Here is a 57671-nt window from a genome sequence, read left to right on the forward strand (position 1 = left end):
GCTGCGATAGGGGATCTGGCTCTGACGGAAATTGATTATATCAATAAAAATGCCAGCCTCAGAATTGCTCTTTATAAAAAAGAGCATTACGGAAAGGGGCTTGGAACGGAGGCTATTTCGCTTCTGCTTCAATATGCCTTTGAAGTACTCAGCCTTTACCGCGTGTATCTCAATGTGTATGAGTATAACAGCCGGGCCATCAGGGCTTATGAAAAACTAGGATTTGTAAAGGAAGGGGCTTTCAGAGGAGAACTGCTTTGGAATGGAGTCCACTACGACAATCTGATCATGGGCATTCTCAGGCATGAGTTCCGTCCTATGAGCACAAACAGGGAGGGGAATTGAGTGCCTCCGATTGTATCAGAGGAGTATAAACGGAATAAGAAGAAGGAGATTTTGGCCAGTGCGCTGAGATGCTTCGCCAGGAAAGGCTTCCAGGCTGCATCCATCGACGACATCGTTGCAGAATCAGGCATCAGCAAGGGTGCCATCTACAACTATTTTAAAAGCAAGGATGATATTTATATCACCCTTATGATGGAGCAGACGGAGGAAGCTAATGACCGCCTCCTGAAGGAAATCGAGGCACTTGATTCCGCCGGTGCCAGGCTTTCTTATCTTTTTGACCGCTACAGCCGCTCAAGGCCGGATAAAGACATGAAAGATTACATCGTCGTCCATTATGAATTTACACTTCATTCTTCGCGGAATGAAGAGATCAGCAGAGTGCTGAAACAGCGAGGCAATCAATTCTTTATTGACCTTATCCTCAAAATTGTAGAAGAAGGCAAGGAGTCGGGAGAATTTGCAGCTGAAACCGATTCCCGTCTTATCGCCAATATGTTCTGGGTGGTGGTTGACGGAACGAATATCCAGCGCATCCTCTTTGATGATTTTCCTTCAGATAAAGTTTTTCAGACGTTTAAGCAGTTTATGATGTCGTATATTAAGAGTGGATGAGGCTGAGAATTACCTCACCGGTATATCCCTGAAAATCTGCCGCCGGCAGGTTTTTTATTTTTTCAGCAGCTGATGCAGAGAGAGGATAATTATCGCCAAAAGGGGTATAATGCCAAGGTGCATAATCGAAAAAATTAAGGGTAAAATTATGCTTTTCAAACTGTATGGTGTTAAAATTATGAAGGAAGCTTATTTCCTATATTAAGGAAAAAGTAATGGACAGTTTTGAATTGAGCGTTAATTTTATTAATAGGATGATGGGTATGAAAAGAGCAAGAATCATTTATAATCCAACCTCTGGACGGGAAATTTTCAAGAAGAATCTGGCAGAGGTGCTGCAGAAGCTGGAGGAAGCGGGCTATGAAACCTCGTGCCATGCTACAACCTGTGAGGGTGATGCCACTAAGGCGGCACGTGTAGCAGTGGAACGGAAATATGATTTGGTCATAGCAGCCGGGGGAGACGGAACGATCAATGAAGTGGTCAATGGGATGGCCGAGCAGGAGTACCGGCCGAAGCTTGGCATCATTCCGTGCGGCACAACCAATGACTTTGCCCGTGCGGTCCATATTCCCCGAGATGTACAGGCTGCAGTTGATATCATCATACAGGGCGATACGATTCCTGTTGATATCGGCCGGTTCAATGATAAATATTTTATTAATATAGCCGGGGGCGGAAGGCTGACCGAGCTTACGTATGAAGTGCCGAGCAAGCTGAAAACCATGCTGGGGCAGCTGGCCTATTATCTGAAGGGCATTGAAATGCTTCCTTCGATCAAATCCACGGAAGTCAGCATTGAATACGATGGGAAGCTGTATGAAGGTGAAGCCATGCTCTTTTTGGTTGGGCTCACCAACTCGGTGGGGGGCTTTGAACGCCTGGCCCCGGATGCGTCGATCAATGACGGGCTGTTTTCCCTGCTGATCCTGAAAAAGACGAATCTCGCCGATTTCATCCGGATTGCCTCCATGGCAGTAAGAGGAGAGCATATCCATGATCCCCATGTCATCTATACACAGGCCAACCGGATAAAAGTTACCTCCAAAGAAAAAGTCCAGCTGAACCTGGACGGAGAATTCGGCGGACTGCTTCCAGCTGAATTCGTCAATCTTTACCGCCATCTTGAAGTATTCGTGCCGATCGATAAAATCCGCAAGGAAGACCGGCCGTACGAAACTGTGGAGGAATAAGAAACAGGGAAGAGAGCTGGTGTCTCTTCCCTGTTTTTTTGTTTTACAAAAGGCGCGGAAAAGCTCCCGCGCCTTGTCTCATCTTATTTATGCTTTATGCTTAATCAAATCAGTAATTGCGTGGTAAATCTCCATTCCCTGGTAAAGAAACAGAGTAGACGCCGTTAATGAAAAAGCGCCGATCATTAAGAATCGAATCCACATAATATTGTCCTCCTTATTGTTTGTTTAGCTTTAGCTGAACAATGCAGGAGAACGGTCCACATAGTTGGACTGATAAAAGACGCTTTTCAGGAAAAAATGATGAAGTGCGAAAGCAAGATGGCGGACAGCCAGGAATACCATGATAGCTGCCAGCAGGATAACAGTGGAACTGCCGGGTAATGCGGAAGGTTCGTGCTTTTCATCCGCAGTCAGCTGGAATGATTCCCCGGTTTCTCCGAGAAGGGCTGCCTTGCTTTCATGGACGGGCTGGTGATCCTGATGGATTGGCTGATAATGAACGAACAAAAATGACAGGATTGTCATTAAAAGCAGTGCTGAAACAGCTCTCGCCTTTCTCATCTTCTCACACCCCTTCGCCAAATAGAATATTACCATCATATCGCCTTTGTTCATGTTTTAAAACAAAAAAGTTTTGACAAAATCCCCAGTTTTGACGCGATTTGGGGATGAAAAGGTTTACTTTGCTGCTGTATCAGGGGTGGGGAAATTTTGTGTGTTTTTCATGTGCATGCGGTTGGTTTCAGCTAGTGAGAATGTGGCAGGGGAGGCGGTTATTTGCGAGTTTTGGGATTTATTTGCGGGATATGATTTTTATTTGCGACTTTTAAGATATATTTGCAGTTTTCAATAATATTTGTGACTTTCGGCATATATTTGCGACTGTCCTCAGATCGGGGGACTCTGCAAGCAGGCCGCACATTCCGGTTATTAGCAACTTTTCAAGTTTATTAGCAAGTTTCCTGTTTTATTAGCAACTTTTCCCATATACTAGCAACTTTTCGATTTTATTAGCAACTTCTTCAATATATTAGCAACTCCACTCCGCCCAACCTCCAAACCCAGCTCCCCAGCCAACCCCTCATCCCCAAAAATCTCCCTGCCTTCGCTTTCCCCCACCCTTTGTGGTACAATCTTGCTAGTCAATAGAGCCACGGAAATTAACACAGCAAAGGACGAACGTGATGAAGGGTACTGTTCCAGTTCAGAAGAATGATTATATAGATGTAATGTTTGAAGATTTGACGCATGATGGGGCGGGAGTCGCGAAGGTGGATGGCTATCCGCTGTTTGTGCCGAATGGCCTGCCGGGCGAGAGGGCCCAGGTGAAGGTGACGAAGGTGAATAAAGGGTACGGGTTTGGGCGTTTGATGGAGATTTATGAAGAGAGCCCGCACCGTGTCGTTGCTCCCTGCCCGATTTATAAGGAGTGCGGCGGCTGCCAGCTGCAGCATCTCAGCTATCAGGGCCAGATGCTGGCAAAGGAAAAGCAGGTGCGTGATGTGCTTACAAGGATCGGAAAGCTTGAGGACGTGAAGGTTCATCCGGTTCTCGGGATGAGTGAGCCGTGGAGATACCGGAATAAGGCACAGGTGCCGATAGGCGAGCATGAAGGCGGTCTGATCGGCGGCTTCTACCAGCAGCGATCCCACCAGATCATCGATATGAAAGAGTGTCTGATCCAGCAGGAAAAAAATGATGAAGTCGTCCAGACAGTCAAAGAGATCTGCGCCAAGTATGGAGTCAGGGCTTATGATGAAGGGCGCCATAAAGGTGAGCTCCGCCACATCATGGCGCGGCATGGACTTGTAACCGGAGAAGTGATGGTCGTGCTGATTACAAGGACCAATGAGCTTCCGAACCGGAAAAAGATCACCGAGGAAATTGCAGCGAGCATAAAAGGAATCAAGTCGATCGTCCATAATGTGAACCCGAAGAAAACGAATGTGATCTTTGGAGACGTCACCCGTGTCATCTGGGGCGAAGAAGTGATCTACGATTATATTGGCGATATCAAGTTCGCCATCTCAGCCCGCTCTTTTTACCAGGTCAATCCGGAGCAGACGAAGGTGCTTTACGAGAAGGCGCTTGAATATGCAGATCTGTCAGGCGAAGAAAGCGTCATAGATGCTTATTGCGGAATCGGCACCATTTCTCTTTTTCTCGCTCAAAAGGCAAAGAAGGTCTTTGGAGTGGAAATCGTGCCTGAGGCAATTGAGGATGCCAAACGCAATGCGGCTCTTAACGGGATAACAAATGCGGAGTTTGCGGTTGGGGAAGCGGAAAAGGTCATCCCTGATTGGTATAAGGAAGGAAACCAGGCGGATGTCCTGGTTGTCGATCCGCCGCGCAAAGGCTGTGATGAAGCCTTGCTGCAGACGATTCTAAGCATGAAGCCGAAAAAAGTGGTCTATGTTTCCTGCAATCCTGCCACGCTTGCCCGCGATTTGCGGATCCTTGAAGACGGCGGGTATAAGACAGAGGAAGTCCAGCCGGTTGATATGTTCCCGCAGACGATGCATTGTGAAGCAGTGGCAAAAATCACCCTAAAAGATCAATAATCCATAAAACTGAGGCAGCCCCAACCAGGCTGCCTTTTCACATACTTCCAAACACTCTGACCAATACTAAAACGGGTGATGAAAATGGCATGCCGTTCTAGTGATGAATTAAAAAAACTGGTTGAGGAAGCGCGGAAGGAGACGGTGCACGGAAGGGTGGCCGATTATATCCCTGCGCTTGGTAAGGCGGATCCGGGGGATTTATCCATTGCGATCCAATATCCTGGCGGCGAATGCGTCTCTGCCGGTGATGTTGAGGAAAAGATTACGCTTCAAAGTGTGTCAAAAGTAATCAGCCTGGCCTATGTTTTAATGGAAAGGGGCCCTGGTTATGTGTTCGACCGTGTGGGGATGGAGCCGACGGGCGATCCGTTCAACTCGATTGCCAAGCTTGAGACCATGGCGCCTGCCAAACCCCTGAATCCCATGATTAATGCAGGGGCGCTTGTCGTTACACACATGGTGGAAGGAAGTTCTCCTGATGAACGTTTCGAAAAGCTTCTTGGTTTCGTCCGGCGGCTCGCAGATGATGAAACGATCGGCTACTGCCGGGAAGTAGCAGAGTCCGAATTGAGGACAGCCGACCTGAACAGGGCGCTTTGCTATTTCCTGAAGCAGCATGATGTTATCCAGGAAGATGTAGAAGATCTGCTCGACTTATATACGAGGCAGTGTGCTATTGAAATGAACTGCCTGAACCTGGCGAGGATTGGCCTTGTTTTTGCACTGGATGGAAAAGACCCGCGGACAGGCGGGGAAATCATGCCTAGGGACATCGCGCGGATCTGCAAGACCTTTATGGTAACCTGCGGCATGTACAATGCTTCAGGCGAATTTGCGATCAAAATCGGGATCCCGGCGAAAAGCGGTGTTTCAGGAGGGATCATGGGTGCGGTCCCTGGCCGTTTTGGCATTGGCATCTTCGGGCCGGCCCTTGATGAGAGGGGAAACAGTATTGCAGGGATCCGGCTTTTGGAACTGCTGTCGAAGAATTACAGTTTAAGCATGTTTTAATCCAATCATAAAACCCGCTGCAATTACAGCGGGTTTCTGGCTTATGCCGGTTCCTTGATCTGGTCAAAAAATGCCGAAATAAGCTGTTCAAGTTTGTCGGTATCCATCAGTTTGAATAAGCCACTTGCCTTAATGGTTGCCAATGTGCTCTCAATCAAAAACCTTCTCGGATTCTTGGATCTTAGAAGCTCTTCCTGTATAAAATCAAGAAGCTCCACATATTTAGGCTCTTCTTTGTTGATTGTTTTTTTCAGCGTTAGGACCGTGTGGTGGAGATCCTTTTGGAAGCCGGGATTTGGATGTCTGCAGTCTGGAGCCCATTTATCCAGAAGCTCTGGCTGAAACAGCTGGTCTTCTGTACTGGATACCTCCTCAACCATTTTCACAATTCTCTTTACACTGTACTGTACCACCTGGTGGATGCTGGCATTCACTTCATTCGCAATTGTGTGATATTTCAAGTTCTGGTTAAGGATCCCGAGAAATATGATCGAGCAGTCAAGAAGATAGTATTTCTTGCTTTCGCCGAACAGATCGATGAACCGCTGATACAGCCAGCGCAGCATGCGGAGCTGTCCGCGTTTGATGAATTCCTTCAGGTCTTCATCATTTAAGATGTAGACTTCTTCGAAAAGGGCGATCAGCTTATTCGCTCGGTTCGTTATCAGCTGAAGCTCGATCTGCTGGATGAATATATCTATATCGGCAGGATCCTGGCCGATGAGCAGTTCATTGCGTTCTTTTTCCAGCTGGGAATAGATGCTTCTGACCATTTCAATCAGGAGTTCATTCTTAGATGGAAAATAATTATAGAAGGTTCCTTTGGAGATGCCGCTGTACTCCAGGATATCCTGAATGCTGGTGGCCTGGAAGCCTTTATCGATAAACAGCTGGTGTGCCATTTTGATCACATGCTGTTTCCTGTCATTCATAAAATCACCTTTTTTAAGTAGTATACTGCCTGTATAAATTTTATAGTACACCATTTATTATGCCAAAACAAATCCAGTTATTTCAACGGAATTTAATGATTGCAATCTTTGTACCGATGGTATATGATATGTTTTGTGAAACAGGAGTCCAATATATTGGACTTAAAGTATAGGAGGAAAAAATGGAACAAAAAATAAATAATACAGGCAGGCCGCCGTACGGTATGATTGCGGTTCTGATGATTGGCGCCTTTATTGCTTTCTTGAATAATACGCTCTTGAATATCGCGCTGCCTTCTATCATGAAGGAGCTTGAAATCGGCGCATCAACCGTTCAATGGCTGACTACCGGCTTCATGCTCGTCAACGGAATTCTAATCCCGACAACTGCTTTCCTTATTCAAAAATATTCTGTACGCAGGCTGTTCCTTGCAGCCATGCTTTTATTTACAGCGGGGACTGTGCTGGCCGGAACTGCGCATATTTTCCCGGTATTGCTGGCTGGAAGGATGCTTCAGGCATCAGGTTCGGCTATTCTTATGCCGCTTTTGATGAATGTTATGCTGATCAGCTTCCCTGTTGAAAAAAGGGGAACGGCGATGGGTGTATTTGGACTGATCCTCATGTTTGCACCTGCAATCGGCCCTACGCTGTCAGGATGGATCATTGAGCACTATGATTGGAGAATGCTGTTCCACTTCATTACTCCGATTGCGGCTGTAGTTCTGCTTGTCGGATTCTTCCTGCTGAAGGACAAGAAGGAAAAAGTGAACATCCGCCTGGATATGCTGTCTCTTATCCTGTCCAGCATCGGTTTCGGCGGAATCCTTTACGGGTTCAGCTCCGCGGGGGACAAAGGCTGGGACAGCCCGCATGTGTATGTAACCATTACAGTGGGTGTTATCTCGCTGATTATTTTCATCCTGCGCCAGACAAAGCAGGAGCGCCCGATGCTGAACTTCGGGGTTTATAAATATCCGATGTTTGCTTTATCATCAGCCATTACAATGGTAGTCAATATGGCACTGTTCTCAGGGATGATCCTTCTGCCGATCTATGTGCAGACCCTTCGCGGAATCTCGCCTATGGATGCAGGGCTTCTGCTTCTGCCTGGAGCCATCATCATGGCATTCATGTCGCCTATTACCGGCCGTTTGTTCGATAAATTCGGAGGCCGCGTGCTTGCGATCATCGGACTTGCGATCACTGTAGTAACGACTTACCTGTTCTCAAAGCTTACTCTTGATACAACTTATACAAATTTGATCATTCTTTACTCTGTCCGTATGCTTGGGATGTCCATGGTTATGATGCCGGTATCAACTAATGGCCTTAACCAGCTGCCAGCCCAGTACTATCCGCACGGAACAGCGATGAATAACACTTTGAACCAGGTATCTGGCGCGATTGGAACAGCGTTGCTTGTGACAATCATGTCAACGCGGACCAAAACCCATGCTGAAGAGATTGCTGCTGATGCATTGCAGCAGTCGGCAGGGTCAAATGCCGGCGTCCAGCCGACAGAAGCTGCGCTTGCCCAAATGGAGCAGCAGATCGGCATGCAGGCTATGCTTGAAGGCATCAATGATGCTTTCCTTGTGGCAACCTTCATTGCTGGTGTTGCCCTTGTGCTTGCCTTCTTCATCAAGCGTGCCAAGCCGGCTGAAGAACCATCTGAAGCAAAATCTTCACAGGAAAAGACTGCACCAAAGCTGGCTGAAAACTAATAGAGAAAAGGAGAATGTCCATGGGGCATTCTCCTTTTTACATTAAAAAAAGGAAGAGCAGAATCTTCCTTTTCCCTTTTAATATGTTTTTACCACATCATCGAAAGCCCTTCTTGATTTCGGACGCGGATCTTTTGTACGGTAGCCGAATGCAACCATGACGGATATGCCGAAGTGGCCGTCCTCGAGGATGCCTTCCTCCTGGAGCAGTTCATTCATTTTTTCAATATTAAAGCCTTCGATCGGACAGGAATCGATGCCAATCTGGGCAGCAGCTGTCATCATATTAGCAAGGGCGATGTAGGTCTGCTTGGAAGCCCAGTCATACAGCGGACGGTCTCCTTCAAGAAGCTTGAAATCATCTTTCTGGAATTCCTCAACCCGGCCAAGGTATTTTTCGAGTATATCAGAAGGCATATTCAGAACATTGGTGAATTGGTCTTTTAAATAATCCGAATCATACTTAGTATCCATTTTGGTCCGCGCCAGAATGACGACGAAATGGCTCGCATCAGGCAGCTTGCTGTAAGCACCCCAGGAAGCGTTTTTGATTTTTTCCCGAAGTTCCGGGCTTTCAATGACAGCAAAGCGCCAAGGCTCAAATCCGAATGAGCTTGGAGAGAGACGGCCGGTTTCCATGATGAAGCGGAAGTCATCCTCCGGGATTTTTTTATCTGGATCAAATTCCTTTGTTGCGTGGCGGAAATGGTAAGCGTCCAGAATCTCCTGCTTTAATTCTTCTTTATTGCGCATCTCGTCAACTCCTTCTATTTTACTCTCATTAAAATTACCATAATCCATTTTTTAATTCATGAAATCGGCTCGGCGGGAAATAGTAATGGAAAAATCTGTTTATTATTCCTCTATTTCCATAAATTATTGGGCAGGCGGTGCGGGTACATAACAACTACACCTGAATAATAGAACATCTTGGAAAGGCTGGATGAGGCAGAACATTTTTTGTATGTTTCCAGCAGAGTCCATCGGGTAATTAAAAAGCATATTAAAATCTAAAATTTACAGGAGGTAATCATGATGAATGACAACAAAAAGTTCATTGGAGTATTCGATACACAGGAAGAAGCAATCAAGAAGATTGACGACTTAAAACTCCAGGGCTACGGAGAATCGGATATTTATGCGGTTGCGAAGGATGCCGATGATATCTCTATGGTAAGAGGGCGAACCGGTGCAGAAGTGGAAGGAACGGATGCAGACGGCGGTTCATGGCTGGACAAGTTTATGTCATTCCTGACTGGTGAGGATGAGGTCCGCGGAGGAATGCAGAATATGGGACTGACAGATGCAGAGGCTGACCGCTATTACAGTGATATTCAGGCGGGAAAAATTCTGCTGTACGTTGATAAGGATTATGATCAATACTATGGAGAACGGACACTTGCTAATGAAGCAAACCCTACGAGCCCTGCTGCTCCGACCCTTGATGCCACAGGCTATGGGGCAGTAACCGGTCCGAATAATACAGCAGGTACAGCCGGCATGGCAAACACTGCAGGAATGCGTACAGGCAGACTGACCGACGAGCCGGACGGCTATGTAGAGGGTGTCAAGGCAGATGAATTGACCGGCTCTGCTGATGTAGAGGGTGTCAAGGCAGATAAATTGAATGGCTATGCTGATGAAGATGACTTGACTGACGAACAGCGCCTGCGCCTGCGTGAGGAGCGCCTGCAGGTTGACAAAGAGCGCGTCCAGACCGGTGAGGTTCACGTTGAAAAAGACGTTGTAGAAGAAGAGCGTTCAGTTGATGTGAATGTCAGCCATGATGAAGTATATGTAGAACGGCGCAAAGTTGACGGGCAGGCCGTTGATGGAGATGCCGGACCGATTGTCGATGACAATGACGATATAAGAATTCCCATTACTGAAGAACGTCTGGAAGTTACGAAGAAACCTGTCGTGACTGAGGAGCTTGTTGTCGGCAAGCGGAAGGTTGAGGATACAGAGACTGTCAGGGATACAGTCAAGCGTGAAAAAGCCCATGTGGATGGTGCGGATGATTACGATGAAGATGACCGTGATTCCGGCACAGCCTATCTGGGCAGCGATCAGGACGACAGCATGGCAGACCGTATGGACGATCGCGGCCGCTTCTAATCTGAATAAAGACGAAACAGCCAGCATCATGCTGGCTGTTTTTTCTGTGCAGAATTTTATTTACATTCACATATCGGTGGTATAAATTGGTATATAAAAAGAAAGCGGGTAAGCGTATGGTGAACTTCTATTTATTTGCTTTAATGTGCATTTTTCTGATCATCCTGCCAGGGCCTGATACAGCGGTTGCTACAAGAAATACACTCTCTGCAGGCAGGATGGGCGGACTCAAAACGGCGGCAGGCACATGCTCTGCGCTGGCAATCCATACACTTGCTGCGGTTGCCGGGCTTTCCGCCCTGATTGTCAAGTCGGCTATGCTTTTTTCTGTATTGAAATATGCCGGTGCTGCTTATTTGGTCTATCTTGGAATCAAAAGCCTGCTATCAATCAGGAATGGCGGACAGGAAAAAGATAATAGCAGCGGGCCGTTGATAAAAGGGAAAACGTTTTTCAGGCAGGGCTTTCTGACGAATTTGCTTAATCCGAAGGTCGCTGTATTTTTCCTGACCTTTCTGCCGCAGTTTGTTGAAGAGGGGACCGCGCCATTTTTCCCATTCCTCCTTATGGGAGCGGTCTATACCATTTTGACTGCTGTCTGGTTTTTCTTATATGTACTCTTAATCCAGCAGATTAGTTCTTTTATGAAAAAACCGAAAACTCAGAAGGCAATCGAAGGGCTGACCGGGACCATTCTCATCGGTTTCGGGGTCAAGCTTGCTCTGGAGAAGGCGCGGTAGTCTCCTCATTTCCATTAAAACATGCTATTCTGTAAATAAGATCATAAGAACAGAAGGGCTGAGTCCATGTATTTAACTATTGAAGAAACGGCAGAATATCTGTCAATGCCAGCTGCTGCTGTCGAAAAGCTTGTACAGCAGAAGAAAATCCGCGCCATTTTTGACGGCGAGCAGTATCTCATTTATAAAGAGCAATTCAAGACTCATTTAGAACAGATGGAGAAGTATAAAAGGCTGGTCGAGGAAGTACTGAATGAACCAATTCCGGAAGATCGGGATATAAAGGATGAAGACTAAAACAAAGCGCCTGGGATGCCGGGTGCTTTTCTATTTTTAAAAAGCTCTGTTAAAATCTGTTGTTGATAATTTGATTACATGGAAATATAAAAACAGGAAGTCGTGTCCTTATTTGAGTGGCCAGCAAGCTTTAAAATAAGCGGAAATTTTCCGGTTAAGCTGCTAAATATGGCACGAGTGGGTATAAATAAGCGGAGAATTTCCGTTTAAGCGGAGCAAAGTTGCCCATTTTCCTGTTTTTTGAGTTGATAGGCGGAATTTCTCCGTCTATTTGAGCTGTTTTTAGAGGTTTTAAGAAATTAGGGGGAATTTCTCCGCTTATTTTTTAGCTGGTCACTGATTCCCTAATTCAGGTCCGGGAAGGGAAGGTTCGCTCTGTTATGGCTGGAAGGGAAGAAAAAAATTGCTCTTATGTAGTTTTCCTTTAATGTCGCCCCAATTAGATTATGCACAAACGGGGCAGGTTAGCTTAATAAGAAGTCATAAAGAAACCTTGGTGAGGGCAGACTTACATCGAGGTGTATATATGAAAAGACAACTAGGAATATTAATCGTTTTTTGCATTATGGTACTTGTTGCTGCCAATCATACTAAAGCCCTTGAAGTACTACTTAAAGAAGAAATCAAATATAACCATAACAGTATGACTATTTCCGAAGTTAAAAAGCTCGTTCCTTTTAATGTCATTGTACCTGAAAATGTACCAGACGATTGGACACTAGAAATCAAAACTTACCCTTGGGGAACAAAGACCGATTTCACCAGCTTTAGTCTGCATTATATGGATAGAAATGATGAAAAAATGATGGTTAGCATTACTCAAAAGAAGAGTATAGCGAAACAAACAAAAGAGTATATCCCGAATGTCAAAACAATATCGATAAATGGACATTTAGGCAGATTAACTAAATGGGGTAATGCCGGTGAAGTTGACCGTAAAGGAGAAATTATTACTGGAGGATTACTTCAATGGTCGCAAAAAGGAACTGATATTGAAATACATAGTTCAAGGATACCAATGGAGAAGATGGTGGAGATTGCATGTTCGATGAAATAATCATTAAAAGCAAAATAAGCAAGAGCGTTAGTCTAAGCAGGACTGACGCTTTTTTTGTGGGATTCCATATTAATCCAAAGGGGCAAGTGTGTTTTAGTAAATTTTCATGTAAATAAATCTAACCTTTCTTGCAGCTCAAACGGTAAAAAATGAAGACTTTCAATTATTTTATGTTGAAAAGGATGTAATCAGCAATCCTGCACATGATATCCCTAAATTGATTAAGGGGGATGCAAATGAGATCTCATTTACTTTGTATTATAAGTGCCTTAACCCTTGGATTGAGCACCGCTCCTGCATATGCTGCCCAGGAAGACAAACCTCAACCTTTAGAAGAAATATACCCTCAGCTCGGGTATAAACCAGTTGAGGAGGCAGTAAGGGAGTTTGAAGAGCACACCAAGGAAGACTTAAAGCTGCCAACAAGATTGCCGCCTATACCTTTCACCCACATTTTCGGAAGGTTTTATGAGGACAAACAATACGGCATTAATGATGGCTTAAGCATAGAGTATATAAATGAAGACCTGGGTGAAAATCACTTTAATATTGATATAAGACCACTAAAGAATAAGATTAAATTGAGGAATAAAGGTGGTCAAAAAATATACAGACTTCAAAATGGAGAAGAAGCTATTTACATTGTTGATAGGAACCATACATTGCTTGTCTTTGAAAAGGACCATTGGCAATACATGCTCGGTGTTTCAAAGAGGATTGCCGATAGAGTACCACCAGAAATGTTGGTTTCGATTGCTAACTCAACTATTCTAGACTAATAAGACCTCTTTGTTATTAATAGCGATCACCGAAAAGGGACGCTTTTTTTCTTGGTAATTTGCCTTGTCAAAGTGATATTTAGTTTGTGTAAATAAAGAGTGCCTGTGTCTAATAGAAGCTGCCAATAGCATTAGGCGGCTTTTTTTTATTCTAGAAAAGGGGCAGGTTAGTATTGGAGGATAAGCCGATATAGAAACAATGAAACTTTTGTTTTATATAAGCGTATTAGTGTGTAAGAGGAACACATTAGGTTTTGTCAATGGCATTATTGAAGGAAATTGAGAAATAAGGGGATATTATATGTCACCATTTTCATTAGGATTAATACTAGGTGCCTTTTTAGTTATAGGGGTACAACAAATTATTTACACTTTAATATGGGTATATACAGGGGAAAATATGGGGATGTTGCGAAACATTAGAACAGCTATAAAGATTCTAAAGAATAAGGAAAAAGAGAAAAGTGGAGAAAGTTATTAAGAAATTGTTGAATGACAACAAAGTCGGGAAAGACTTGAATTTGTCAATCAACTACCGTGTAAAAAAACGTTCAATAAAGACTCGTTACAAATTTAGGATTGAGTCTTATTTAATGAGAATTTGGAACAAAAATTGCAGATATTGTTTTATTAAAATGCAATAGATATTTATGTTAAGATAAACAATTGTGGAAATGCACTTAAACAAACGGGTGCTTTAGTCTACCAAGCAATTATTACAAAATGGAACTTCCACAAATCAGGAAGTTCCATTTTTATTTTTAATCTCACTCAACATTGAACTTTAACAGCCCTATCAATTATGCATCAGCCTGGTGAGACAGAAAAAAGAGAAACTGTGACATTTCGGATAAGTTTATTGTTGTGCTGGAGGGTAAAAAGGAGTATATTTAAATGAGAATGATAATCAATTCTATTGGTTATGAGGAGTGAGCGGAATGAATCAGCAGGAGATTTTTGATGTCACCATTATCGGCGGGGGGCCAGCAGGCCTTTATTCAGCCTTTTACAGCGGCCTCAGGGAAATGAAAACAAAACTGATTGAATTTCAGCCGCAGCTTGGCGGAAAAATACATGTTTATCCTGAAAAGATGATTTGGGACGTCGGCGGCCTGACGCCAACTCCAGGTGCAAAGCTGATTACACAGCTGGTAGAGCAGGGGCTGACCTTTGATCCGGAGGTTGTGCTTAATGAAAAGGTGGAAGCGATCTCCCGCGGGGAGGATGGAATTTTTGTCCTTTCCGTATCTTCGGGAAGGCTGCATTATTCAAGGACAATCATTGTCGCTGTAGGCAGCGGAATTCTGAATCCTCAGAAGCTGAACATAGAGGGCGCTGAACGGTTTGAGGTTTCCAATCTGAATTATACGGTAAAATCACTGCAGCATTTCAAGGATAAAACGGTCATCATTTCAGGCGGCGGCAATTCTGCGATTGATTGGGCGAATGAGCTGGAGCCGGTCGCACGCCAGGTGTATATCGCTTTCCGGAAGGAGAACCTTTCCGGACATGAGGCGCAGGTGTCCCAGCTTCTCGGGAGCTCAGCCATCTGCCTTGGCTGCACGTCTATCACAAAGCTGATTGCCGGTGAAAGCCATGAGGAGATTGAAAAGGTAGAGTTGACCAATTGTGAAACAGGAGAAGTTTCTTATCTGGATGTGGACGAAGTCATCATCAACCATGGCTATGAGCAGGATGCTTCATTATTGAAGAATAGCGGATTGAAGATTGATATTGCCCAGGATTTCTATATTTCCGGGAACAGCTGCAGTGAGTCATCCATTGATGGTCTCTATGCAGCAGGGGATATCCTTCAGCATGAAGGCAAGCTTAACCTGATTGCAGGCGCGTTCCAGGATGCTGCCAATGCGGTGAACAAAGCAAAGCAATACATCCAGCCGGACGCCGGCAGGGCCGCGATGGTCTCGTCCCATAATGATGTATTTAAGCAGCGCAACCGCAAGATTGTCCAGCAGATGATTAAATAATAGACGTAAAGGCAGGTACCCTGATTTGGGCGCCTGCCTTTTTTTAGTATTCTTGATACTTGATTTCCGTTCCTCTTCCCACATACCATTCATAGAAGTCTGCCGCCATTTCTTTCGGCACATCATCAAGGCTGGAATGGAGGACCGGCTTGGCTCTGTTGACGGTTTCAATTGAAGCAAGTCCGAGCCACTTTTGAAAAAGATTGCTTGTTACGCTGACCTCGATCACCTTTTCCCGTTTAGAAATGAACAGTGAAGTGGATAGGCTTCCGGATTTCATCTGGATGAACTGGCTGTTCAGAGTGTATCTTGTATTCCAGTAATCCAGGATTCTTAACAGGGCTATGATGATTAGGAGGCCAGCAGAAACGAACAGCCAGGCTCTCTCTGTATCAAGGATTTCAGGCTTGAACCATGCCAGCCCTGCAGTGGCCAGAATCAACACCCAGCTTGGCTTTAACAGGCGGATCCAGAAAGACTTCCCTGGCAGCCGCTTCATTTCCCTGGTGACCTCGTATTGCGGCAGGATTTCAGAAATCATTTCATAGGCTCTTTTAACAGGGAGGAACGGATACAATGTGCTGATTTCAGGCGAATCCTCACCGAGGCTTACACCGCCTGCGCTTGTCAGCTTTACTTCTGCAAGTCCCAGCAGCCTTTTGATGGGCGGCTGTTTCACCTCAATAGCCTGCACCCTCTCTTTTAAAATGGAAAATCTGGATTCATCGAGCACTCCCTGAACGATATAGATCCGTTCCTGATCTGAGGAAATTTCATATTTCCCGTATTTAAGATAAGTCCTTGCCACTCCGATCCCGGTCGAAACGAGCAGCAGAAGGATTAGGATGCCAGCAAGAAGAAGGCTTGAACCCATCAATGCGGCAAAAAGACCCTGGGCCTGCTCATCCAGGTCAAATACTTCATCAATTTTAAAATAAATGGACACAATGGCGGAAAAAAGGACAAGAAAGCTGAAGGAAGTGAATGATGCTTTAAGGATGTCCTTTTTTCCAGGGGTAAAATGGACGATCCTCCCGGCAGGAAGCACAGGCTGTGCAGTTTGCTCGTTTCCGGCTTCCTGGCCAGCCGGAGGAGCGTCCGCCGGATCCACAAGTGAAATGCCTTCCTCTTCCTCCTGCGGATGGGAAACATGTTCTTCCAGCTTTTCAGCTTCTTCCTTTCGGATGACCTTGAATTCAATCGCTGAATCTGCGCCTGTCATTCCTGTTTCAAACCGGATTGAAGTCAACCCGAATATCCGGTGAAAAAGGGAGGTGCGGTAATTCACATTCTGTACCTTTGAAAAAGGGATGGTCTGATTCGATTTGGTAAAAATCCCTTCTTTTAAATGAAAGGAACTGCCGTCAAGCTTATAGGTGCTTGTCAGCCATTTCAGGACAATTGAAACAGCGGAAACAGCCATGAAAAGGAAGAATACCAGCCTTCCGTATTTAACATACGCAGCATCAGAGCCAAATTTGATGACAAACAGAAAGAAAACGATGAATATGGAACCCTTCACCAGCTGGTAAAGATTCATCAGCATGATAAGCGGGTGATGGCGTTTTTCCTCGATCATTGTTCCACTTCCTTTATTTTGGCGAAACGGGCAATCGTATCCCGCAGCTGCATAGCCACTTCGTCAGGCAATGCAGGAATAGTGTGGGAAGAGCCCATCGTTTCAATCGAGATGGAATAGAGGCCATATCTCCTCATCAATGGTCCCTGGCTGGCAGATACAGATTGGATTTTTGTCATAGGGACCAGCTGGTGCTTCTCGGTAATCGCCCCGAACTTCAGCTTCAGGAATTCCTCGTCCACTCCATACCGCCAATTTTTATAAAGCAGCATCGGCCTGATGATCGACCAGGGAATAGAGAGAACTGTAATCACCACTAACCCGATCAGAATCCAGCCGATCCACTCTTTCCATGCAAAATAATGATCCAGATACAATAGTATGCCGAGAACGGCGAAGGCAATAATGTCGCCGATCATATCGGCCGTAATCCAAACTTTTACCGCGTTTTTTGATAATCTGTTTTGAGGCGGTGCGATCCGCGATTCCAAAAATACCACTCCTGAAAACAATTTAATAGAAAGATTAAGTCCTTATGTTACTTACGTCGAAGGTTCTCATAAAGATTCATTTAATTTTGCGGATAAGAGGGGGATTTCTAGTTTACAGCCTGTTTCACACGAAAAATGGAATGTATCTGTTTTCAAAAGATATTTCACTTGTAAAATACGAACATTATTATAAGTTGACTTTTTATCGTTCGTATATTAAACTCTTTAATGGGTTGGGGCAATAAATGCCCGCCGAATAATAATCATAGTTGACTCTGGATGCTTCCGAGGAAGCAGGACTTGATTTTATACACATATAAGGAGTGTTACTCATGGATAATGTATTTGATTACGAGGATATTCAATTAATTCCGGCAAAATCAATTGTGAACAGCAGGACTGAGTGTGATACAACGGTTGAGTTTGGAGGACGCACCTTTAAGCTGCCGGTTGTGCCTGCCAATATGCAGACCATTATTGATGAGCGCATTTCCATTCAATTAGCAGAAAAGAATTATTTTTACGTCATGCACCGCTTCCAGCCTGAGAAGCGCCTTGCATTTGTAAGGGATATGAAATCACGCGGATTATATGCGTCAATCAGCGTCGGTGTTAAAGAGGAAGAATACACTTTCGTTCAGCAGCTGGCTGAGGAAAATCTGGTTCCTGAATATATTACAATCGACATCGCCCATGGCCATTCCAATGCAGTGATTAAAATGATTCAGCATATCAAGCAGCTCCTTCCGGGAAGCTTTGTCATCGCAGGAAATGTCGGCACGCCTGAAGCAGTCCGTGAGCTGGAGAATGCGGGTGCTGATGCAACGAAAGTTGGAATCGGGCCAGGGAAGGTCTGCATTACGAAAATCAAAACCGGCTTTGGAACCGGCGGCTGGCAGCTGGCGGCATTAAGATGGTGCGCCAAGGCAGCAAGCAAGCCGATCATTGCGGATGGGGGCATCCGCACACATGGCGATATCGCCAAATCAGTCCGTTTCGGCGCTTCCATGGTCATGATCGGTTCCCTTTTTGCGGGACATGAAGAATCCCCTGGAGAAACAGTCGAAGTCAACGGGAAGCTGTACAAAGAATACTTCGGATCTGCTTCCGAGTTCCAAAAAGGCGAAAAGAAGAATGTTGAAGGCAAGAAAATGCACGTAGAATACAAAGGTGCTTTAGAAGATACACTGATCGAAATGGAGCAGGATCTTCAGTCCTCCATCTCCTATGCGGGAGGAAACAAGCTGTCCGCCATCAAGAATGTGGACTATGTGATTGTCAAGAACTCCATCTTCAATGGAGATAAAGTATACTAATCAGCAAGCCGCCTGTCCTGGATAGGCGGTTTTTTGCTGCATTCTGAGGATAAAAATAAAATAAGAGGGACTTTTTTGAAACCAAAAACGGTTTGGAATTGTCTAACTGCCAGGAAGAAGGGGGGAAGGAATTGGAGAAAAAAGAAAGAGACCAATTGCTGACAGAAGCCATGGATGAATATGGGCATTACCTGACCCGGCTCGCTTATGCTTTTGTAAAAGACGAAGCGAAAGCCGACGATATCGTCCAGGAGGTCTATATCCGCTATTATCTGAAGCTGGAACAATTTAAAGGCCGGTCCAGTGTTAAAACCTATTTATACAGAATGACCGTGAACGAATGCAAAAACTACCTGAAAAGCTGGGGTTTCCGAAAAATAGATTTTTTTAATAGAAAAAGTGTGATGCCTTCATCCAATTTTACCCCTGAAGAGGAAGTGCTGAGGCGGGAGGAGGAAAGCTGGACTTTCCGGCTGATTGACAGGCTGCCGGTCAAATATAAGGAAGTCCTTTGGCTCCATTATTATGCAGAGCTTTCTGTAAAGGAGATCGGAGATATTTTGAAGTGCCCGGCCAATACGGTGAAAACCAGGCTGGCCAGGGGAAGGAAGATGGCTCGTCTGACAATGGGAGAGGAGGAGATTGATGATGCCAAAGAATATTAAACAGGAACTTGAGGACAGCATCCCGGATCATATCACCATGTCAGGCAGGCAGAAGCAGACAATTTTAACAGAGGCAGCCAAACGCTTCGAACGCAAGCCCCGCCGCACCAGCAGGCTCATTCTGCCCCTTGTCAGTGCTGCCGCTATCCTCGGGCTGTCGGGCATACTTGCCGCACCCTATGTCCAGGAGGAGCTGAAAGAGAGTGAAGTCCGGCAGCAGCTTGACGCCTCTTTAGAAAAAGTGACGGTTCCAGACGCAAGCTATCCTTCTTTAATCAACTCTCAATATATTGGGGACACCAAAGAGCTGGTCTACACAGACGGAAAAGGGTTCTATTCCTTTAATAAGGAAACGAAAACAACCGAGATGCTGGTCAAGCCGGAAGAGGGGGCGGGTTTGTATGAATTTGCGGTGAATGGAGATTGGCTTGTGTGGGACAGCAGGAACAAGCTGTACGCCTTTGACCGTCATACTAAAGAAATTGAAGAGATTCCTGGTAGTGCTGCTGCAGGCGATTTTCAGATTGAAGAGGATAAACTGAGCTACCTCTCGGCTGATGGCCAATCATGGGGATATAAACTGCTGGATTTGCTCACGTTATCTGAATCTAATTTCCATGAGATTACAGGAGAAGGCACAAACAGCCAGGCATCCTTAAATGAAGGATATATTGTCATACCAGAAACCATTGTGGAAAATGAAGAAAAGAATATTCTTTTTACCCTCTATGACTTGAAAGGCAGGGGAGAGGAAAGGGAATTCAAAGTTCCTTATGATCAGGCTGTCAATGTTACACTGACCGATGACAAAATCTATGCTGAGCTTTCAAATGAGGGGAGGTCTCCGGTTTTAGCATACCTCAGCCTGGATGACGGAAAGCTCCACAAAGTAAAGACTCCTCCCTTCGATGCTTTTGCTGTATACGAAGATTACCTGGCTTTGAGTATACCGGAAAAAGAGGATTCAAATTCGGTCAAACTGTACAGGATCATTGATAATCGTGCAGTGGCCCTGCCTGCCTTCGAGCATGTAGAAGAACGGCTGGTCAAACCGAGGTTTACAGCTGACGGGGTGCTTGTGGTGAACGGAGAAGGCGAGGACTTTTCTATGTATCTTCTGGATATAGAAAAAATTAAAAAATGAAGGAGAGATTACTTCAGCTTGGTGCTGAGCAGAGAAAATCTCTCCGCCCATTCGTCGCTGGCGCTATAATAATTGTAAATGGGAGATAAAAAAGGAGAGGGGCGGTTTCAATCGATTTGTTTGAATTGTACTATAAAAAATACAATGAAACGGTGCAGGCGGAGGATTATATTGAGTGGGCCGGCGGCTGCCTGGAGCTTGATACACGCGAAATCCTGAAGCTCGCCGGGATGAGGGCACCCTTAAATTTATTTGAAGTGGAAAGCATGTTTGCGGATGCAATGAAAAGTGCTGGATATGAAGCTCCTCCTGAAGAAGAGTGCCTTGAATACCATCTAAAGCAGCTGCATGCAAAGTTATTGATGCCTGCAGAGAATGCCATTGAAAGGGTTAAAGAGATTTATGTCTGTACGGCGCGAAATGGCTTATCAGAAGAACAGATGGATTGGCAGGAGGTCAGCGATGCCATTGATGACTTTGAGTTCGGTGATAATATCCCTGGCTATAACATGGATAAGATCCATGAACTGATCATGACAAACGCCAGGAGGCTCTGGCATACTAAATTCAGCAAAATATCTTTCGGGGATTTCATTGGGCAAAAAATTACTAAAGTCGAGACAGAAGGTCAATTTATAATTGAATTTGAGAAGGGATATCTCAGTATCGAGTGCCCCTGGAGGATACGAAAGGCAGATGGAATTCTGCTGGGAGAAACTGATATACGCTCAAATTCAAGAGAATGTAAGTCTGTCAAAGAGCTTTTGGCCGGCAAAAGAATTGAGGATGTCAGGCTGCTGGAGCAGTGTCCGTTTCTTATAGTACAGTGCGGTGACCTGTTCCTGGATTTATTCCATGCAAGTTCTTTTTTCGACGGATGGACCTTGGCTGACGAGGAAGATTTCTATCTGTTTTCCATGCATGGCGGGAGTATAGCTTAACTATAAGAAGGAACAAGAAAAACGGCACCCATCCAGGTGCCGTCTTCTATTATCCGGCTTTCTCAGCCAGCTCCATCCCGTTTTTCAGGCTCTTGAACCTCAGGTAAAAGGCACAGGTCATGACCAGGGACAAGGCCCCGAAGATGACGCTCATATACTGCAGGCCGACCGCATCAAGCAGGAAGCCTGTCATAAGGAGGACGATCTGGAAGACCAGGCGGTCGAGCATGTTCCGGAAAGAGAAAAAGCGGCCATGGAAATCTTTTGGCACCCGTGTCTGGAAGATGGTGGCGGCAGTCGGGAAGAAGCAGCCGACCGCAAAACCGAAGATCAGGAATGCCAGGACAGACAGAACAGGTATATCAGCAAAATAAAGGATCAGCTGCGATAAGCCGATGATAAAGGAAAAGAAAAACAGGATGCTGTATGGCGAGCTTTTGCCGCTGATCTTTTTCACCGCAAAGGCGCCAAGCATGAAGGCGACTCCCTCAGCAGTATAAATCCACCCTTTAATGGCCGAGCTGTCCTGAAGCTCGCTGATATTGATGACCATCAGGTTAAATCCGCCAAGAAATAACAGCGGGACAAGCGTCAGCACGAGTGTCATGAATACAATCGGAAGCCCCTTGATGACAGGGAAGACCTCTGAAAATCCTGCAGGCTTCTGTTTGGCATCTTCCTGCTTCTCCAGCTCCTTTTTCTCATCAAAGCTCAGGAAGCATGTGAGAATGAATAAGCCCAGATAGGCAGCGAGGGACAGGAGATACAGCATGGATAAAGACATGATGACCAGGAATACCCCGGCAACGGCCGTTCCAAGTACTCGTGAAAGAGTGGATACATTCATGTACACGCCGTTCAGCTGCAAGAGATCTTTCTCGCCGACTACCATCGGGATGGCTGCCTGGAGGGCAGGGAAATAGAAGGCAGCCGAAATCTGCAGGCAGACGAGGAAGACGACCATCCACCAGACTGAGCCGGTGTGGATGGCGATCAGCATAAATACAACGCTCACAGAGCGGGCGAAGCCGGAAACAAGCATGACGGTTTTCTTGCTTGCCTGATCTGTAATCCTGCCGGCTGCAGGACCGACTGCAAGGCCGGCAAGCAGGCCTGCTGCAAGTATTAAAGATTTCAAGAAATCTGACGGCACTTTTTCCTGCATAAATTCAAGGTTTCCGATAATTCCGAGCCACAGGCCGAGCCCTGCAATGAACTCCCCTGTCAGTAAAATCCACACATTCTTATTTCTCCACATATCTGCAGCCTCACGTTTCTGAATTATTTCGTTTCTCTAAAGATACTACAGAATTGAAATTTAATGAATGGGTTTACAAAAACTTCTTGCTTTATACAAAAATAAAGAAAAAATTAGAAATGGAAGTCTTTTTGCGCTTGTGCCCTGTCTAACAGATAGAAATAAAAAAAGGGGGTATCTCCTTGGATACAGCAAAGTTCATTAAGAAAGCCAGGAAAGGGGATGATGAAGCTTTTTATGAGCTGATGCAAGCGCACAAAGTGCAGCTGCTCAAAATTGCCTATTCTTATTTAAGAAACGAGGAGGAGGCGCTTGAAGCCCTGCAGGAGGTCACATTCAGGGCATACCGGTCAATCCGCAGCCTTAAGAAGGCAGATTATTTCTCCACATGGCTGATCCGGATCATGCTTAACTACTGCCATGATCAAAGCAGAAAGAAGAAAAGAGCAGCACCTTTGGATCTTACAGAGTCATTGGCAGAAACATACAATTACAGCCAAGCGCTTGAAATTGAGGAAGCATTGGAAAAAATAGATTCAAAGTGCCGGGAAGTTATTATCCTGAAGTATTATCATGATATGAAAATAAAAGAAATCGCGAACCTGCTGGAAAGTCCGGAAAGTACCATTAAAACATGGCTGTATAAAGGGCTCAAGGCTCTTCGTGAGCAGCTGGGTGAAAGAGGTGAAGCCAATGTTCAGTAATGAAGAGAGAGAGCTGGACCGTTCAAGGAAAGAACTCGACCGTTTGATGGTTTCGAATGAGCTGGCAGACCAGGCCATCATGGCTGGAATCAGGCAGGCTAAAGCGGCAGGCAGGAAAAGGAAAAGATATGCCTCTCTTTTTACTGCAGGGGCCGCCGCTCTCATTTTGCTGTTTTCTGTTAAAGGAGGCAGCACGATGGCTGAGTATTTCTCTAAAATGCCAGGCCTTGAGAAAGTTATGGAGCTTGTCAGCGGCGACAGAGGTCTGATGGCAGCAGCTGAAAATGAATATATACAAAAAATCGGAGCGTCTGCTGAACAAAATGGCATAAAGGCAACCCTGGACTCTGCGATTTACGATGAACAGGCATTGATTCTTTTTTACAGCTATGAGGCAGAAAATAAAACTGCAGATGTTTACACGACAGATATAACCCTGCTTGACCGGGAAGGAAATAAGCTGCCATACCAAGCGAATCATGGGACTTTTTGGACTGCGGACAGAGAAGATTTGCATGAAATCCGTTTTCAGCTGGATGATGCGGCAGATCTTCCTGATGAATTGAGCCTTTCAATGGGGGTCACAGTGAATGACAGCCGCCAGTCTGAATCGGTCGTTCTGCCGTTTGCACTGGATAAAGAGAAGCTGGCTGAGAAAAAGGTGTACAGCCTGAATAAAACAGTAACGGTTGAAGGGCAGAAGATGACTGTAAAGGATGTCAGCATCTATCCATCACAAACAGCGGTGAGAATTGTATTTGATCCGGATAATACGAAAAAAATCTTTGGGTTTAACGATCTCCATATCGCTGATGAAAATGGGGGCAAGTGGAAGGCCAATCATGTAAAAGATGAAAAAGTGAATGACAACGAAACAGTCATTTATTTAGAAAGCAGCTATTTTGCAGATCCGAAAGAATTGTATCTGCGCTTCAACAGCATCCGTGCCCTGGATAAGGATGAACTCATTGTCCGGGTGAACCCCTCAGATAATAAAATCATAAAGGCGCCGAAGGATGGAAAGCTGAAATCAGCAAGTGTTTTCAAAGACGAGCTCCGTCTTAACCTGGAAGCACCTTTCAGTTTCCTAGATACAATGATTTTCATGCATGCAGCCGATCTGGAAGGCCGGACTATTGGAGAGGGGCTGTCTTTTGGGGCAGGCGGTTCGCCAGTCGATAAGGAGATCACCTATTATGTTCCGTATCCAAAGGAAGAAGCCAGTGAGCAAGATATCCTTCTCGAGCTTCTTGACTACCCTGCATCCATCAATGGGAATGCAGAAATAAAATTAAAATAGGAAAAAGGGGTATCCTCACATCTGAAGGATACCCCTTTTCTAATTACACTGCATCAGCAGCTGACCGTAAAGCATGATCCTTCCTGCCATGCAGGAAATAATACAGCACAGCCGACAACAGGATCAGTGCAGCCATCATGATATACAGGCTGCTGTAGCCTGTTATGGGAATGACGAGTCCAAGCAGGTAAGGGCCGAATCCAAGGCCGGCATCAAGGAAAATAAAGAAAGTTGATGTGGCCAGCCCCAGCCTGTGCGGAGCCGTCAGCTTGACGGCGATCGCCTGTGTGCTTGACTGCATATTCCCGAAGCCAAGGCCGATCAGGACACCTGATAGGAGCAGGACAAAGCTTGACCCTGCTGTGCTTAACAGAATCATACCGGCTGCGAACAGGATGAATGCCGGATACATGATATAGTTGGCGCCCTTCAGGTCCATCAGGCGCCCTGTAAACGGACGGGACAGCAGGACGGCGACTGCATAGATGATAAAGAAGAAGCTTGCAGCGTCCACAAGATCAAGCTCCATCGCATAGAAATTGATGAAAGAAAGGACGCTGGAATAACAAAATGCGATTGCCAGGGTGATGACCGCAATCGGCAGCGCTTTTGGTTCCACAAAGTCCGAAACCCTGAAGCCTTTTGCTTCTGCGCTCTTCGGAGAGCCTGTGACAGGCGGGACAGTGACAAGAAAGGCAGTCACAAGACTGATAATTCCCAATGCCAGACAAAAGCAGAATATCATTTCAAAGCTTGTATGCTGGCTCATATAAATCCCGATAAATGGTCCGACGGCTGTCGCCAGTGTCGCGCTCATGCTATAGTAGCCAATCCCTTCGCCTTTCCGGGCTGCCGGAATGATCTGCGCAACGATTGTGCCTGTAGCGGTGCTGGCCATGCCAAGCGTAATTCCGTGAACGAAACGGTTGGCAAGAAGAAAGGCAACCCCGGCGTGGACAAAATATAAAAGAGTCGTCAGCGTAAAGAAAATCAGTCCGATGAACAGCATTCTTTTGCGGCCGACCAGATCGATATAGCGCCCGATGAACAGCCTCCCGATGAGCGTCCCGATAATAAAGATCCCTGTTACAAGTCCGGCCTGGCTTGTCGATGCATCATATTCATTGACGGCATAGACAGAGATGGTGACCATCAGCAAGTAAAAGACAAGTGTTAAAAAAAAGTTGATGGAGGATACAACGATGAAGTCCTTCGTCCAAAGTTTTGCTTCTGAGCTGTTCAATGTGCTTCCCCCTGTTCCATTAAGTTGCTGCGGATGCCTTCCATGATGCAAATGGCTTCGAGCTGTTCTTCTTCTGTAAAACCTTTAAGGATTCTCTGCTCAAATTCATCAATGGTCAGCCGCACTTCACTGTAGACTTTATGGCCGAGCCCTGTGAGCTGCATCCTTTTTTCACGTCGGTCTTTGCTTGGCACCTGCTCTACAAAGCCGAGCTCCTCCAGTCTGGTGATAGTCCGTGTGACGGTCGGTTTTTCGACACCCTGATAGTGGGAGAGCTCCACAAGAGTGGCTGAACCGAAATTAGCGATATAATATAAAATCGTCCATTGCGCCCTCTGAAGCTGATGCTGTGCAAGAAGCTGGTTAAGCTTATTTTCAAACGGGCGGTAGAGCATCAATAGCTGATGAAAAAATTTCTGAAACGTTTTGATAGCAAACACCTCTATATAGTTATCAATAATAATAGTTACCGTGAGTAACTATAATAATATAACAGAAAATGTCTGCCTCTGTCCAGGGAACAGGCTTTTTTTTACAATTCTAAGGCGGGGCGGCAGGAAAGAGACATGGGGTTTTCCCTTTCTCTATGATAAAATTTTATTATCAAAAACGGACGAGGGGATATAGTTGAACATTCAATTGGACAGCAAAAAAATAAAAGAGGCGTGCGGGCTGGTTTCTTTTAGGAAAGGGGATTCTTTCTACCGTTCCAAAAAAGTAGTGTTCAGCCTGTATGAGCCGGAATATTGCGAGGCAGATGTGATGGCTGCCGAGGATTTCCATGTCATCATCCAGGGGGATGGGAAAGGCGGCTATCATGCGGACTGCAGCTGTCCGAGACTTGCTTCGGTTAAAACAGACTGCCAGCATATTGCCGCCGTCCTGCTGGCCATTCTTGACCATCAGAAAAAGGGCACAGTCCCGTTGGCGGATGTGGAGAGAGCGGGGCATGAGTCGCTGGCGGAAAGTCTGCTGACGATTTTTGAAAAAGAGCATTCCCGCTCAAGCGGGGAACAGCTTCACTTCGAAGACAGACAGCCGGCAGAAGCCTCCTTTTCCTGCATGCCGGTATCTCTTGCGGATGGAAGCACCATGCTGGGAATAGAAGCCAGCATAGACCTGCATCCGGTCAGGGACATCAGAAAATTCCTTATGGATGTAAAAGAAAGAAGCTCGAGTGCAGTTTCCCCCTTCTTTACATACGAACCTGCCGGGCATTATTTTCGGAAAGAGGATGATGCTGTGCTCCAGGAGCTGATGCGGATCATTGAGGATGAGCAGGCCCATAAAGAAGGACAGACTTTAGAAGCTGAACCGTCTATCCTGCTGATCCCGCCTACCTCCTGGAGGCGGCTCCTTTCCCTTCTCACAGCTGCCCCGATGGTTCAGCTCAAAAATAAAGGGCAGGTATACGAAGGCATCAGCTTGCCGGTGGAGCCGCTGCCACTGTCGTTCCGTTTTGAATTGAACGAAGATAAAGGCGGCCGGCTTGTGATGAAAGGCATGGACAAAATCTTAATTCTGCAGGCATATCAGTCTGTTTTGTACCGGGGGATGATCTATCAGCTGGAAAATGAGGACTGCAAGCGCCTGGCGGACCTGAAGGGAATGCTCTCGGCTTCAGGGACAGACCGGATTCCCATACAAAAAGAACAGGTCGGCTTTCTGCTGGAAAAGGTCGTACCAGGATTGAAAAAGCTGGGAGAAGTGCATCTTCCAGGCGGGATCAATACCCAGCTCATCCAGTCGCCGCTGACAGCCAAACTCTACTTGGACCGCCTGAAAAACAGGCTCCTTGCAAGCCTTGAATTTCAGTATGATAATGTCGTCTTTAATCCGCTTGAGGAGAAGGAATTCCATACAGATTTACTTCTGATCAGAGATGAAGAGAAGGAAAGAAGCATCCTGGAAGTGATGGAGGAAAGCAGCTTTGCCAGAACCGACAGCGGCTACTATCTCCAGAATGAAGAGCTGGAATATGAATTCCTGTACCGGCAGCTTCCAAAGCTTCAGACGATGGTCAAGGTCTATGCGACAACTGCGATCAGGAACCGCATCTTCAGGGAAAGCATTCATCCGCGCATTTCCGTTAAAGTGAAAAAAGAACGGACCAATTGGCTGGAATTCAAATTTGCTATGGACGGGATCCCTGAGCATGAAGTTCGCGGCCTTTTGGCTTCGCTTGAGGAAAAAAGGAAATATTACCGGCTGCGGGACGGGGCGCTGCTCTCCCTTGAATCCAGAGAGTTTGATGAAATCAGACGGTTTTTGAATGAGATTCCTGCCCAGGATGAGGATCTGGAAGAGGGGCTGAACGTCCCCATGGTCCCAGGGCTCCGCCTTATGGGATCACTGGAGGAAGGGGAGGTATTCAGCTTTGAAGATTCTTTCCGGAACTTTATTAAGGAGGTCCGGACCCCTGGCAGCCGCCAATTTGCCGTACCTGAAAGCCTTGAGCATGTACTGCGCGACTATCAAAAACAAGGCTATCAATGGCTGAAAACATTGGCGGGCTATGGTTTCGGCGGCATCCTTGCAGATGATATGGGACTGGGAAAGACGCTCCAGGCTATCGCCTATATCCTGTCCGAGCTTCCGGCAATCCGGAGGCTGCAGCAGCCTGCCCTCATCGTATGCCCATCCTCCCTGACCTATAACTGGCAGAGTGAATTTGAGAGATTTGCACCGGAGATCAAGAGCATAGTGATGGACGGCAGCAAATCTGAAAGGGAGAAGATGCTCGCAGAAGCAGGAGACCTGGATGTCCTGATTGTGTCATACCCGCTGCTCCGCAAGGACATCAGCAGCTATGAGAAACAGCCTTTCAGCACAGTCTTTTTTGACGAGGCACAGGCGTTTAAAAATCCTGTCACCCAAACGGCGAGGACGGTTAAGCGGCTCCAGGCTGGAAACCGGTTCGCGCTTACAGGGACACCGATTGAAAATTCACTGGAGGAACTATGGTCGATTTTCCATGTAATCTTCCCGGAGCTCTTCCAGGGGCTCCGCGAGTTCAGCTTTCTTGACAGGAAAACAATCAGCAGGAGGACCAGCCTGTTCCTGCTTAGAAGATTAAAATCGGATGTGCTTTCGGAGCTTCCGGAAAAAACGGAATATCTAGAGTCGGCCGAGCTGCTGCCAGATCAGAAAAAGCTGTATGCCGCCTATTTGGCCAAGCTCCGTCATGACACACTTAAGCATCTGGACAAAGATACGCTCCGAAAAAACAAGATCAGGATCCTTGCCGGACTCACCAGGCTGAGGCAGATCTGCTGCCATCCGGCCCTTTTCGTGGACGGGTACAAAGGAAGCTCGGCGAAATATGAGCAGCTGCTGCAGATCATTAAAGAATCACGTCTGTCAGGCAGGCGGGTGCTGATTTTTTCCCAATTCACAAAGATGCTCGATATGATTGGAAGAGAATTGGCCAGGCAGGGCATCGGCTTCTTCTACCTGGATGGCCAGACGCCCTCAGAGGAGAGGGTCAAGCTGTGCGGGCGCTTTAACAGCGGTGAGCATGACTTTTTCCTGATTTCCCTGAAGGCGGGCGGAACCGGCCTGAATCTGACCGGCGCCGATACGGTCATCCTTTATGATCTCTGGTGGAATCCTGCAGTCGAGAACCAGGCTGCAGACCGTGCCTACAGAATGGGCCAAAGGCATAATGTGCAGGTGATCAAGCTGCTGGCCCGCGGCACCATTGAGGAAAAGATGAACGAATTGCAGGATAAGAAACGGAATCTCATTGAAGAGGTCATCGAACCTGGCGGAAAAAGTCAGGGAATGCTCACAGAGGATGATATCCGGGAGATTTTGAATGTTTGATACTCTTTAAAATAGCGAAATAGACCTTGAGGACAGGACACAGTCTGCTAATAGAAATCTGGCTGCTGTTTAATTGGCTGGCCTGAGAAATGGCTCCGGGATTTGCAGAACCTGGACCATAATAGCAAGATTGAAGACGAAACCGGGAGCCTTATCCTGTAAAATGGCAGTACAAAGCTGAAGACAGGAGGGGAGAGGTTTGGAGAAAGTTTCTTTGTCATTTGAAGAAATGTGGGAGAAAATCCTTGCCTGTGACCGGAAGTATGACGGACTCTTTTTTACAGCAGTGAAAACAACCAAAATCTATTGCAGGCCATCCTGCCGGTCAAGGAAGCCGAAAAAGATCAATGTAGAATTCTATTTTAGTAAGGCGGAGGCGGAGCAGAAAGGCTATCGGGCCTGCAAAAGATGCCAGCCGGAAGTGGAGCATTCCCCTCAAGTCGGGCTGGTCCGGAAGGTCGTTGCTTTTCTGATCAATCATTACGGGGAAAAAGTGACGCTGCAGGATATTGCTGAGGATGCCGGAGTGAGCGCATTTTATCTGGAGCGGTTATTTAAGGAGGAAACTTCTGAAACACCGCGGGAATACCTGGAAAAGGTTCGGGTGGATAAAGCTGCCCATCTGCTGGCTCACTCCAGGCTGACGAATTTGGAGATATGCTTGGAAGCAGGCTTTCACAGTCCTTCGAGTTTTTATAAAAGCTTCCGGAGGTTGAATGGATGCACCCCGAGTGAATACCGGAAACGAAAGCAGGTGCCTCAGGAATGAAGTGGAAGGATGATCAATCTTCAATGGAGCTGGAGCTGCCTGCACATTTTCACTTTAGAGAAGCCCTCGTCTTTCTGGACAGATCCAGCTATGAGATTCTTCACTATGTTGAAGGTTCTGCAGTTTTTAAAGGGATTATCACTGATGGGGAAGTGATCCTTCTGAAGATAAGCTCGACAGAAACCCATCTTCATGCGAGCTTTCTGCTTGGGGCTCCATCTGATAATGGAAGAAAGCAGGCAGCAGCCTTTATTGAAGAGTGGCTTGATTTAAAGCGTGATGCAAGTGGATTTGGAAGGATGGCCGCTGGAGACCCGCTCCTGAAGGGCCTGGCAGAACGTTATGCTGGGCTGCGGATCATAGGAATCCCGGATTTATTTGAGGCGCTTGTCTGGGCGGTCATCGGCCAGCAGATCAATCTCACCTTCGCCTATAAGCTGAAAAAGGCATTCACCGAAAAGTATGGGACATGCTTTTCTTATGAGGGCAGGTGCTTTTGGTTATTTCCTGAACCAGGGATGATTGCTGCCCTTGAACCGGAAGAGCTGAAGCAGCTGCAGTTTACAGGCCGGAAAGCAGAATACATTATTGGAATTGCAAAGCTGATGGCAGAAAAAAAGCTGAAAAAGGATGATCTGTTAGGCCAGCCGGGGGCAAGGGATGTGCTGATGTCTCTTAAAGGAGTCGGAGCATGGACCGCAGATTATGTTAGGATGAAATGTCTGCTGGACCCTGCCGCTTTTCCCATTGGGGACGCGGGGTTTCAGAACGCCTTAAAGCTGCAGATGGGCTTAGACAGAAAACCATCCATTGAAGAAGTTGAAAAAGCCGCAAGCCGGTGGGCTGGCTGGCAGGCTTATGCAGTCTTTTATTTTTGGAGGTCTTTATATGAATAAAATATACCGGGCTGATTATGAATCGCCAATCGGAACCATTGAAATTGCCGGCAATGACCAGGCTGTTGTCTCAATTTTATTTACTGATCGTGAAAAAGCAGAATACCCTTTGGAAAAAGGGCATCCTGATGCCATTAAAGAATGCTGGCAGCAGCTTGATGAGTATTTTAAAGGGGAACGCCGGGAATTTTCCTTCCCATACATGATGGAGGGGACTAATTTTCAGCAGCGTGTCTGGAATGCTTTGACTTCCATTCCATATGCCAGCACGGGCACCTACAAGGATATTGCCTCCCTGATTGAAAACGAAAAGGCGGTAAGGGCAGTAGGGACAGCAAATGGAAGAAATAAGCTGAGCATTGTGCTCCCCTGCCACCGGATCATTGGCACAAATGGGACGATGACCGGCTATGCCGGTGGGATATGGAGGAAAGAGTGGCTTTTGGAGCATGAGCGGAAGCATTTCAGCAAAAAGAGCTGAGAAAAAGCTGTCCGGCAGCCTTGCACCTTATGTTAATATTTTGAAAATAATGGTAATATAATAGGGAAACGCTATGATGGGAGGCCTTCCATGGACAGGAAATACAACGATTTAATTGGCGATATTCTTGAAAATGCAGGTGAAAAAGATAACTTCAGCGGTAAAGGAAAGCCGCTGCCTAAAGAGTATTTGGAGCAGGATACCTACCAGCGTTTTCAGAAAATCGCCAAGGATGCGGGTTATTTGCCGCCTTGGCTCAAGCTCCAGAAAGAAATCTCCGAAATGGTCCATGCATGCCACTCAGAGCAGGATGCTGCTGCTATTAACGAAAAGATCAGGAAATACAATATGGCATGCCCCCCGCCGATGCAGAAAAACATTATCCGTTTCCATGACCTGGAACAGGCAAAGAGGATATGGCAGGTATAGGGGACTTTAACAGCTGCTTGCGGGCGGCTTTTTATTTTGTAAAAAGAGAAAAATTTGTGCACACGCTATCACTCCTTCGGTTTTGTTTTCCAGTAAATAACACGAATCCTTGCAGTGAAAAAGGGAAAACCCCAATTGGAGGGTGATACCATTGCAGATTGAAAAAAAGGTACATGAATTTGATGAGGATGTGCATATCCAGATTGGGAAATATAAGATGATCGTTGAGAAAAGGTATAAGGTGCTTTCCTGGCTGAATGATTTCTTTCTTGGTGTCTTATATCTTATCGGCAGCAGCCTGTACCTGACAGATGTGGACCAAAGAATAGCCATATCATTTTTTCTCGCTGGCAGTGTCCTCATGATTGCCAGGGCAGTTTTGAATATATTGAAGGACTTGCATATCAGGAGTATTAAGCCGGGCAGCGGTAAAGGGAGATGGAAGGAACGGGATGATGATGAATAGGAGAGAAATTGGGAGAGGCAGGCAGCTATCTCTCTTTTTTATTGTCTAAATAAACTCCATTAGTAAATTTTAAAACTGTTCGGAGAAGTCAGCGTGAATGCGTACGAAATAAAAATTAAAACTTTGTAAATATTTTAGTAAAAATATTGATTTATTTACTAAAAGTAATAAAATAAATGTAAGCGATTTATTCGTTTGTACGGAAGGAGGCTGAGTATGGCGACAATCAAGAAAATAGCAGAAAAAGCAGGGGTATCGATTGCCACTGTTTCCAGGGTGCTCAATTATGATGCTTCCCTGTCAGTGACAGATGATACCCGCAAAAAGATTTTTGAAGCCGCGGAAGAGCTTGATTATAAGAAAAAACCTGTCAAAAAGGATGCCGCATTAAAAATTGCAGTCGTTCACTGGTATACAGAGAAAGAAGAGCTGGAAGATCTGTATTATATGTCGATCCGCTATGGCATTGAGCAGCGCTGCCAGCAGCTCGGCATCCAGTATGCCAACTATTTTTATGATGACCTGGAAAAAGCCAGAAGTGAAAGCCTTCAGGGCATTATAGCTGTCGGAAAGTTCAGCAGGGCGCAGGCTGATGCTTTGGGGGAAATTACGGACGCTGTTATTTTTGCAGACTACAGTCCGGATGAAGACCGGTATGACTCTGTTGTCGTAGATTTTGAAAAAGCGGCAGTGAAAATACTGAATTATTTAACAGGTAAAGGCCATCAAACCATTGGCTATATCGGCGGACAAGAGGTTTTTAAAGACGAATCGGGCGGAATTGAAGATGCACGTGAAAGAGCCTACAGAAATTATATGGCAAGCCGCGGGCTTCTGGATGAAGGTAATATCTATATCGGAAGCTTTACGGTGGACAGCGGCTATACGCTGATGAACAAGATGATAGAGGATAAAGGGGAGAGTCTCCCGACCGCGGTATTTGCAGGCAATGATCTGATTGCCATCGGCTGCCTGAGGGCCCTCCACGAAGCCGGCATCCAGGTTCCGGAGCGTGTCAATGTGATCGGGATCAATGATATCAGTGTATCCAAATATATATTCCCGGCGCTGACCACCTTGAAGGTGCATACAGAGCCGATGGGCGAGGTGGCCGTCGACTTATTCTTGGAAAGAAATCAGGGCAGGAAGATCGCAAAGAAGGTGTTTCTTGCGACTGAACTGATTGCCCGGAGCAGCAGTTTCTAACTTTGTGAAGCAGGAGATGACGATATGGAACTTCAAACAATGATTAATGACTTTCAAACCATATATACTGACTCTATGGTAGGGGATGCCAGGCTTTTCTTTTCTCCAGGGAGGATCAATCTGATCGGGGAGCACACTGACTATAATGGCGGCCATGTATTCCCCTGTGCCATTACGCTTGGGACATATGGAGCGGTTAAGAAGCGGAACGACAGGATTGTCCGGGTATATTCAAAGAATTTCCCTGATGCAGGCATCGTCGAATTTTCGTTGGGTGAACTGGAGTATAAAAAAGAACATGGCTGGGCGAATTTTCCGAAAGGTATGATTGCTTATATAGAAGAAGCCGGCTGGAAGCTGCCAGTCGGGATCGATTTATACGTGTACGGGAATATCCCGAACGGCGCCGGGCTTTCTTCATCTGCTTCACTTGAAATGCTGATCGGAGTAACTGTTAATGAGCTATTTGGTTTTAATATCGGAAGGATTGAACTTGTAAAGCTTGGGAAAAAAGTCGAGAACGAATTCATTGGCGTCAACAGCGGCATCATGGATCAGTTTGCCATTGGCATGGGCCAGGCTGGAAGCGCCATCCTGCTTGACTGTAATACTTTGAAGTATGAATATGCCCCTATCAATCTGGAAGATTATCAGATCATGGTCATGAATACGAATAAGCGCAGGGAGCTGGCAGATTCAAAGTATAATGAACGGCGGAGCGAGTGTGAAGCAGCGCTTGCTAAGCTTCAGTCTAAGCTTTCCATTTCATCACTTGGTGAATTATCAGAGGATGAATTTGAACAGCATAAGCAGCTGATCGGGGATAAAGTCCTGGAAAAAAGGGCGAAGCATGCCGTCTGTGAAAACCAGCGGACGCTAAAAGCTTTCAAGGCTTTGCAGGAAGGGCGCCTTGAAGACTTCGGAAAGCTGATGAATGAGTCGCATCAGTCGCTGAAAAATGATTATGAAGTAACCGGAAAAGAGCTCGATGCTCTGGTGGAAGCCGCCTGGCAGCAGGAAGGCACGCTTGGGGCCCGTATGACCGGTGCGGGGTTTGGCGGATGTGCGATTGCCATTGTTGAGAAAGACAAAGCTGCTTCTTTCATTAAAGAGGTAGGCAAAAAATATATGAAAAGAATCGGCTATGCTGCAGATTTCTACGCAGCAAGTGTCGGGGATGGAACCAAGGAAATCATTTTGGAGGTGCAGGGATGAGTATTTTAGTTCTTGGCGGTGCAGGATATATTGGTTCACATGCTGTTTATCAGCTGATCGACCAGAATTATGAAGCGGTAGTTGTTGACAGCCTTGAGACAGGCCACAGGGAAGCGGTTCACCCGGATGCGAAGTTTTATCAGGGGGACATCCGCGACAAGGAGTTTCTGCGCAGTGTGTTTGAAAAGGAAAGCATTGACGGCGTCCTCCATTTTGCGGCCAACTCTCTTGTGGGCGAATCTATGGAGAATCCGCTGAAATACTTCAACAATAATGTCTACGGTACTCAGGTGCTGCTCGAAGTGATGAACGAGTTCGATGTAAAGAATATTGTGTTCTCTTCAACCGCAGCCACCTATGGAGAGCAGAAAACAATGCCGATCACGGAAGAGATGTCTGCCAATCCTACGAATGCCTATGGCGAAACCAAGCTGACGATGGAAAAAATCATGAAATGGTGTGAAGCGGCCCATGATTTGAAATATGTATCACTCCGTTATTTCAATGTGGCGGGAGCAAGACCCACAGGTGAGATCGGGGAAGACCATCAGCCTGAGACCCATCTGATCCCGATCATTCTTCAGGTGGCCCTCGGCCAGCGGGAGCATATTTCAATCTTCGGCGATGATTATGATACAGAAGATGGAACCTGCATCCGCGACTATATTCATGTCGAGGATCTGATCGGCGCCCATCTGCTTGCCCTGCAATACCTGCAGAATGGCGGAAAAAGCGAGATCATTAATCTCGGAAGCGGGCAGGGCTTTTCTGTTAAGGAAATGATCGAAGCGGTCAGAGAGGTGACCGGGCATGAGATTCCGGCTAAAGTCGTTCCAAGAAGAAGCGGGGACCCAAGCACCCTCATCGCTTCATCAGAAAAAGCAAAAACAGTTCTTGGATGGAATCCGCAGAGAACAAGCATCAAGCAGATCATTGAAGATGCGTGGAGCTGGCATCAGGCGCATCCGCACGGCTATAACGATTAAGGAGGGCTCGGAATGGAAGTATATGCGAGCATAGAGACGCTGGTCAATAAGGCTGCTGCCTTAGGCATGATTGAGGAGCGCGACAGGATATATGCACGAAATCAGATCATGTCTTTGCTTGGGCTAGTCGAGTATCCGGAACATGCCGAAGCGGTGGAAAAGGCCATTCCTGATGTGTTGGAAGACCTTGTCGGATTTGCGGCTGCTGAAGGCAGGATAGCCGGCCTTGAAAGTGATAAAGACATTCTCTCAAGCAAGATCATGGATGTGCTTGTTCCAAAGCCTTCTTCTGTCAATAAAGAGTTCTATGACAAATATGAGGAAAGCCCTGCTAAGGCCACCAGGTATTTTTACGATCTCAGCCGGAACAGCAACTATATCCAGACCAAAAGCATTGCAAAGAATATCAATTATAAAATCGCCACCGATTATGGCGAACTGGACATCACGATCAATTTGTCCAAGCCGGAGAAGGACCCTCAGCAGATAGCACGCGAACGGGAGATGAAAGTGGTCTCCTCCAATTATCCGAAGTGCCTGCTATGTGCAGAAAATGAAGGATATGCAGGGCGTCCGGGGCATCCGGCGCGCTCCAACCACCGGATCATCGACCTGGAGCTGTCTGATGAACCGTGGTTCCTGCAGTACTCTCCTTATGTATATTACAACGAGCACTGCATCGTCCTTTGCGGGGAGCACCGTGATATGAAAATCGACCGCAGCACTTTTGCGAGACTGCTCGAGTTTACAGGGAAGTTCCCGCATTATTTCGTTGGCTCCAATGCGGATCTGCCGATTGTCGGCGGATCCATACTCAGCCATGATCACTATCAGGGCGGCAGCTATGAGTTTGCTATGGCAGGTGCAGATGAAATAGGCTCGTTCCAGCTGAGCCGTTTCCCCGATATAAGCGCCAGTATGCTGAGATGGCCGCTGTCTGTTATCCGCCTGAAAGGCAAAAAACAGGAAGAGCTTGCAGATGCAGCAGAGATGATCCTTGAAGCATGGGTTCAATACAGTGATGCAGAAGCTGAAATTGAGGCATTTACAGGAGAGACGAGGCATAACACTATCACACCGATTGCAAGAATGCGGGATGGACTCTATGAATTGGATCTTGTCCTCAGGAACAACCGCACGAGCACTGAGCATCCGCTCGGCATTTTTCATCCGCATGCCGATGTCCATCATATCAAAAAGGAAAACATCGGCCTGATTGAAGTGATGGGGCTGGCCGTTCTGCCTGCGCGTCTAGAAAAGGAAATCAGTGAGATAGAAAAATTCCTGCTGGATCAGCCATCAGAGGTAAAGGATTACCATCTGCCATGGGCTGCTGAAATGAAAGAGAAATATGCGGCTGAGCTAACCGGCAAAACAGCCGGATCTATTATACGGAAAGAAATCGGGTATAAGTTTGTAAGGGTTCTTGAGGATGCAGGCGTGTTCAAGCAGACTGAATACGGCCTGGCGGCATTCCGCAGGTTTGCTGATCTCCTGGCGGGACTTGATTGATTGGAGCAATGAATTACATTTTTTAAAAGAATGGGAGTCTTGCAAATGAAGGCAGTTAGAGAGAAGTTTGCAGAGCTGGATGGACGGACAGTTTCCATCTTTACACTGGTGAATAGGCAGGGAATGGAGGTTTCCTGCCTCGATTATGGGTGTATCATCACGAAAATCCTTGTGCCGGACCGGGATGGGCGGATGGAAAATGTGGTCCTGGGCTTTGATACTCTGGAAGAATACCAGCAGCATTCCCCTTACTTTGGAGCAGTTTGCGGGCGCCATGCCGGGAGGATTGCCGGAGGGGAATTCGAGCTGAACGGGAAAACCTATAAGCTTGCCAAAAATAATGGCGGAAATAATCTTCACGGCGGAGTGGAAGGTTTTGATAAAAAGCTGTGGGAGGCAGAAGTCACAGAAGGCCCGGATTCAGCAAGCGTCATTTTCCGGTACGTCAGCAAGGATGGCGAAGAAGGCTATCCAGGAAACCTTGAGATGAAGGTTACTTACACATTGAATGACCGGAACGAACTGGAGATCAGCTATGAAGGAACCAGTGATGAAGATACGATCGTCAATGTAACGAATCATTCGTATTTTAATCTGAGCGGAGATTTGAAAAGGGAAATCCTTGATCATGAATTGACGCTTAAAAGTGACCGGTTTGCGGAACTGGACGAAGCACTCATTCCGACCGGCAAGCTCGTGCCTGTCAATGGAACGGTATTTGATTTTACAGAAGGCCGAAAACTCAAGGATGGGAACACTTCGGATAATCCGCAGAATATACGGGTCGGCAGCGGCTATGACCATCCATTCCTGCTCGCTGAAAATGAGAATGAAGAAATCAGCTTATATGACGCAGAAAGCGGCCGGCGCCTTGTTGTAGAAACAGACCAGCCTGCCGTTGTCCTTTATACAAGCAATACACTGGAGGGGTCATTCTCCATACGCGGTGTAACAGCCGCCAATCATTTGGGCGTTTGCCTGGAGACCCAGGGGCTGCCGGATGCGGTGCATCACCCGGAATTTCCATCATGTATTTTGAAAGCAGGGGAAAGCTTCCGGTCGGTTACTGCTTTTAAGTTTTCACAAGAATAGTAAAGAGCGCCATAGGCTAAGCCTGTACAGTATATCTGTGCAGGCTTTTCTTTTAGTGCGGGGAATCCCAAGGTTTGATGAATCGGTGTACCTGAGTTTTCTTATGGAAGCTAAAGCAAAGCATTCTTATAGAAATCTGTTCTGCATTGAGGGGTAACGGGATAACTGGTTACCGAAAGAGTTTTCTGAAAATTTTGCTGGTTAGAACGCAACTTAATTGAATTTCATTCGTAATATAGAGACAGATATTCCGCTGGATAATTTTCTATAAAACATAGAAACTCCAAAGGCTCTTAAAGATTCTCTCTGATGCAATCCTTTTTTAAACCAATGTTTCCTATCTTGGAAGGGGGTTATGACCAATGAAAAAGATAAAGCTGTTTGCGGGTCTATTCTTAAGAGAACCGCTGTGGTTCAAGATTTTGATCACAGGATCTCTGTTTTTATCGATTCTATTCAGCAGTTCTGTTTTTGCAGATGGTGGCGCATTTTTTCAAGGAACTTCGAAAATTGCGGCTGCGGTATTCTTCGGTGCTTGGGGGATAAAGCTTAAGGCAAGCCGGGGGGCTTCAGCTGCTTTATTCATAGCAGCAGCAGTTTGCCTTGGACTCGGTGCAGCGGCCTTTTATTATTAGATAGGGGTAATCAAAAAGATGAAAAACATAAAGATTAGAAGACCCGTTTATGAAGATACAGCTGAACTAAATGATTTTTTTAATATGGTCATAACCGATACGTTTATCAAGGAAGGCATCGGCGGACTTTTAGAGGATATGGAGAAAGAGATTGAAGTGAAAAAAGAGTACCTGCTGCAGGATCTATCAAGCCGGGGAGAGGCCCGGTATTTTTTGCTTGCGCAGGCAGGCGAGAAGATAATCGGGACTGTTGAATTTGGGCCGGCCAGCAGGCTGATTCTGGAGAACACCAATCAGGAGTACAGCCATTTATTTGAAGTTGGCACCGTCTTTGTTCATCCTGATGTTCAGGGAGAGGGTGTCGGCAGCAAGCTGCTGAGCAGCCTTTACCCTGTTTTTTGCGAAAGGGAAATTGAAGAATTCTGTATGGACAGCGGGTACAAAAGGGCCCAGGAAATTTGGAAGATGAAGTTCGGACAGCCTGCGGTTGTAATAGAGAATTATTGGGGAAAGGGTTCCCATCATATGATTTGGCGGCCGCGGACGGATGAACTGCTGTGAAGTTTCATTTAAGGTAGCAATCAAGATTAGCGGAATGTTTTCGTATTTAATACAAAGGAGTGCTAAAAAGGGGAGGAATTCCGATGAAAAAAATAGCGGGGGAATGCCCAAAATGCGAAGGGAAGGAATTGGGCAAAGGCAGTCAGCACGGATATGGGACAATCATACCCGACAATAGGATGAGCTTTGGATCACCCGTTGAGCATATCATCTGCACGGGCTGCGGTTACATAATTGAGAGCTATGTTACAAAGCCGGAAAAATTTAAGGGGACCATTTTCTAGAAGAATGCTGCCAGTGCCAGGCACCGTCTGTGGACAAATAGCGGGTAGGTGTCTTTTTGCGGTGCCTGGCACGGCGGGAGGAACGCTGGGTATTTCGTCGGGATGTGCGGAAGCTGACCCTTCAAGATTGAATCACCATTCATCAATATGGTAAAGTGCAATTATCATTTAAGAGGAGGATAACCATGCTACCGAATACTCAGCAGCAAATTCAGCTTGCTTCACGTCCGAAAGGGACACCTGTGAAGGATGATTTCCGTTTTGCCGATGTTAAGGTCGAGGAGCCGAAGGAAGGAGAGGTTCTTCTTCAGACGGTCTACCTGTCTGTGGATCCTTATATGCGCGGGCGGATGTCTGACGCAAAATCGTATGTAGAGCCATTTAAGCTCGATGAGGCGCTTCACGGCGGAGGGGTGGCCAAGGTTGTAAAGTCCAAATCGGCTGCATTTAATGAAGGTGATTATATTGTCGGAATGCTGCCTTGGCAGGAATATTCCGTTGCCTCAGAAAAGGCTGTCCGCAAAATTGATCCTCAGGTTGCACCGGTCTCAACTCACCTTGGGATCCTGGGAATGCCAGGTTTGACTGCCTATTTTGGGCTTCTTGATATCGGGCAGCCGAAGGAAAATGAAACCGTCGTTGTTTCAGGTGCGGCAGGAGCAGTAGGATCCGCAGTCGGCCAGATTGCTAAGATCAAGGGTGCCCGGGTAGTCGGGATTGCAGGGTCTGATGAGAAGATTTCTTATCTGAAGGATGAGCTTGGATTCGATGAAGCCATCAATTACAAAACAGCTGGCGATATCCGCGAGGCTTTGGAAAAGGCCTGTCCGGACGGCATTGATGTTTATTTTGAAAATGTCGGCGGAGAAATTGGCGATGCAGCCATCAGCCTTTTGAACAAATTTGGCAGGGTGCCGGTATGCGGAGCTATCTCAGCTTATAACAAGCAGGGTGAAGATACAGGTCCGCGCGTCCAGGGCCAGCTGATCAAAACGAGCGCGCTCATGAAAGGCTTCACAGTCGGGGATTACGCCAGCCGCTACAAAGAAGCAGCTGCCGACCTCGGCAAATGGGTCAGCGAAGGAAAGCTCAAATACGAAGAAACAGTAACTGAAGGATTTGATAATATCCTTGATGCCTTCCTTGGACTATTTGAAGGAAAAAATATGGGCAAGCAGCTGGTGAAGGTTGCAGAAGATAAATAAAAATGAATGAAGGGAAGCGCTGGTCCAGAGGGGCTGGCGTTTTCTTGTTTTTACCATAAAATGTATTATTTGTTGAATCAAGTGATTTTTATGTAGAAAAAAGCAAAATTTATGTAGAATCATTCAGTTTTTATGTAGAAATATTAAAAAATTTGGTAGAATCATATTCATTTAGATAATCTATCGCTATCTTACATCGGAATTTTCCTGTATTTAATTATGAAAACGTTTACGGCAGTGATTTATAATAAAGAAAAACACAAATTCCTGCATGGAGGGGTCAATTATGCCAAAGGAAGAGCTGTGCAGAGTGCTGATTGTAGATGATGAGGTTTTAATCAGGCAGGGAATTAAGCATTATATGGATTATGAGCAGGCTGGATTCAGGATTGCGGGAGAGGCATCGAATGGGCAGGAGGCACTGGACATGATTGAGGCGTTGAGGCCGCATATCATTCTGACAGACATTGTCATGCCAATCATGGATGGAGAAGAACTCACAAGGATTGTGACTGAACGTTATCCTGATATAAAGATTGTTGTATTGAGCAGCTATGGGGAGTTCGACTATGTCAGAGCAGCTTTCCAGAACGGGGCGGTTGACTATATATTAAAACCGAAGCTTGATGCGGAAGGGCTGCTGAAAGTACTCCAGGCAGCTGCCAGCAAGATTCCCTCCCTCCTGCAAACCGAGGGAAACAGCAGCCATTCAATAGAATCAGTGATAGAAAAGCTGGCTGCAGGCTATGAAGCGGTTATGGACCAGTCAGCTATAGAAGAAAGTTTTCCCTTTGGAACTTTTTATCTTCTTGGCATTGAGGCAAAACGTGCAGCAAGTACTGCCGCAGAGCTTGTCCATCAAGTTAAAGCAGGGATCAGTCAAAAGGCGCCTAAAGCCGCTGCAATTCCCTTTTTTACAGACGAAAGCATTGCAGGGATATTGATCAATATAGAAAAAGAAGAGGAAGCCCCGCTTTTCCTTGTGATTGAGGAAGCTGCTGCACGTGCAGATACGGCTGCAGTGGCGCTCAGCCGTAAATTTGAAGGCTTATCCGATCTCGGTGCTGTGTGGAAGGACAGCATACTGAATCTGCTTCCCTATTCCTTTTATTTTCCTGAAAAAGGGGTCTTAAAGGAAGAAGATCTGCCTGCAGCTTCTTCAGAGAGGAATGAGTTCAGCCTGGAACGGTTTACAGAGGAATTCAAGAACGGAAATGTTCATTCTGCACTGGCCTATCTGAGTGAGCATACCTCTTCCCTGGCGAAGGACAGTTCTATTGCGCCTTTTGAATTTAAAGCATTTTTAGGGAATGCGATTTTTAATATTACGGTCATTCTGGGAAATATGACTGTTGAAGCGGATGCGATCCAAAAGAAAAAATATGAATACTTTAAGGCTGTTGAAGATGCAGGGACTGCCTCAGAGGCACTTGATGTTCTGGCACGTTTTATAAAAGAGGTGGATGAATTACTGATTCCTGCTGACAACCAAAACGGGATTACCATAAAAAAAATTATTGAATACATGAAAGAACACTATACCGAGCCTATTACCCTGACAGAAGCAGCCAGGCACTTTCATTTTAATCCGTCCTATTTATCCAGCTACTTTTCGGCCCATAACGAGGGAAGCTTTATTGAGCAGCTGAACAAAATCAGGATTGAGGAGGCCTCTAAGCTATTGCTGGAGGGGGAGGCCACGATATCGGAAATCAGCGGGCTGGTCGGATTTTCAGATCACAGCTATTTCTGCAGGGTGTTCAAGAAAAGGACGGGGCTGTCGCCAAGCCAGTATAAACGAAAATATTTTACAAGATAAGAGATGAGCGACTATGAGACTTAACGGATTATTTATGAAGCAGTTCCTTTTCACAGTGTTTATTATTATATCGGTTGCCGCTGTGCTGACTGTCACAATCGTCAGGATGTCAGAGCAGTTTTTTATCGACAGGTTCAGCATAACCAACTCAAAGGTAATGAATCAGGTGAAGGACAGCTTTGAATCCTTCCATTACTCTATCGTGACAGCTTCCAATAATGTTCTGCAAAATGGGACTGTCAAACGGATACTGACAGATGAAGAAACAGAATATGAGCAGATGGTTTCATATTTTAATATGTACCAGCAGATGAACAGGATCAAATCCTATCTTGACGCCTATGAAATTGGCATTGTCGTGACAGGCAAGAATGGAATAGACTATGCGACCGACCGTCCTTATTGGCCCATAACCGATGAGGAGCTTAGAAGGAGTGCCATCCGGAAAAACACCCTCCGGAATCCCAAGAGGCTTTTGTATCAGTATGACTATAGGCCGGGGAAGGATATTGAGTCGGATGACAGGAATTTCATCGTCGCCACGAGAGCCATCAGGGAGCCGATTTCGGGGAGGGATTATGGTGAGATGTATTTTGCCATCCAGGAAAAAGAATTCAAAAAGTTTTATGCCAGTTATACCAGTCCTGGGAATCATGTCTTCATTACCAATAATTCGGGTGTGATACTTTCCAGCAGCCGGCCGGACCTGATTGGCCGGACGTCAACTGATCTGCGCCGCTATACGGAGGAATTGAAAGGACCTGAGCCTTATAAAGTGGGGAAATTCATGGGAAAGGATCACATCATCCTCATGGAATATCTGCCTTCCTTTGATTTGTATCTATTCAATGTCATAGATAAGGAAGTAGCGTTCGGAGATTTGATTGATAAAAGCGATATCGCGCAAATTGTCATTTTAATTGTAATTGCCGTCCTGTTTATCGTGTTTTTTGCTTCACGCCGGCTTACAAATTCTCTTTCCACTTTAGCACGGCAAATCTCAGGGGCTGCGAAGCATGACTTTGTCCAGTATGTGACTGTGGGAGGGACCTATGAAACAAAGAAAATCGCCTATGCATTCAACAGTATGCTGGACGAGCTGCATGATTATGTCGAGGAACTGATGCAGACACAGAAGGAAAAGCGTAATGCCGAGCTGGCAGCCCTTCAGCAGCAGATCAATCCGCACTTCTTATATAATACGCTCACATCAATCCGTTTTATGGTTCAGCAGGGCGGCAGGCAGGAGGCGGAAAACACCATCATGGCGCTGATATCACTGCTTCAAAACACAATCGGCTCTCCGAGTGAAACCGTGACGGTTAAGCAGGAGGTCGATAATCTTAAAAATTATGCTTTTATTAATCAAAAGCGTTATGGAGACCGGATTAAGACCAATTATTTTGTTTCACCGGACTGCCTGAATGAGCCTATTCCAAATCTGATCCTTCAGCCTTTTATGGAAAATGCCTTTTTCCATGCGTTCAATCGGAAGGATGGAGGCTATATCAATGTACTGATCTGGAAGGAGAACAGCAGGCTGATTTGCGAGGTAGTGGATAATGGTGACGGAATGGAGATTGAGGAAGATAAGCAAATGCCTGCTAAAAGCAAGCAGCAGCTTTTCACCGGCATTGGCGTGAGAAATGTGCATGATAGACTGCAGCTCATTTATGGAGACGATGCGGGTGTATCCATCTCCAGTAAGGCGGGAGACGGGACAACCATCCTGCTCACCATACCGCTCCCACAAGCTTAAAATCGTCCAAATTTCTAAAGAAAGTCCAAAGAACAACCGGTGAAAACGCATTCATGAGACAAAGATATTACAAATGTAAAAAAAAATCCTCCTAATACTCCCTCCTTTTAAGATGCTACGATAAAGACAGAAAGATAACGCTTACAAAAATAGATGGAGGGGAATCAATGAAAAAGCTGCTGGCCTTTTTATTAATTGCGGTATTGATGCTGTCTGCCTGTTCTTCAGGGTCAGATACTGAAGATGCTTCAGGTGAATCAAAAGATACAAATGAAATAACAGTTTGGGCATGGGATCCAAACTTCAACATCAAAGCTCTCGAACTGGCAAAAGAAGCCTATCAGAAAGAGGATTCTGAGCTTGACGTAAAGATTGTTGAGAATGCACAGGCGGATATCATCCAAAAGCTAAACACAAGCCTGAGCTCAGGGACGGCAAAGGGTCTCCCGAACATCGTCCTGATCGAGGACTATCGGGCGCAAAGCTTCCTGCAGGCATATCCTGATATGTTCTACGAACTGACAGATTCATTCAATGCAGATGATTTCGCACAATACAAGATCGCGCCGACGAGCCTGGATGGCAAGAATTACGGGCTCCCGTTTGATACAGGTGTCACAGGGCTGTATTTCAGAACTGATTACCTTGAGCAGGCAGGCTATACGCCTGAAGATATCCAAAACATTGACTGGGACAAATATATAGAAATCGGTAAAAAGGTTAAAGAAGCTACAGGCAAACATATGCTGACTCAAGACCCGAAAGATCTTGGGCTGATCCGCACCATGATTCAGTCCAGCGGCTCCTGGTATCTGAAGGAAGATGGAAAATCACCTGATTTGGCAGACAATGAAGCATTGAAGGAAGCTTTCAAGACGTACAAGGCAATCCTGGATGCAGACCTTGTTAAACCGGTTTCAGACTGGAGTCAGTTCGTGGCAGGCTTCAACAGCGGAGATGTGGCAACTGTTCCTTCGGGCAACTGGATTACTGCATCCATCAAAGCAGAAGCTGACCAGTCCGGCAAATGGACAGTAGCAGCACAGCCGAAGCAGTCCGGCGTTTCCGGATCAGTAAATGCTTCCAATCTCGGCGGCAGCTCATGGTACGTGCTGAACATCCCTGGAAAAGAGAAAGCTGCAGAATTCCTGGCAAAAACCTTTGGTTCTGATTCAGAGTTTTATCAGACTCTGAATACCGAGATCGGGGCAATCGGCACTTATAAACCAGCTGCTGAAGGAGAGGCATATAAATCAGGCGATGACTTCTTCGGCGGCCAGGAGGTTATTTCTGACTTTGCCAAATGGACAGAGCAGATTCCTCAAGTAAACTACGGATTGCACACCTATGCCATTGAAGATATCCTTGCAGTTGAAATGCAGAACTATCTGAAGGGCAAAGATTTGGATAAGGCACTTGAAGACGCACAGGCACAGGCAGAAGCGCAAATTCAATGAAATTAAATAAGAATTAAGCCTCGGGAATTCGCCGGCTACTCCTTTCGGTTTAATGGAGCTAACTGATTATCAGGCGGATGAACGGGGCTTTTTCCTACTAGAACAAGGTTGGGAGCTGATGAATATGATGCCGGCAAAAGCCAGCCAGACAATGACAGCAGAAAAGCCAGGGCAGGGCCCAGGCACAGCAAGGCCAAATAGAAAATTGAAAATAAAGAATGGTGCAGTGGGATGGTCATTTATCGTCATTGCAGCAGGATTGATTTGCTTGTTTTATTTTTATCCGATGGTACAGGCATTACTTCTTTCGTTTCAGTCAGGGACAGGAGCAAATCTTCAATTCACCGGGATTGATAATTATACCCGGCTTTTGAAGGATCCTACTTTTCTGACGACTCTTAAGAATACTGTGATCTTCTTGATTGTCCAGGTGCCAGTGATGATTATTCTGGCTTTATTCCTTTCTGTATTGCTTAACAACAAAACACTTAAGTGGAAGGGATTATTCCGGACAGCCATCTTTTTGCCGTGTGTGACCTCACTGGTAGCCTACTCGGTCATCTTTAAGTACCTTTTCAGCCAGGATGGAATCATCAATATTATGCTGATGAAGCTGGCGCTTATTTCTGAGCCGATTTCCTGGCTCACTGATCCGTTCTGGGCAAAAGTAACGATCATTGTGGCCATCACTTGGCGATGGACGGGTTATAATATGATTTTTTATTTATCGGCTCTTCAAAATGTGGATCAGTCAATCTATGAAGCAGCCAAAATGGACGGGGCCTCTTCTTTTCAGCAGTTCTTCAGAATAACGGTGCCCATGCTGAAGCCGATCATTCTCTTTACATCTATTACATCAACAATCGGTACACTGCAGCTGTTTGACGAAGTCATGAATATCACAGCGGGCGGACCGGCAAATGCAACCATGACAATCTCTCAATATATTTATAATCTTTCCTTTAAGTACACACCTGATTTTGGCTATGCTGCAACGGTTTCATATGCCATTGTCATCTTGATTGTCATTTTCTCCATCATTCAGTTTAAAGTGGCAGGTGACAGAAATGAGTAAATCGAATCGTATAATAGGCTACACCGTTCTGATAGTGGCTTCTATCATTTCCATATTCCCATTTCTATGGATGATCGTCAGCTCGACAAACAGGTCAGCAGATGTAACAAAAGGCAGACTTCTTCCGGGCAGCCATTTTATGGATAATGTGACGAATCTCCTGAATACGGTTGATCTCGTTCCAGCCCTGATGAACTCAGCAAAAATCTCGATTTCTACGACTCTGCTGGCGCTTCTGATTGCTTCCCTTGCAGGCTATGGCTTTGAAATCTACCGAAGCCGGGCGAAGGATATTGTGTTCAATATCCTGCTCTTATCAATGATGATTCCGTTTGCTGCTTTAATGGTGCCTTTATTCCGCATGTTCGGAACCATATCGCAGACCATGCCGATGATCGGGATCGACACTCTCACGGCAGCCGTCCTGCCGACGATTACTACCGCTTTCCTGATTTTCTTCTTCAGGCAGAGCACAAAAATGTTTCCGCGCGACATACTCGAAGCCGGGCGGATCGATGGTCTTTCTGAGCTGGGCATCTTTTTCCGCATTTATGTGCCAACCATGAAAACGACTTATGCTGCAGCTGCAATCATCACCTTCATGGCAAGCTGGAACAGCTATCTATGGCCCCTGGTTGTCCTGCAGTCACCGGAAAACCAGACAATTCCGCTTTTGATATCCAACTTAGGTTCAAGCTATTCACCTGACTATGGTGTGATCATGACAGCTATTGTCATTGCGACCCTCCCGTCTGCACTGATTTTCTTCATTATGCAGAAGCACTTCGTGGCAGGGATGATGGGATCGGTTAAATAAACTTTTTATAAAAAGGAAGTGCAGGAAAAATGTCTTCAACTCCATCTTTAAATTGGCTATCGGATGTCAGTGTGTTTGCAGTGAACCGCCTCCCCGCACACTCAGACCATAAATACTATAAAACACTGGAAGAAGCCAGGGCGGGTGCTTCCATGAGCATGCGACACAGCCTGAATGGCAGCTGGAAATTTAATTATTCGGTGAACCCCGATATGAGGCCTGCCGAATTTTACAAGGAAAAATTTTCGTGTGATGGCTGGGATTTCATCAATGTCCCCGGACACATCCAGCTGCAGGGCTACGGCAAACCCCAATATGCGAATACGATGTATCCATGGGACGGCCTTGCTGATATCCGCCCGCCTGAGATTCCGCAGGACGTTAATCCTGTCGGAAGCTATGTAAAAGAATTTACGGTGCCTGAATCTATGGAAGGCAAGCCTCTTTATATTTCATTCCAGGGAGTGGAGTCCGCTTTTTATGTGTGGCTGAACGGAGAATTCGTCGGCTACAGCGAGGACAGCTTTACTCCTGCTGAGTTTGAGCTGACACCATACCTTAAGGATGGTGATAACAAGCTGGCTGTAGAAGTATACCAGCGCAGTACAGGAAGCTGGCTGGAGGATCAGGATTTCTGGCGCTTCTCCGGGATATTCCGGGATGTGTATCTGTATACGGTGCCCGGCACTCACATCAATGACCTTTTTGTCAGGACAGAGCTTGATGATCATTTCACCAGCGGTACGCTGAAGGGAAGACTGGAACTGCTGAAGGGCAGTGATGTTCCGTCACGGATTGCAGCAGATTTATATGACGACCTTGGGAACCGTGTTTCCTCAGGAGAGGCAGTTGAAAGCGGCGGGAGCTGGGAATTCACGCTCGGGCTCGACTCTCCTGCATTATGGAGTGCGGAGCAGCCTAACCTGTATAAGCTTTATCTTACGGTATATGGAGAAAACGGAAGTATAGAAGAAGTTATACCGGAAAGGGTTGGGTTCAGAAGGTTTGAAATGAAAGATAAAATCATGACCCTGAACGGACAGCGGATTGTCTTTAAAGGAGTCAACCGGCATGAATTCAATTGCCGGACAGGAAGGGCCATCACCAGGGAGGATATGCTCTGGGATATTAAGATGCTTAAGCAGCATAACATCAATGCTGTGCGCACCTCGCATTATCCGAACCAGAGCCTGTGGTATGAGCTTTGTGATGAATACGGGATTTACGTGATTGATGAAATGAATCTTGAAACACATGGATCATGGCAGAAGATGGGCAAAGTCGAGCCTTCCTGGAATATACCGGGGAATCTGCCGGAATGGCAGGATATCGTCATGGACCGGGCGATTTCCATGTATGAGCGGGATAAGAACCATCCATCCATCCTGATCTGGTCCTGCGGCAATGAATCATATGCAGGCGACGTGATCCTGAACGTCTCAAAATACTTCAAGGAAAAAGACCCCGGCAGGCTCGTTCATTATGAAGGGGTATTCTATGACCGGAATTACAGCGAAACGAGTGACATGGAAAGCCGGATGTATGCCAAGCCGGCCGATATTGAAAAATACTTAACCGAAGATCCCGAAAAGCCATACATCAGCTGTGAATATATGCATGCGATGGGCAACTCGCTTGGAGGCATGTACAAATATACTGATCTGGAAAACAAATACCCGATGTACCAGGGCGGCTTTATTTGGGATTATATTGATCAGTCACTGGTGAAAAAAGACCGTTTCGGCAAAGAATTTCTTGCCTATGGCGGGGACTTTGATGACCGGCCGACCGATTATGGCTTCTGTACGAACGGCATCGTTTATGCCAACCGGGAGCTGTCCCCGAAAATGCAGGAAGTGAAATTCCTTTATCAGGACTTTAAGCTGGAAGTAGAATGGGCCGGTGCCAGGATTAAGAATGAAAGCTTGTTTACTAATCTGGAACAGTATGATCTGCAGTATACACTGCAGCATGAGGGAAATGAGATTTTTAAAGGATTTTCGTCCTTGTCTGTAAATCCAGGTGAAGAAGGGTATGCAGCCTTCGAATGGCCTGAAGCTATCAGAGAGAAGGCTGGTGAGTACTGCATTACAGCTTCGCTTATCCTTAGAGAGCCGGAGCAATGGGCTGAGCAGGGGCATGAAGCTGCATTCGGCCAATATATTTTCGAGGTGGAAGGTGAGCAAAAAGCTGAAGCAGTGTCTGGGAAACTAAGGATTGTAGAAGGAGACGTAAATATCGGTGTCCATGGAAGCGATTTTTCCATCATATTCTCTAAGCAGGCTGGAACACTTGTCTCGCTCAAATATGCCGGAAAAGAAATGATTTCGTATCCAGTCTTCCCGCTGTTCTGGAGAGCAACTACAGACAATGACAGGGGATTCGCACAGGGATTCACATCAGGGGCATGGTATGCGGCGAGCCTGGCAAGGCAGTGTACAGCGGTGGAAGTAAAGGAAGAAGAAGCGGGCTCTGCCGAAATTGCGTTCAGCTATCAATTTTCCATCAGCGAAAAAATGAGCGTAAAGGTTCATTACACAGTACGCGAAAATGGTTCCCTGCATGTAAGATCCGTATACAATGGTGCAGATAACCTTCCGCAAATGCCGATATTCGCCCTTTCCTTCAAGGTGCCGGCTGAATATGAAAAGCTTGACTGGTATGCCCTTGGGCCGGAGGAGAATTATGATGACCGCAGCCGTGGGGCCAGGCTTGGAAGATTCCAGAACACAGTGAAAGATAATGTCTCCGGCTATGTGATGCCGCAGGAGTCCGGAAACCGTACCGGCGTCCGCTCAGTGGACATAACCAATCAGAATGGTTCAGGCATCAGGATCTCAGCAGAAGGGGAGCCGGTGGAGTGTACAGTCTCTCCATACACGGCATTCGAATTGGAGCATGCAAACCATCACTATGAACTGCCTGATATCCATTACACAGTGGTGACGGTTGCCGGCCGCCAGATGGGTGTGGGCGGCGATGACAGCTGGGGGGCTCCTGTCCACAGCGAACATACAATCCAGCCGGAGAAAGACATGGTATTCGAGTTTGTCATTGAACGGGTGTAAGAATTTTTTGAAGCAGGTGATCCTATGCTAATACATGCAAACAGTGAGACAAGACAGTTCCATCTGACAAATGGGCAGGTCAGCTATATTTTTCACGTCATGAAAAATGGCCAGCTTGGCCATCTTTATTACGGAAAGGCACTCCGCCACCGGGAGGATTTTTCCCATTTACAGATTTATGATGTACCGACCGCAGCAAGCTGCCACCCTTATGCAGATGATCCTGCCTTTTCCCTTGAGACATTGCGCCAGGAATATCCTGTCTATGGCAGCTCAGATTTCAGGGAACCTGCCATTTTGGTAAAACGAAATGGATTGAATCATATTCCTGACTTTCAGTTTGAACGTTTTAAGATAATGGAAGGGAAGCCCCTGCTAAAGGGGCTTCCGGCCACCTATACGGAAGAGAATGGGGAAGCGGCTACGCTCCAGATCTTTTTAAGGGATGAAAAACTTCAGGCAGAGCTTTTGCTGAATTACACCATTTTCAAGAATCATCCTGCGATCACAAGAAGCGTCCTCCTTAAAAATGAAGGAGAAGAGTCTCTTGAAATAGACCGTTTAATGAGTGCGTCCATTGATTTACCTGATAGTAACTTTCGCTTTCTTCATCTGGCAGGTACCTGGTCAAGGGAGCGGCATGTGAAGGAAAGAAAGCTCCAGGCAGGAATTCAATCCATTTCAAGCATAAGAGGTGCAAGCTCTCACCATCATAATCCGTTTGCCGCATTGGCGAGGCCTGATGCGACAGAGCATAACGGTGAGGTCTATGGCTTAAACTTTGTTTACAGCAGCAATTTCATCATTCAGGCTGAGGTGGACCATTATGAAGCGGTAAGGCTTACAGCTGGCATCCATCCTTTCGGGTTTCACTGGTCTCTGGGGGAAAAGGAGTCATTCCAGAGCCCGGAAGCAGTGATGATATACTCTGACAGCGGGCTGAACGGGATGAGCCAGGCCTTCCATAATCTTTACCGGAAACATCTGATTCCTGCACAATGGCGCAAAAAGGAAAGGCCGATTCTGATTAATAACTGGGAAGCCACCTACTTTGATTTTAACGAAGAAAAGCTGGTGAATATCGCAAAGTCTGCTGCAGAGCTGGGAATCGAGCTGTTTGTCCTGGATGATGGCTGGTTTGGCAAGCGCAATGATGACACAACCTCGCTGGGAGACTGGGAAACAGACGAAAGCAAGCTCCCGAATGGATTGGAGAAGCTCGCAGAAAAAATAAAGGAAACCGGAATGAAATTCGGCCTTTGGTTCGAACCGGAGATGATCAGCCCGAAAAGCAGGCTGTATGAAAAGCATCCCGACTGGGCGGTCGGCCAAACCCTGGGGAGGAATCAGCTGGTGCTGGACTTCTCACGGGAAGAGATCGTCGAGTATTTATATGAGAAAATGTCAGGCATCATTAAAATGACAGGATTGTCCTACATAAAATGGGACATGAACCGGAATATCACGGAAGCCTTTTCAGCGAATCTTCCGGCTGGGCAGCAGGGTGAGTTCTTCCATCGTTATATTCTTGGAGTGTACCGCTTGTATCAAAAGCTGACATCAGAATTTCCGGAGGTATTATTTGAATCGTGTGCAGGCGGGGGAGGCAGGTTCGATCCCGGAATGCTGTATTACGCCCCGCAGGCGTGGGCCAGCGATGATACAGATGCAGTCGAAAGATTGAAGATCCAATATGGGACCTCCTTTGCCTATCCTCTGTACAGCATCGGGTCACATGTGTCTGCCGTGCCGAACCACCAGACTTTAAGAGAGACTCCGCTGTCTACCCGGGCCAATACAGCCTATTTTGGAACATTTGGTTATGAATTGAATCCTCTTAGTCTATCAGATGAAGAGCGCAGCCGGATTTCAGAGCAGGTTTCTTTTTATAAACAGCACCGAAGCCTGATAAGGGACGGGCATTTCTGCAGATTATTGAGTCCTTTTGAAGGAAACGAAACAGCCTGGCTGACAGTGAATGAGGACAAAACGGAGGCGCTGGTTGGCTGGTATAAGGTACTGGCAATGGCGAATCCGCCGAAACAGCAAACGCTGAAGCTTTCAGGACTGGATCCTTCTATTATGTACCAGGTATCAGGAAGCAGCAGAAGCTATTACGGAGATGAGCTGATGCAGACCGGGCTGCAGCTTCCCGTTGAATTTAACGGCGTTAATGGAAAGACGGCCGAGCGCGGCGGGGATTTTCAGTCTTATGTGTTCCATTTAAGAGCAGTGGATTAAAAGGAAGGGCGGGAGAACCGCCCTTTTTCCTTTGAAGACTATTAAACTGCTGATTCTTCAATCTCCCTGCCTTTAACAACCTCTCGAATAGAAAGCGGACAAGACGCCCCATAACGAGAAGCTGCAGGGGGAGCGCAAAGATAAAGTTCTTAAAAGCAATTGATCCGTAGCTTTGCACCCATGAGTCCAAGCTTCAGAACCAAAATGCATATGCCCCAAGTGCTGAAGCCTCTTTAATCAAACGTTTGATTAAGAAGAAATCTCCTTACTTTTCCTGTGATGACACCTCTTTTTGAAAAAGAAAAGGAACCACCACAGCATCAAATATAAATAACCTGCCAGCGAAAATAAGGTCCAGCCGATGCCCTGCTGCAGCTGGCCGATAAAGTATTCCATTTCATTTATTCCGGGTCCTCTTTCAGTGCTGGCAGCCATGCTGGCAATAGGTACACTCAGTACAAAGAAAATCAAAATGACAGATGGAATCTTCAGCTGTTCTTTCATAATACAATAGACAGCGGCAACCATCGAGCTAAACAGAATAGAATAATAAATGGCCCAAAACCAGCCGGGCATAGTCTCCCAATACATAATGCTCCTCCTGATTTCAGCCTTATAAAAAGCTCACTGTACCTGCTGCCTATCTATCATTCCTAAAGAAAGCTCTCTCCTGATTAGGGAGATATGCTTTTCCATGGAGAGCCTTGCTTCTTGGACCTGGCCTGAAGCGATGGCCAGAAAGATTTCTTTATGCTCTTCAATGGTATCCTGCCTTCTCGATGGATCGAGGAGCCTTTCCTTCCTAGTAGCACGGATGGTGTCATTCATATGTCCGCTTACCGTTTCAAACAGTTTGGCAAAGATGGAATTGCGGGCGGCATTGACAATGGCGAAATGAAAGTCGACATCCGCCTTAATCCCCAGCTCTGCATCATCCGTGCTCTCCATCAGGAGAAGGGCCTGTCTGATCGGCTCCAAATCCAGAGAGCCTGCCCTCTGTGCTGCAAGCCCGGCACATTCTACTTCCAAGGCGCGCCTGAGCTCAAGCATCTCATAGACAAGCTTGGTTTTTTCATTTTCGATGGTAAAAGAGACGCTCTCCGGCCGGGAATTCGGACGGGCTTTCAAATAGCTCCCGCTGCCCTGCCTGATTTCGAGCACCCCCTGTGCTTCGAGCTGCCTTAAGGCTTCTCTGACAGATGTGCGGCTCGCCGTAAAGCGGGATGCCAGTTCCCTTTCAGTCGGAAGCCTGTCCCCGGGCTGGAAGGCACCGGAAAAAAGTATATTCTGAAGGTGATCTATTATAGTTTCATAGGCCTTTTTTTTCATATTTTTCACTCCCTAAAAATGACAGGTAAAGCGATTTCATCATACAGAAAATCCAGGGAAAGCTCAATACTTTGAAAGAAGTTATTGATTTTTTCAGACAATTTAGTAAAATGGACGAAAAGGTTGGACCAATCTGAATATATAACTAATTGGTATGAACCATTATTCAGCAGGGAGAGAGATGCATGAATACAGTCAGCGCGGAAGCGATAGGAGAACTGCAGAGTATGTTAAAAGAAGGGCAGGTTTCTGTCAATCAAACAGAAAGGGAGCAGCGAAGCCGGGATGAATCCTATCATAAAGAAAGCCTGCCGGATGTCGTCGTCTTTCCGGAATCGACGGAGGATGTCCAAAAAATCATCATAACTGCCAGGCGGCATAAAATGCCGGTTATCCCATTTGGGCGCGGAACCAGCCTGGAAGGACATGTGATCCCCTATAACGGCGGGATAACTGTCGATTTTTCAAAAATGGATAAAGTGCTGGAGGTCAGGGAAAAGGATTTTCTTGTGCGGGTGCAGCCGGGCGTTACCCGGTCCCAGCTTAACAAAGTCCTGAAGAAATATGGTTTGTTTTTCCCGGTTGATCCTGGGGCAGATGCCACTTTAGGCGGGATGGCTGCGACCAATGCAAGCGGGACAACCTCGGTCAGGTATGGAGTGATGCGGGATCAGGTTCGCGATCTTGAAGTGGTGACAGCTGACGGGACCATTATACATACAGGCAATCTGGCGGCCAAATCATCCTCCGGCTATCATTTGAATGGACTGTTTGTCGGATCTGAAGGGACGCTGGGATGCTTTACTGAATTGACCTTGAAGGTGTATGGCATACCGGAAGCCATTCTGGCGGCAAGGGCTTCATTTCCCACCATCACCTCTGCGGTCGAAGCAATCGTCAGCATCCTCCAGGCAGGAATTCCGATAGCCAGGGGAGAGCTAGTTGATGAGGCTTCAATGAAGCAGGTTAATTTATTCAGCGGTACCGGGTATGCTGAAAAGCCGACGCTGTTTCTGGAGTTTCATGGAAACGGGGCCGGGCTGAAGCAGGATGTTGAATTCATGAAGGCGATCGCTGAGGAATGCCAGGCAGAACAAATTGACTTTGAAACTGACAACGCTTCCAGGACGCAGCTCTGGGAGGCGCGCCATAATCTCGCTTATGCTTATATTCACGGGTATCCTGGAAAGAAGATGATGGTAACAGATGTATGCCTGCCTATATCAGAACTGGCCGGAGCTGTGGAACACAGCAAGGTCCACCTCGATGCACTGGGATTGGCCGGGGGCATAGTCGGGCATGTCGGGGACGGGAATTTTCATGTGCTGCTGATGATCAATATGGATGATCCGCTGGAGGTGCAGCAGGCAGAGGAGTTCAATGAACGGATTGTCATGTATGCACTGGAGCGCGGCGGGACCTGTACAGGAGAGCATGGGGTCGGAATCGGCAAGCAGAAGTATCAGGAGAAGGAGCATGGCGCGGCCTATGAGGTGATGAAGAAAATCAAGCGGGCCATTGATCCAGAAGGCCTCCTGAATCCCAATAAACTTGTTTAAAAAGAAAGCGGGGGAAAATTGATGAGGGTTCTTGAAACAATCAGTACAATTGCCGGCAAATATTTTGCCATATGGGTCATCTGCATGGCGGTGATTGCTTACCTGCTGCCTGACCCATTCCTTGTGTTCGGCAGCTATATCACCATCCTGCTTGGCGTTGTTATGTTTGGAATGGGGCTGACCTTGAAAGGGACCGACTTTAATCTTATTTTTAAAAATCCGGTGCCTGTTATCATCGGTGTCTGTGCCCAGTTCATCATCATGCCGCTCGGGGCATTTGCAATTGCTTACCTTCTGGATCTGCCTGCAGAGCTTGCAGCCGGCCTGGTCCTGCTTGGGTCTGTACCAGGGGGAACGGCTTCCAATGTGATGGTTTACTTGGCAAAAGGGAATCTGCCTCTTTCCATCGCTATGACTTCGTTTTCAACGCTGCTTGCCCCGCTGGCAACCCCCTTTATCCTGCTGCTGCTGGCAGGCCAGTGGATGCCGGTGGATGCGAAAGCCATGATCCTATCGATTGTTCAGGTCATCATTGTACCGATCGTTCTAGGCCTGCTTATCCGCCGTTTTATGCCGCAGGCTGTAGAAAAAGGCATCACGATCATTCCGCTTATTTCCGTACTTGCCATCATTATTATTGTCGCAGCTGTGGTAGCAGGAAATGTAGCCAATATTGCATCGGCAGGGCTGCTGACCTTTGCAGCTGTAGCGCTTCACAATGGATTGGGGCTTTTATTGGGCTATTTGGCCGCGTCAGCCTTAAGGCTGGATGAAAGCACAAGGAGAGCCATCAGCATTGAGGTCGGAATGCAGAACTCAGGTCTTGGTGTGGCGCTTGCCACGGCCCATTTTGGCCCTCTCGCAGCACTGCCGAGTGTAGCTGGTGCTGTATGGCATAATATATCCGGCCCGATTTTGGCTACCTATTGGTCGAAGAAGCCTGTTTCCGAAAGAGCGGAAGAAGATTACCCCATT

At 46.4% G+C, this 57671-nt stretch carries 53 protein-coding genes (2 of these 53 only partly in view); 43 read left to right on the forward strand and 10 right to left on the reverse strand.

Annotated elements, in window-relative coordinates; translation table 11 throughout:
- From N288_RS01870 to N288_RS01880, 3 genes are all read left to right on the forward strand, one after another.
- A protein-coding gene (locus tag N288_RS01870; RefSeq protein WP_009792510.1) for a GNAT family N-acetyltransferase crosses the window boundary here: on the forward strand, positions 1–345 show its 3' portion. Its footprint begins 213 nt before the window's first position; only the last 345 of its 558 coding nucleotides appear in the window; its start codon lies beyond the left edge, outside the window; the stop codon is at positions 343–345.
- Positions 346–960, forward strand: coding sequence for a TetR/AcrR family transcriptional regulator (locus N288_RS01875; protein ID WP_009792509.1), 615 nt, complete (start codon positions 346–348; stop codon positions 958–960).
- A 263-nt stretch (positions 961–1223) separates the two neighbouring features.
- The gene (locus N288_RS01880) at positions 1224–2153 is read left to right on the forward strand and encodes a diacylglycerol kinase (RefSeq protein WP_022543268.1); all 930 of its coding nucleotides are present in this window, start codon (positions 1224–1226) and stop codon (positions 2151–2153) included.
- 234 nt (positions 2154–2387) lie between these two features.
- Here N288_RS01880 and N288_RS01885 read toward each other — a convergent pair whose 3' ends face one another.
- Positions 2388–2717, reverse strand: a complete 330-nt coding sequence (locus N288_RS01885) for a hypothetical protein (protein ID WP_022543270.1) — start codon at positions 2715–2717, stop codon at positions 2388–2390.
- Between the two features lie 623 nt (positions 2718–3340).
- Here N288_RS01885 and rlmD point away from each other — a divergent pair.
- Both rlmD and glsA read left to right on the forward strand, forming a co-directional pair.
- Positions 3341–4717 carry a 23S rRNA (uracil(1939)-C(5))-methyltransferase RlmD gene (gene rlmD / locus N288_RS01890; RefSeq protein ID WP_009792505.1) on the forward strand — a complete coding sequence of 459 codons (1377 nt, stop codon included), beginning with the start codon at positions 3341–3343 and terminating at the stop codon, positions 4715–4717.
- Positions 4718–4801: 84 nt separating this feature from the next.
- Entirely contained in the window at positions 4802–5731 is a 930-nt protein-coding gene (glsA, locus tag N288_RS01895) for a glutaminase A (RefSeq protein ID WP_009792504.1), read from the forward strand.
- Positions 5732–5772: 41 nt separating this feature from the next.
- Here the strand turns inward: glsA and N288_RS01900 are convergent, their stop codons facing one another.
- The gene (locus N288_RS01900; protein ID WP_022543271.1) at positions 5773–6663 is read right to left on the reverse strand and encodes a TetR/AcrR family transcriptional regulator; all 891 of its coding nucleotides are present in this window, start codon (positions 6661–6663) and stop codon (positions 5773–5775) included.
- A gap of 182 nt (positions 6664–6845) precedes the next feature.
- On the opposite strand from N288_RS01900, the gene N288_RS01905 reads away from it, so the two are divergent.
- Entirely contained in the window at positions 6846–8390 is a 1545-nt protein-coding gene (locus N288_RS01905; protein WP_009792502.1) for a DHA2 family efflux MFS transporter permease subunit, read from the forward strand.
- A 78-nt stretch (positions 8391–8468) separates the two neighbouring features.
- Here the strand turns inward: N288_RS01905 and N288_RS01910 are convergent, their stop codons facing one another.
- Positions 8469–9143 carry an NAD(P)H-dependent oxidoreductase gene (locus N288_RS01910; protein ID WP_009792501.1) on the reverse strand — a complete coding sequence of 225 codons (675 nt, stop codon included), beginning with the start codon at positions 9141–9143 and terminating at the stop codon, positions 8469–8471.
- A 279-nt stretch (positions 9144–9422) separates the two neighbouring features.
- On the opposite strand from N288_RS01910, the gene N288_RS01915 reads away from it, so the two are divergent.
- From N288_RS01915 to N288_RS01945, 7 genes are all read left to right on the forward strand, one after another.
- Positions 9423–10508, forward strand: a complete 1086-nt coding sequence (locus N288_RS01915; protein ID WP_009792500.1) for a YsnF/AvaK domain-containing protein — start codon at positions 9423–9425, stop codon at positions 10506–10508.
- A 116-nt stretch (positions 10509–10624) separates the two neighbouring features.
- Positions 10625–11248, forward strand: coding sequence for a LysE family translocator (locus N288_RS01920; protein WP_009792499.1), 624 nt, complete (start codon positions 10625–10627; stop codon positions 11246–11248).
- Between the two features lie 66 nt (positions 11249–11314).
- Positions 11315–11545: an excisionase family DNA-binding protein gene (locus tag N288_RS01925; protein WP_009792498.1), complete on the forward strand. Its 231-nt coding sequence runs from the start codon at positions 11315–11317 to the stop codon at positions 11543–11545.
- 526 nt (positions 11546–12071) lie between these two features.
- On the forward strand, positions 12072–12602 hold the full coding sequence (locus N288_RS24490; protein ID WP_232217707.1) for a DUF4367 domain-containing protein: 531 nt from the start codon (positions 12072–12074) through the stop codon (positions 12600–12602).
- A 236-nt stretch (positions 12603–12838) separates the two neighbouring features.
- On the forward strand, positions 12839–13381 hold the full coding sequence (locus tag N288_RS01935; protein ID WP_022543274.1) for a hypothetical protein: 543 nt from the start codon (positions 12839–12841) through the stop codon (positions 13379–13381).
- Positions 13382–13682: 301 nt separating this feature from the next.
- Positions 13683–13862 carry a hypothetical protein gene (locus tag N288_RS01940; protein WP_009792495.1) on the forward strand — a complete coding sequence of 60 codons (180 nt, stop codon included), beginning with the start codon at positions 13683–13685 and terminating at the stop codon, positions 13860–13862.
- 457 nt (positions 13863–14319) lie between these two features.
- The gene (locus tag N288_RS01945) at positions 14320–15369 is read left to right on the forward strand and encodes an NAD(P)/FAD-dependent oxidoreductase (RefSeq protein ID WP_009792494.1); all 1050 of its coding nucleotides are present in this window, start codon (positions 14320–14322) and stop codon (positions 15367–15369) included.
- 43 nt (positions 15370–15412) lie between these two features.
- Here N288_RS01945 and N288_RS01950 read toward each other — a convergent pair whose 3' ends face one another.
- Together N288_RS01950 and N288_RS01955 are read right to left on the reverse strand one after the other, a co-directional pair.
- Complete coding sequence (locus N288_RS01950; protein WP_009792493.1) at positions 15413–16948, reverse strand: PH domain-containing protein; 1536 nt, start codon at positions 16946–16948, stop codon at positions 15413–15415.
- Positions 16945–17439, reverse strand: coding sequence for a PH domain-containing protein (locus tag N288_RS01955; protein WP_022543275.1), 495 nt, complete (start codon positions 17437–17439; stop codon positions 16945–16947). Before N288_RS01955 ends, N288_RS01950 begins: the two co-directional genes overlap by 4 nt.
- Positions 17440–17771: 332 nt before the next feature.
- On the opposite strand from N288_RS01955, the gene guaC reads away from it, so the two are divergent.
- From guaC to N288_RS01975, 4 genes are all read left to right on the forward strand, one after another.
- Positions 17772–18755, forward strand: a complete 984-nt coding sequence (gene guaC / locus N288_RS01960) for a GMP reductase (protein ID WP_009792491.1) — start codon at positions 17772–17774, stop codon at positions 18753–18755.
- A gap of 131 nt (positions 18756–18886) precedes the next feature.
- On the forward strand, positions 18887–19420 hold the full coding sequence (locus N288_RS01965) for a sigma-70 family RNA polymerase sigma factor (protein WP_022543276.1): 534 nt from the start codon (positions 18887–18889) through the stop codon (positions 19418–19420).
- Positions 19401–20564, forward strand: a complete 1164-nt coding sequence (locus tag N288_RS01970; RefSeq protein ID WP_009792489.1) for a hypothetical protein — start codon at positions 19401–19403, stop codon at positions 20562–20564. Before N288_RS01965 ends, N288_RS01970 begins: the two co-directional genes overlap by 20 nt.
- 116 nt (positions 20565–20680) lie before the next feature.
- On the forward strand, positions 20681–21505 hold the full coding sequence (locus tag N288_RS01975; RefSeq protein ID WP_009792488.1) for a hypothetical protein: 825 nt from the start codon (positions 20681–20683) through the stop codon (positions 21503–21505).
- A gap of 49 nt (positions 21506–21554) precedes the next feature.
- Here the strand turns inward: N288_RS01975 and N288_RS01980 are convergent, their stop codons facing one another.
- Entirely contained in the window at positions 21555–22763 is a 1209-nt protein-coding gene (locus tag N288_RS01980; protein WP_009792487.1) for an MFS transporter, read from the reverse strand.
- Positions 22764–22945: 182 nt separating this feature from the next.
- Here N288_RS01980 and N288_RS01985 point away from each other — a divergent pair, with 182 nt between their 5' ends.
- Positions 22946–23467 carry a sigma-70 family RNA polymerase sigma factor gene (locus N288_RS01985; protein WP_009792486.1) on the forward strand — a complete coding sequence of 174 codons (522 nt, stop codon included), beginning with the start codon at positions 22946–22948 and terminating at the stop codon, positions 23465–23467.
- Entirely contained in the window at positions 23457–24767 is a 1311-nt protein-coding gene (locus tag N288_RS01990) for a DUF4179 domain-containing protein (protein ID WP_009792485.1), read from the forward strand. Before N288_RS01985 ends, N288_RS01990 begins: the two co-directional genes overlap by 11 nt.
- A 43-nt stretch (positions 24768–24810) precedes the next feature.
- Here the strand turns inward: N288_RS01990 and N288_RS01995 are convergent, their stop codons facing one another.
- Positions 24811–26010, reverse strand: a complete 1200-nt coding sequence (locus N288_RS01995) for an MFS transporter (RefSeq protein ID WP_009792484.1) — start codon at positions 26008–26010, stop codon at positions 24811–24813.
- A complete protein-coding gene (locus tag N288_RS02000; protein ID WP_022543277.1) occupies positions 26007–26405 on the reverse strand; it encodes a MarR family winged helix-turn-helix transcriptional regulator in 399 nt (132 codons plus the stop codon). The genes N288_RS01995 and N288_RS02000 overlap by 4 nt, the downstream gene beginning before the upstream one ends.
- A gap of 232 nt (positions 26406–26637) precedes the next feature.
- Here N288_RS02000 and N288_RS02005 point away from each other — a divergent pair, with 232 nt between their 5' ends.
- From N288_RS02005 to N288_RS02110, 22 genes are all read left to right on the forward strand, one after another.
- The gene (locus N288_RS02005) at positions 26638–29835 is read left to right on the forward strand and encodes a DEAD/DEAH box helicase (RefSeq protein WP_022543278.1); all 3198 of its coding nucleotides are present in this window, start codon (positions 26638–26640) and stop codon (positions 29833–29835) included.
- Positions 29836–30064: 229 nt separating this feature from the next.
- Positions 30065–30604, forward strand: coding sequence for a bifunctional transcriptional activator/DNA repair enzyme AdaA (locus tag N288_RS02010; RefSeq protein WP_035401891.1), 540 nt, complete (start codon positions 30065–30067; stop codon positions 30602–30604).
- Positions 30601–31500 (forward strand): DNA-3-methyladenine glycosylase family protein, encoded by a 900-nt coding sequence (locus N288_RS02015; protein WP_009792480.1) that lies wholly within the window; start codon positions 30601–30603, stop codon positions 31498–31500. Before N288_RS02010 ends, N288_RS02015 begins: the two co-directional genes overlap by 4 nt.
- Positions 31493–31981, forward strand: coding sequence for a methylated-DNA--[protein]-cysteine S-methyltransferase (locus tag N288_RS02020; RefSeq protein ID WP_009792479.1), 489 nt, complete (start codon positions 31493–31495; stop codon positions 31979–31981). Before N288_RS02015 ends, N288_RS02020 begins: the two co-directional genes overlap by 8 nt.
- A 90-nt stretch (positions 31982–32071) precedes the next feature.
- A complete protein-coding gene (locus N288_RS02025) occupies positions 32072–32410 on the forward strand; it encodes a DnaJ family domain-containing protein (protein WP_009792478.1) in 339 nt (112 codons plus the stop codon).
- Between the two features lie 142 nt (positions 32411–32552).
- Positions 32553–32876, forward strand: coding sequence for a YrhK family protein (locus N288_RS02030; RefSeq protein ID WP_410110750.1), 324 nt, complete (start codon positions 32553–32555; stop codon positions 32874–32876).
- A 216-nt stretch (positions 32877–33092) separates the two neighbouring features.
- Positions 33093–34082: a LacI family DNA-binding transcriptional regulator gene (locus N288_RS02035; protein WP_009792476.1), complete on the forward strand. Its 990-nt coding sequence runs from the start codon at positions 33093–33095 to the stop codon at positions 34080–34082.
- 24 nt (positions 34083–34106) lie between these two features.
- Entirely contained in the window at positions 34107–35297 is a 1191-nt protein-coding gene (locus N288_RS02040) for a galactokinase (RefSeq protein WP_009792475.1), read from the forward strand.
- Positions 35294–36283: a UDP-glucose 4-epimerase GalE gene (gene galE, locus N288_RS02045; protein WP_009792474.1), complete on the forward strand. Its 990-nt coding sequence runs from the start codon at positions 35294–35296 to the stop codon at positions 36281–36283. The genes N288_RS02040 and galE overlap by 4 nt, the downstream gene beginning before the upstream one ends.
- Positions 36284–36295: 12 nt before the next feature.
- The gene (gene galT / locus N288_RS02050) at positions 36296–37795 is read left to right on the forward strand and encodes a UDP-glucose--hexose-1-phosphate uridylyltransferase (protein WP_009792473.1); all 1500 of its coding nucleotides are present in this window, start codon (positions 36296–36298) and stop codon (positions 37793–37795) included.
- Positions 37796–37840: 45 nt separating this feature from the next.
- Positions 37841–38887: an aldose epimerase family protein gene (locus tag N288_RS02055; protein ID WP_022543279.1), complete on the forward strand. Its 1047-nt coding sequence runs from the start codon at positions 37841–37843 to the stop codon at positions 38885–38887.
- Positions 38888–39249: 362 nt separating this feature from the next.
- Entirely contained in the window at positions 39250–39522 is a 273-nt protein-coding gene (locus N288_RS02060) for a hypothetical protein (RefSeq protein ID WP_009792471.1), read from the forward strand.
- Between the two features lie 18 nt (positions 39523–39540).
- Positions 39541–40083: a GNAT family N-acetyltransferase gene (locus tag N288_RS02065; RefSeq protein ID WP_009792470.1), complete on the forward strand. Its 543-nt coding sequence runs from the start codon at positions 39541–39543 to the stop codon at positions 40081–40083.
- A gap of 83 nt (positions 40084–40166) precedes the next feature.
- Positions 40167–40367, forward strand: a complete 201-nt coding sequence (locus N288_RS02070) for a hypothetical protein (RefSeq protein WP_009792469.1) — start codon at positions 40167–40169, stop codon at positions 40365–40367.
- 185 nt (positions 40368–40552) lie between these two features.
- Positions 40553–41572 carry an NADP-dependent oxidoreductase gene (locus N288_RS02075; protein WP_009792468.1) on the forward strand — a complete coding sequence of 340 codons (1020 nt, stop codon included), beginning with the start codon at positions 40553–40555 and terminating at the stop codon, positions 41570–41572.
- A 286-nt stretch (positions 41573–41858) separates the two neighbouring features.
- The gene (locus tag N288_RS02080) at positions 41859–43391 is read left to right on the forward strand and encodes a response regulator transcription factor (protein WP_022543280.1); all 1533 of its coding nucleotides are present in this window, start codon (positions 41859–41861) and stop codon (positions 43389–43391) included.
- Positions 43392–43404: 13 nt separating this feature from the next.
- Positions 43405–45150, forward strand: a complete 1746-nt coding sequence (locus N288_RS02085; RefSeq protein ID WP_022543281.1) for a cache domain-containing sensor histidine kinase — start codon at positions 43405–43407, stop codon at positions 45148–45150.
- A 167-nt stretch (positions 45151–45317) separates the two neighbouring features.
- Complete coding sequence (locus N288_RS02090; RefSeq protein ID WP_009792465.1) at positions 45318–46607, forward strand: ABC transporter substrate-binding protein; 1290 nt, start codon at positions 45318–45320, stop codon at positions 46605–46607.
- Between the two features lie 151 nt (positions 46608–46758).
- Positions 46759–47682, forward strand: coding sequence for a carbohydrate ABC transporter permease (locus N288_RS02095; RefSeq protein ID WP_083783087.1), 924 nt, complete (start codon positions 46759–46761; stop codon positions 47680–47682).
- The gene (locus N288_RS02100) at positions 47675–48499 is read left to right on the forward strand and encodes a carbohydrate ABC transporter permease (RefSeq protein WP_022543283.1); all 825 of its coding nucleotides are present in this window, start codon (positions 47675–47677) and stop codon (positions 48497–48499) included. Before N288_RS02095 ends, N288_RS02100 begins: the two co-directional genes overlap by 8 nt.
- Before the next feature lie 29 nt (positions 48500–48528).
- Entirely contained in the window at positions 48529–51567 is a 3039-nt protein-coding gene (locus N288_RS02105; protein ID WP_022543284.1) for a glycoside hydrolase family 2 TIM barrel-domain containing protein, read from the forward strand.
- Positions 51568–51591: 24 nt separating this feature from the next.
- On the forward strand, positions 51592–53808 hold the full coding sequence (locus tag N288_RS02110; RefSeq protein WP_009792461.1) for an alpha-galactosidase: 2217 nt from the start codon (positions 51592–51594) through the stop codon (positions 53806–53808).
- A 249-nt stretch (positions 53809–54057) separates the two neighbouring features.
- Here N288_RS02110 and N288_RS02115 read toward each other — a convergent pair whose 3' ends face one another.
- Both N288_RS02115 and N288_RS02120 read right to left on the reverse strand, forming a co-directional pair.
- A complete protein-coding gene (locus N288_RS02115) occupies positions 54058–54399 on the reverse strand; it encodes a hypothetical protein (RefSeq protein WP_022543285.1) in 342 nt (113 codons plus the stop codon).
- Between the two features lie 33 nt (positions 54400–54432).
- On the reverse strand, positions 54433–55137 hold the full coding sequence (locus tag N288_RS02120; RefSeq protein ID WP_022543286.1) for a FadR/GntR family transcriptional regulator: 705 nt from the start codon (positions 55135–55137) through the stop codon (positions 54433–54435).
- A 185-nt stretch (positions 55138–55322) separates the two neighbouring features.
- Between N288_RS02120 and N288_RS02125 the strand changes: the two genes are divergently transcribed.
- Positions 55323–56696, forward strand: a complete 1374-nt coding sequence (locus N288_RS02125; RefSeq protein ID WP_022543287.1) for an FAD-binding oxidoreductase — start codon at positions 55323–55325, stop codon at positions 56694–56696.
- Between the two features lie 21 nt (positions 56697–56717).
- A protein-coding gene (locus N288_RS02130) for a bile acid:sodium symporter family protein (RefSeq protein WP_009792456.1) crosses the window boundary here: on the forward strand, positions 56718–57671 show its 5' portion. 30 nt of this gene lie beyond the right edge of the window; 954 of the gene's 984 nt are visible here — the first part of the coding sequence; the start codon lies at positions 56718–56720; the stop codon falls past the right edge of the window.

It is taken from the genome of Bacillus infantis NRRL B-14911, from assembly GCF_000473245.1.
GTDB classification, from domain to species: Bacteria; Bacillota; Bacilli; order Bacillales; family Cytobacillaceae; genus Bacillus_AB; species Bacillus_AB infantis.

What these genes read in the sequence shown, in the direction of transcription:
- N288_RS02055 (WP_022543279.1), top strand. Translation starts at nt 37,841, where the DNA reads ATGAAGGCAGTTAGAGAGAAGTTTGCAGAGCTGGATGGACGGACAGTT.
- N288_RS02010 (WP_035401891.1), top strand. Translation starts at nt 30,065, where the DNA reads ATGTGGGAGAAAATCCTTGCCTGTGACCGGAAGTATGACGGACTCTTT.
- N288_RS01925 (WP_009792498.1), top strand. Translation starts at nt 11,315, where the DNA reads ATGTATTTAACTATTGAAGAAACGGCAGAATATCTGTCAATGCCAGCT.
- N288_RS02110 (WP_009792461.1), top strand. Translation starts at nt 51,592, where the DNA reads ATGCTAATACATGCAAACAGTGAGACAAGACAGTTCCATCTGACAAAT.
- N288_RS01945 (WP_009792494.1), top strand. Translation starts at nt 14,320, where the DNA reads ATGAATCAGCAGGAGATTTTTGATGTCACCATTATCGGCGGGGGGCCA.
- N288_RS24490 (WP_232217707.1), top strand. Translation starts at nt 12,072, where the DNA reads ATGAAAAGACAACTAGGAATATTAATCGTTTTTTGCATTATGGTACTT.
- N288_RS02035 (WP_009792476.1), top strand. Translation starts at nt 33,093, where the DNA reads ATGGCGACAATCAAGAAAATAGCAGAAAAAGCAGGGGTATCGATTGCC.
- N288_RS02105 (WP_022543284.1), top strand. Translation starts at nt 48,529, where the DNA reads ATGTCTTCAACTCCATCTTTAAATTGGCTATCGGATGTCAGTGTGTTT.
- N288_RS01940 (WP_009792495.1), top strand. Translation starts at nt 13,683, where the DNA reads ATGTCACCATTTTCATTAGGATTAATACTAGGTGCCTTTTTAGTTATA.
- N288_RS01935 (WP_022543274.1), top strand. Translation starts at nt 12,839, where the DNA reads ATGAGATCTCATTTACTTTGTATTATAAGTGCCTTAACCCTTGGATTG.
- galT (WP_009792473.1), top strand. Translation starts at nt 36,296, where the DNA reads ATGGAAGTATATGCGAGCATAGAGACGCTGGTCAATAAGGCTGCTGCC.
- N288_RS02060 (WP_009792471.1), top strand. Translation starts at nt 39,250, where the DNA reads ATGAAAAAGATAAAGCTGTTTGCGGGTCTATTCTTAAGAGAACCGCTG.
- N288_RS01880 (WP_022543268.1), top strand. Translation starts at nt 1,224, where the DNA reads ATGAAAAGAGCAAGAATCATTTATAATCCAACCTCTGGACGGGAAATT.
- N288_RS01910 (WP_009792501.1), bottom strand. Translation starts at nt 9,143, where the DNA reads ATGCGCAATAAAGAAGAATTAAAGCAGGAGATTCTGGACGCTTACCAT.
- N288_RS02015 (WP_009792480.1), top strand. Translation starts at nt 30,601, where the DNA reads ATGAAGTGGAAGGATGATCAATCTTCAATGGAGCTGGAGCTGCCTGCA.
- N288_RS02100 (WP_022543283.1), top strand. Translation starts at nt 47,675, where the DNA reads ATGAGTAAATCGAATCGTATAATAGGCTACACCGTTCTGATAGTGGCT.
- galE (WP_009792474.1), top strand. Translation starts at nt 35,294, where the DNA reads ATGAGTATTTTAGTTCTTGGCGGTGCAGGATATATTGGTTCACATGCT.
- N288_RS02120 (WP_022543286.1), bottom strand. Translation starts at nt 55,137, where the DNA reads ATGAAAAAAAAGGCCTATGAAACTATAATAGATCACCTTCAGAATATA.
- guaC (WP_009792491.1), top strand. Translation starts at nt 17,772, where the DNA reads ATGGATAATGTATTTGATTACGAGGATATTCAATTAATTCCGGCAAAA.
- N288_RS02095 (WP_083783087.1), top strand. Translation starts at nt 46,759, where the DNA reads ATGACAGCAGAAAAGCCAGGGCAGGGCCCAGGCACAGCAAGGCCAAAT.
- N288_RS02085 (WP_022543281.1), top strand. Translation starts at nt 43,405, where the DNA reads ATGAGACTTAACGGATTATTTATGAAGCAGTTCCTTTTCACAGTGTTT.
- N288_RS02065 (WP_009792470.1), top strand. Translation starts at nt 39,541, where the DNA reads ATGAAAAACATAAAGATTAGAAGACCCGTTTATGAAGATACAGCTGAA.
- N288_RS02070 (WP_009792469.1), top strand. Translation starts at nt 40,167, where the DNA reads ATGAAAAAAATAGCGGGGGAATGCCCAAAATGCGAAGGGAAGGAATTG.
- rlmD (WP_009792505.1), top strand. Translation starts at nt 3,341, where the DNA reads ATGAAGGGTACTGTTCCAGTTCAGAAGAATGATTATATAGATGTAATG.
- N288_RS01990 (WP_009792485.1), top strand. Translation starts at nt 23,457, where the DNA reads ATGTTCAGTAATGAAGAGAGAGAGCTGGACCGTTCAAGGAAAGAACTC.
- N288_RS01900 (WP_022543271.1), bottom strand. Translation starts at nt 6,663, where the DNA reads ATGAATGACAGGAAACAGCATGTGATCAAAATGGCACACCAGCTGTTT.
- N288_RS02000 (WP_022543277.1), bottom strand. Translation starts at nt 26,405, where the DNA reads ATGCTCTACCGCCCGTTTGAAAATAAGCTTAACCAGCTTCTTGCACAG.
- N288_RS01950 (WP_009792493.1), bottom strand. Translation starts at nt 16,948, where the DNA reads ATGATCGAGGAAAAACGCCATCACCCGCTTATCATGCTGATGAATCTT.
- N288_RS01980 (WP_009792487.1), bottom strand. Translation starts at nt 22,763, where the DNA reads ATGTGGAGAAATAAGAATGTGTGGATTTTACTGACAGGGGAGTTCATT.
- N288_RS02080 (WP_022543280.1), top strand. Translation starts at nt 41,859, where the DNA reads ATGCCAAAGGAAGAGCTGTGCAGAGTGCTGATTGTAGATGATGAGGTT.
- N288_RS02020 (WP_009792479.1), top strand. Translation starts at nt 31,493, where the DNA reads ATGAATAAAATATACCGGGCTGATTATGAATCGCCAATCGGAACCATT.
- N288_RS01920 (WP_009792499.1), top strand. Translation starts at nt 10,625, where the DNA reads ATGGTGAACTTCTATTTATTTGCTTTAATGTGCATTTTTCTGATCATC.
- N288_RS02090 (WP_009792465.1), top strand. Translation starts at nt 45,318, where the DNA reads ATGAAAAAGCTGCTGGCCTTTTTATTAATTGCGGTATTGATGCTGTCT.
- N288_RS02040 (WP_009792475.1), top strand. Translation starts at nt 34,107, where the DNA reads ATGGAACTTCAAACAATGATTAATGACTTTCAAACCATATATACTGAC.
- N288_RS01915 (WP_009792500.1), top strand. Translation starts at nt 9,423, where the DNA reads ATGATGAATGACAACAAAAAGTTCATTGGAGTATTCGATACACAGGAA.
- N288_RS02025 (WP_009792478.1), top strand. Translation starts at nt 32,072, where the DNA reads ATGGACAGGAAATACAACGATTTAATTGGCGATATTCTTGAAAATGCA.
- N288_RS02115 (WP_022543285.1), bottom strand. Translation starts at nt 54,399, where the DNA reads ATGTATTGGGAGACTATGCCCGGCTGGTTTTGGGCCATTTATTATTCT.
- N288_RS01885 (WP_022543270.1), bottom strand. Translation starts at nt 2,717, where the DNA reads ATGAGAAAGGCGAGAGCTGTTTCAGCACTGCTTTTAATGACAATCCTG.
- N288_RS02125 (WP_022543287.1), top strand. Translation starts at nt 55,323, where the DNA reads ATGAATACAGTCAGCGCGGAAGCGATAGGAGAACTGCAGAGTATGTTA.
- glsA (WP_009792504.1), top strand. Translation starts at nt 4,802, where the DNA reads ATGGCATGCCGTTCTAGTGATGAATTAAAAAAACTGGTTGAGGAAGCG.
- N288_RS01970 (WP_009792489.1), top strand. Translation starts at nt 19,401, where the DNA reads ATGATGCCAAAGAATATTAAACAGGAACTTGAGGACAGCATCCCGGAT.
- N288_RS02075 (WP_009792468.1), top strand. Translation starts at nt 40,553, where the DNA reads ATGCTACCGAATACTCAGCAGCAAATTCAGCTTGCTTCACGTCCGAAA.
- N288_RS01905 (WP_009792502.1), top strand. Translation starts at nt 6,846, where the DNA reads ATGGAACAAAAAATAAATAATACAGGCAGGCCGCCGTACGGTATGATT.